The following is a 56,163-nucleotide window of genomic DNA, read 5'->3' on the forward strand; positions in this document are numbered from 1 at the left end:
ACGTGCTGATCCAGGCCCACCAGGCGACCACCCTGCGCGTGGTGTCGCCGCCACAGCAGCTTCGGCGGCTCTGCGAGATCACCGGGGTCGACGCCTTGGTCGAGACCCGGGCGACACTGGACGCCGCGGTTCACTCCTGAGGCGCCGGGCGCGCGCCGCTCCGTCAGCTGCCGGTCGAGACCCTGAGGTCGGCCGCCGGCAAAGGAGTCAACACCTTCGCGCAGGTCGACGCGAAGGGCGGCGTGACGTGGACGCGGCGTCGCCGTCCCGGACCAGGAAGGGGACCGGCCGACCAGCCGGCGGCGTCCAGGCGGGCCTGACCGCCTGGCAGGGACTGTTCGATCACGCGTGCGTCGACGCCGGCCAGAGCGTCCTCGTCCACGGCGCCGCTGGCGCCGTCGGGTCGATCGCCGTGCAGTTCGCGCGAGAGGCGGGGGCCCGCGTCATCGGCACCGGGCGAACGGCCGACCGGAGCGCCGTACTCGCTCTGGGCGCGGCTCGGTGCTGCCGCTCGCCGAGGCCGTGACCGCCTTCGGCCGACGGCCGAGGGGTGCGGGCCGGACCGTCGTCCGCGTCTGCGACGACTGAGGGCGGCGCGTTTGCGGAACCGATCCCGGGGGCTCCGAGCGGACGGTTCGCCACCGGCGGGGGCGGTGGCCGCCACCGCCCGGTGGACTGCCCCGGCGGCAGGTACGTCCGGCTCGGCGCATCACCGAGGAAGTCCCCGGGACGCTGCCCATGCCGCTCGGCGGCGGCGCCGTCACCCGGCGCCATGTCGCGTGGTGCTGTTCCGCGGCATGACGACGGCGCCGGACGCTGACGCCCCCACCTCGGGAACGACACCCGCCGCGAAGCGCCGGCGCCCGCCGGGACGGTCAGAACCCTCAAGCGCTCATGAGGACTCGTGCGCCCGTCATTCGCTCGATTCGAGCGCACTGACGCTTGAATCACGCGCGCCGATCGGGCATCGTGCTTGAAACAAGTGCGACACTCGCGATTTGTCCAGGCCGGAGAGGTGCTTCATGGACGACATCGACCGGGCCATCCTGCGGGAGCTACAGGTCGACGGCCGGATCCCGTACGCCGATCTGGGGCCCAGGGTCGGGTTGTCGCCGTCGGCCGCGAGGCTCCGACTGCAGCGGCTGATCGACACCAAGGCGGTCCAGGTCGTCGGAGTGACCGACCCGATGACCATGGGACAGCAGGCGATGGCCCTACTCGGCCTGCGCGTCGACGGCGATCCCCGGGCGGTCGCCGACGAGCTGTCCCGGCACGACGAAGTCGTGTACACGGTCCTGACGGCCGGCGGCTTCGACCTGTTCGTGGAAGTGGTGTGCGGTCAGCCCCGGGTCCTGCTGGACTTCATCAACGACGTCGTCCGGCCCGTCGAGGGGGTCACGTCGGTGGAGAGTTTCCCCTACTTCGGGATCCACACGCACCGCTTCCTGTGGCACGTCGACTGAGACGTCCGAGCGTTCCAGCCCTGTCTGCCCGCACCAGCCGAGGACCCCGCATGCCGCACGACGAGTACCGCACGATCGACTTCTTCACCGAGGACGCCCTTCCCGCCCCCCGCGTGGCACCGGCGGAGGCGGAGCGCATCGCTGCCGAACACCTCGGCATCACGGCTCGTGCACAAGCGCTGGGCAGCCAGCAGGACGCCAACTTCCTGCTCCACGGCGTCGACGGGACGCCCGAGGCGGTTCTGAAGATCGCCAACCCCGCCTTCGGCGTCATGGAGATCGACGCCCAGGACGAGGCGGCGGAGCTGATCGCCGCCGCCCGCCCGGAACTCCGTATCGCCACCGTCCTGCGCCACCCCGACGGCTCCCCGCGGCGCACGACGGTGGACACCGAGCACGGTCCGGCCGTCGCGCGCCTGCTGCGCTACCTGCCCGGAGGCACGCTCTCAGGACCTCGGCATCTGCCACCGACCACGGTGGCGGCCATGGGCACGATCGTCGCGGAGGTCAGCACCGCCCTGCGCGGCTTCCGGCACCCGGGCCTCGACCGCGTGCTCCAGTGGGACCCGCAGCACGCCGACCGCGTCGTCGCCAAGCTCGCCGGGCACATCGACGAGCCCGACCGGCGTGCCGCCCTTCGTGACGCGACCGCCGAGGCTTGGGCACACGTCCAGAAGGTCGCCGCCGCGCTGCCGTCGCAGGCGGTGCATCTGGACCTCACCGACGACAATCTGATCCGCCGTCCCGAGGCCCGTCCGCCCGTTCCGGACGGGGTCATCGACTTCGGTGACGTGGTGGTGAGTTGGGCGGTGGGCGAACTCGCCGTGGCACTGTCCTCACTGCTCCACCATGACGGGATCGAGCCGCACCACCTGCTGCCGGCCGTCCGCGCCTTCCACGCCGTACGGCCGCTCTCCCGGGAGGAGACGGACGCGTTGTGGCCGCTGGTGATCCTGCGCGCCGCCGTCCTGGTGGTCAGCGGGCGGCAGCAGACCGCCGTCGACGAGGACAACGCCTACGCCGAGGCCGCACTCGACCGGGAATGGCGCATGTTCGAACAGGCCACCCGGTTGCCCCTGCCGGTGATGACCGGTTTGGTCAGGGACGCGACCGGCATGGCCGACGTGCCTGCCACCGCGCAGGCCGACACCCCGGTGCGTCCTCTCCTGCGAGGTCTCGCAGCCGACGACATCACCGTCCTCGACCTGTCTGCCGACGCCGACGGCATGGACCACGGGTCCTGGGCGGACGCCGGTACCGAGGACCGGCTGGCGGCCTCCGCGCTCGCGGGCGGCGCGGCCGCCGTGGCCACCAGGTACGCCCGTGCGCGGCTCACTCGGACGCAGGTGCTGTCGATGGCGTCGACCGCCACGGTGCCCACCGGAATCGATCTCTGGCCCGGCCGGGACACCGTGGTCCAGGCGCCCGCCGCGGGCCAGGTCCTCACCGCGGCGCCGGACCGGATGGAACTCACGTACGGTGCGCAGGTGCTGTCCCTGTCCTTCGCCCGGGAGGGCCGGCCCGTGGTGGACGCCGGTGCGACGGTGCAGGCGGGTGAGGACATCGCCCACCTCGGTTCCGGCGCCATGGTCCACGTCGCTCTGCGCGAAGCCGACGGTCCTGCCGTCCCGTGCCTGGTCCGGCCCGAGTACGCCGCCGGCTGGCTCGCGCTCACCGCCGATCCCGCCCCCCTCATCGGTCTTCCGGCCGAGTCCGACCGTCCGCGCGACGGTGACCTGCTCGACCGGCGCGCCGCCGCGTTCGCCACCGTGCAAGGGCACTACTACGCCGACCCGCCCCGCATAGAACGAGGCTGGTACCACCATCTGCTGTCCACCGAGGGCCGCGCGTACCTGGACGTCGTCAACAACGTCACCGCGCTGGGGCACGCCCATCCCCGGGTCGAGCAGGCGGTCTCCCGGCAGCTGCGGCGGCTCAACACCAACTCGCGGTTCCATTACTCCTCCGTGGTGGAGTTCACCGAACGCCTCGCCCAACTGCTTCCCGAGCCCCTGGACACGGTGTTCCTCGTCAACTCCGGTTCCGAGGCGGTGGACCTGGGTCTCCGGCTGGCCATCGGCGCCTCCGGCCGGCACGACGTCGTCGCACTGCGCGAGGCGTACCACGGCTGGACATACGCCTCCGACGCCGTTTCCACCTCGCTCCAGGACAACCCGAACGCCCTGAAGACCCGCCCGGGTTGGGTCCACACCGTGGACTCGCCCAACTCCTACCGGGGCCGGCACAGGGGGGCCGACTCCGTGCGCTACGGGCCCGAGGCCGCCGCGGTGATCGACGAACTGGCCGCCTCCGGCCGCCCGGCAGGAGCGTTCATCGGCGAGACCTACTACGGCAACGCCGGGGGCGTCGCCCTCCCGGACGGCTACCTCACCGAGGTGTACGCGGCGGTGCGCCGCCACGGCGGCCTCGCTGTCGCCGACGAGGTGCAGGTCGGCTACGGTCGCCTGGGGCACTGGTTCTGGGGCTTCGAGCAGCAAGGGGTCGTGCCCGACATCGTCTGCGTGGCCAAGGCCATGGGCAACGGACACCCCCTCGGGGCCGTCATCACCTCCAAGGAGATCGCCGATCGCTATCGCGAGCAGGGCTACTTCTTCTCCTCGACCGGCGGCAGCCCGGTCTCCAGCGTCGTCGGCCTCACCGTCCTGGACATCCTGCGCGACGAGGACCTCCAGGGCAACGCGGTCCGCGTCGGCGGCCGTCTGAAACGCCGGCTCGAGGCGCTGGCCGACCGCCACGGCATCATCGGCGCCGTCCACGGCTCGGGCCTCTACCTCGGCCTGGAACTCGTCCGGGACCGCACCACCCTGGAGCCCGCCACCGAAGAGACCGCCGAACTGTGCGACCGCATGCTGGACCTGGGCGTCATCGTCCAGCCCACCGGCGACCATCTCAACGTCCTGAAGATCAAGCCGCCGCTGTGCATCGACTGCACCGCCGCGGATTTCTTCGCCGACGCGCTCGACACGGCCCTCACCCAGCTCGGCCACGGCCACATCGGGTGACACCCCGCGCGGGCGGAGGCTCGCCGCGGCCCTTGCCTCCGGCGCCGACATCGGCGCGCTGCCGCTCCTGCTCGCGCCGCTCCACCGCCGCGACGCGGGCATGACACATGCCGCCTCGATTGCCCAGCGGGTGATCGAGGAGCGGCTCGGGGCGTTGCCGCCACTTCCCGGGCGGCGGCCTGTGCGGCGTCACCGACCGCCTCGACTGCGTCAGGGGTCTGGACCTGCCCCGCACGGGGCGGCAGGTGACGCGCGTGTCCGGCGCTCCAGGGAGGGGGGCCGGACACGCGGCCGGGACTGTGCCGGTCAGCGGCGCAGGAACTCGATCAGGTCCTGGTTGAAGCGCTCCTTGTCGCCGGGAACCATGGCGATGCCGTGGGAGCCGCCCGCGTAGACCCTGAGTTCGGCGTCGGCGATGATCTCGGCGGACTTGCGGCCGGTGGCGTCGATGGGGACGACCTGGTCGTCGTCTCCGTGGACGACGAGAGTGGGGATGTCGAACTTCTTGAGGTCGTCGGTGAAGTCCGTGTAGGCGAAGGCGTCCACGCAGCGCACGCCGCCCTCGATGGTCTGGGCCATCGCCATGTACCAGAATGCGTCCTTGTTGCCCTGAGTGACCCTGTTGCCGGACCGGTTGGCGGAGAAGAAGCCCTCCGCGGTGTCCTTCCAGAACTGCGAGCGCTCGTTGAGGATGCCGTTCCTGATCTGCTCGAACACCTCGTCCGGTACGCCTTCGGGATTGTCGTCGGACTTGGCCATGATCGGCGGGACAGCGGAGAGCAGCACGGCCGACTGCAGCCGTCCGGTGCCGTGCCGGCCGATGTAGCGGGCGAGTTCGCCGCCGCCCATGGAATGCGCGACCAGCGTGACGTCGGTCAGGTCGAGGTGGTTGATCAGGTCGTTGAGGTCGTCGGCGAAGGTGTCGAAGTCGTAGCCGTCCCAGACGGGTGCGGAGCGTCCGTGGCCGCGGCGGTCGTGGGCGATGCCGCGGAAGCCGGCGTCGGCTACGGCCTTGAGCTGGTCCTGCCAGGCGTCACCGTTGAGCGGCCAGCCGTGGATGAACACGACCGGGCGGCCCTGGCCCCAGTCCTTGTAGAAGATGTCGATTCCGTCGCGGGTGGTACACACCGGCATGGTCGGGTCCTTTCGGCGATGGGTTCGGGGTGCCTTCGGCGGCGAGCGGGCCGGTAGGGGCGGTACGGGTTCAGGCGAAGGCGTCGGCGACGCGGCCGCCAGCGGTCGCCTCGATGTTCTTCCCGTACCGGACTGGGCGTCGTCCACCGACCGTGAACGAGTACCGGTCACTCGCCACTGGAACACCGGTGTTCGTAGTGGACACGGAGTCGGCCACGGGGCTCCTCCACGGTGGGGCAAGCGGACTGTCTGGCTGAGGGCGCGAGAGCCGTGGTGGCCGGGCCCGCTTCGGAAACGGATGAGCAGTGCTGTGATGGCCGGTCGACTGCCCGGCGACTGCCACGGCCGCACATCGACCTGGTGGCAGGCAGGTATGGAAGCGTGCCCGCGCACGAGTCGCGTCGCGGCCTCTTTCACTATCCGGGTGCGCCTCCCGTCCCGCAATGCGGGAGCGTCCGGCACGCCTCGCCTCCGCCTCGCCCGGCGGACTGCTCCAGGACGTGGGTTCCCTGCATCCGGTCGTCACGCACGACGTAGCGGGCCGTCGCGCGGACGCGCAGTGCGCGGGTGCGGCCGCGCCCCGGGCGATCCCGTCCCCGGTCACGGTCTGCGTCCCCGCGAAGACGTACCGCTCGGCGCCGTCCTGCGGCACCGAGACACGGGTGCGGACCTCCTCGTCGGAGAGATTGAAGAGACTCAGGTGCTCCTCCACGTACGCCGCCCGCACCCGGGCGTGCTCGGCCCACGGCGCCTTCCGCGCCGCCAGCGCCCGCAACCGGTCGGGAGAGGCAGCGGGATACCCCTCGATCACGACCGGGGCGGCGGGGCCGTCACTGAGGACGAGCGCGTCGTCGTAGACGGAGACGGGATGGTCCCGGTCCGCGCCGCGTACCACGAGACCGGCGCGTCCATCCACGTCGAGCCAGCCGCCGTGGCTGCGGGCCCGCGCCACGGGATAGACGGCGAGGTCCTCCTGGTGCGAGACGAGCCCGGGCCCGGTGCCGAAGTCCGTCACCCCGGCCGCCCGCGCGAAGAACTTCTCGCGCGAGAGGGGCTGCACGGGTGTGCGCCGTCCGCTCTCAAAGCCGCGGGTGAGGAGATACGGGCCGTCGCCCTCGGCGACCACAAGTCCGAGTCGGCACGTGACGCGGCGGTGCGTGAAGCCGTCCGCGGGACCGGCGTCCACACCGCGAGCGAACGCCTCTGGCTCGCGGGTGCCCCGCAGGTCGTGGTGGCGGGAAACGAGGCGTTCCACTGCCTGCGCGCGATCCGCGACGCCTATGCCCGTGGAGTGGCTGTCGGCTCCGCCGGCGACGCGCCCCTGATAGAGCGGCGGCGCGGGGCCATGGCGCAGATGCGCCGCCTCATGCGTGAGGACCTGGGGATCGCACCCCTGGGCATCGAGTGATGTGCACCGGCCGACAGATACGGTGCTCGCGCCGCAGCCCTACGACCTGCGTCTCGACGGCGGGCGGGGTGCGGCGGGGTTGGTGGTGCGGGCGGCTGGAGCGGTCGTGCATGCCCTCGGGCCCAAGCTGCCGGTAGCGGCCGGCCCAGCGTTCGGCGGTGGTGTGGCTGACCGGGAAGCGTTCCGCGGCCCGCCGCGGCGGCCAGCCGTCGTCCACGACACACCGGGCCGGACGCAGCCTGCCGGTCGGGGTCAGCAGGGTGTTGCGGTGGGACAGGAGGCCCTCCTGCGGTCGGCGTGCGGATGTCGCAATCCACACCGAACCCGGAAGGCCCTCACCTGTTCGAGCACCCAGCCGGCGTGTCACCAACATCCCGGGACAACACACCCATAGCCCTCGGCCGGTGACCACTCTCGCGCGGTCGGCGTCGTCCAGCGCGGCGCCACCCATGGACGCGGCCGGACGGGGCACTCGTGTGTTCTGTGACCGACCGCGAGAGCCGAACGGAATGCCATTTGATGAACGCGGACGACGCCGGGAAGCTGCTCGACGGCCTGACCGTGGACGCCAGTCGGCGAGAGCGGCCGATCGTGCTGGACGCGGAGGGACGCCCCATCCGGACGTGGCGGGAGAACCACCCCTACGACCGCAAGGTGGGACGCCGCGACTACGAGCGCGCCAAGCGCGTGCTGCAGATCGAGCTGCTCAAGCTCCAGCGCTGGGTCAAGGACACCGGCACGCGCGTCGTCGTCGTGTGCGAGGGCCGTGACGCGGCGGGCAAGGGCGGCACGATCCAACGGCTCACCGAGCGGCTCAACCCGCGCGGCGCACGCGTGGTCGCCCTGGACAAACCCACCGAACGCGAAGCGGGCCAGTGGTACTTCCAGCGGTACGTCGCGCAGCTGCCGACGGCCGGGGAGATCGTGTTCTTCGACCGCTCCTGGTACAACCGGGCCGGCGTGGAGCGCGTGATGGGCTTCTGCTCCCAGGAGGAGTACGAGCTGTTCCTCGACCAGTGCCCGACCTTCGAGCGGATGCTGGTCGACAGCGGCATCGTGCTGGTGAAGTTCTGGTTCTCGGTGTCCCGTTCCGAGCAGCGCACACGCTTCGCGATCCGGCAGGTCGACCCGGTGCGGCAGTGGAAGCTCTCGCCCACCGACCTCGCGTCCCTGGACCTGTGGGACGCCTACACCGAGGCGAAGGTCCGCATGTTCCGTGCCACGGACACCTCCCACGCCCCCTGGACCGTCGTCAAGAGCAACGACAAGCGGCGAGCCCGACTGGAGACCATGCGGAGCCTGCTGTCGCGCATCGACTACGCGAGCAAGGACCACGAGGTGGTGGGCACACCCGACCCGCTCATCGTCGGCGCCGCCGACACCCTGCTGGAACCCGGTGAGGAGGACACCACGCTCTCGCCCACGCCGCTCTCGCCCGGCCTCGGCGTCCCCGGCAAGCACCCCGGCAGCGACTGATCCCTCACCCGTCCAGAGCCCGTCCTCCGGCCCGTGCCGTCAGCCGCGCCGGCGGGCGATCACCGACCGGTACCAGTGGGAGCTGTCCTCCGGGTGCGCGCCTGGGGCTCCCAGCGCCCGCACGATCCGGAGTTGCTCGGTTCGAACGCTCGGCGCCGGACGGGGCTGGTGGTCCTCAGCCTCGGCGCCGGCAGTACCGGCGACATCGCCCCACGTCCCACCCCGCCGGGCACATGACGGGCGGCCGTCCCCGGTGCCGGAGCCGGCCGGGAGCAGCCCGCGCGTCAGTCGCCGACCCGGAGGCGCCCGGCGAGCGTGCCGTCCAGCAGGACGACCACGACGCTCACCATGGGCTTGGGCGCAGGCGGGAGGGCGGGTGCCCGGAGCCGGGCTGGGCCGGGTGTCGGGTCCGGCCCGCTGGGCATCAGCCGTGGCCCTTCGGCGTCGGGTGACGGAGGGACTTGCCGGTCTTCGTGGGCGGCTTCGGCTTCGGGCCACCGTGTCCGGCGTGGCGGGTGTGGCCGTCCGCGTCCCGGGGGCCGTGTTGCGCGGGTTTGCCTGATGCCGCGCCGTGGGATGAGCCCGCACCCTTGGAGGAGGACTTGGCGTGAGATCCGGTCGGCGTGGCCGCCGGGCCGGAGGCGGCGAATGTCCTGACGGCGGGCTCGGCGTGGAAACCGGTCGCCGCACCGGCCGGACCTGACGTGTCGATGGTCGGGGAGGTGGGCCGGGTGTGTCGCGATCCGGCCGGTGGGAGAGCACCGGACCCGCTTTCAGGACTCACCGTGCGGGAGGGCTGGTGCGCGGGGGGCACGGCGGGCGAAGCGGTCCCGGCGCGATCGCTTCCGCTGGTGGCCGTGGCGACGGTGAGGGTCGTGCCGAGGGCCACGGAAAGTGCGGCGATCGCGGTCCCCACGGCCCGGCGACGGCTGTGGCGGGGGCCGCCCGCAAGGTGTGGCCGGGTGACCGCCACCTCCTCCGTCCGTACGTGCTCGTCCGCGTCGCGACGAGCAGCCCGGGGTGCCGGAAGGAAGGACTCGGAGGAAGCCGGAAGCGGCGACGGACGCGCTGCGGCCCGCTCGTGACGGGAGGCGAGGATGTCGGCGCAGCTCTCGGCGTCCGGGCGGGCCTCGGGGTCCTGGGCGGTCATCGACCGCAGCAGGGTCGCGAGGTCCGAGGGGAGCCAGGCAGGGATCTCGGGCGGGCGGTGGAGGCGGGCGATCGCCGCCTCCAACGGACTGCCTTCGTACTCCAGTTGGCCCTTCAGGCCCTCCAGCAGGACCAGGCCGAGCGCGTAGACGTCCACAGCTGGTCCGACCCGCTTGCCCGCGACCTGCTCCGGCGCCAGGTACGCGGCGGTGCCTATCAGGACGTCGGGTGCCGTGTGGCGGGTCGCGTCGGCCAGGCGGGCGATGCCGAAATCGGCCAGGTGGGGATCACCGGCCGCATCGAGCAGGACGTTCGACGGTTTGACGTCGCGGTGCACGACGCCGGCCCGGTGGACGTAGGCCAGCGCCCGCGCGAGAGCGGCGCCCACGTGCACCACACGCCGCTCGGGCAGTGCACCACCCACCAGGAGGCCGCGCAGCGTCGGGCCCTTGATCAGCTGCATCACAAGGTAGGTGCGGTCGTCGTCGCGGCCGGCGTCGTAGACAGTGACCAGGCCGGGATGCTGCAGCCGGGCGAGGAGGACGGCTTCCGCGGTGAGACGGTCCTCGATCTGCGGGTCGGGGCCGGGCCGGAAGACCTTGACGGCCACGGGCCGTCGAAGGCGAGTGTCGACGCCCTCGTAGACATCGGCCATGCCTCCCGATCCGATCCTCGTACCCAGCCGGTAGCGGTCGGACAGGACTCGGGCGGACCGCTCATCCGCTGGAAGCGAGACGGGCGCGGACGGGACTGCTGATTGGCGGGCCTTCACGTGATTCTCCGTTGCTGTCACCGCGTACCGGACTCGACCATGGGCCGTGCTGCGAGGGCGGGTACCCCCGCCCGTGTCGGGTATCCGGACGAAGTCGGCGCTCGGGCTGGGGCCGGGCCTGTCGGTTGCTGCGCGCGGTCACGTCGAACCGGGTGCGCGGGAGTGGCAGTTCACCGGGCCGATCAAGGGGACGGCTGGCGGGCCCGGCTCCCCTCGCTCGGGTGAGACCGCCGGCATGAACCGGGGCCGTCCACGCAGAGCCCGACGGGCGGGAGTCCGGCAGCTTCGGGAAGCCGGCAGACGGGGGAATCCGGCAGCTTCGGCCGTCCCCTCGGCCGGCTTGGGCGCCCAGGGCGGGACCACGAGTGAGGGAGAGGATTCCGGTTCGGTGGTGATCTTGTGAAGGTGCGCCGCCATCCGTAACGCACAGGACCTGGAACGCGCTGGACAGAGTGACTCCTGGCGGATCACGCCGCTCGCATTCCAAGGAAGTTACGCGGGCGATGCCAAGACAGGTGCGGGCTCGTTCACGCCTCCGGTGGCGGACCCGCCCGTGTTGGCCTCGCAGCGCACCGTTATGCCGTGCTCATGGTTCTGGGAGACCGTGACGTTCTCCTCAGCGTGAGCAGCGGCCTACGCCCCAGCTGTCCGTCCACGCCCGCCAAGTGAAAGCCCCCCACGTCTTGACCGTCTCCTTGCAAGAGGCCCAGTCGGCCGGCCGGCACGCTGCCGTCCCCCCGGGCAGCCTGTTCCGGCAGATCTACGCACCACGCGCCTTCGACGGCCTCGCCTACTCCATGTCGACCTACGCCATGCCTCTCGTCGTGCTGGCCACCACCGGCTCCGCGTCCCTGACCGGCCTGGCCTTCGCACTGGAGTGGATACCTCGGGTGGCCGCGTTCGGCTTCGCGGGCGCCCTGGTGGACCGTAGTGGCGCGGCGATCGTGTCCTTCCTCGCCTCGCTCGCCCGCGCCTTGTTGGTGGCGGGCGCCGCTGCCGCGCTGATCGCACTGCCGCCGGGTACGGTCGAGACCGTCACCGTCATGGCACTGGCCGCTGTGACGGGGGCGCTGACGCAGTTCAGCTTCATCGCCAACGAGGCGGTCGGCGCCGTCGTCAGCCGCCGCACCGACGGGCAGGCCCACAAGGTGCAGTCGGTGCTGGTCGGCATAGATCAGACAGCTACCGTCATCGGCCCGGCTCTGGGCGGCGTTCTGCTGCTCACCGGCCCGACTCTCATGCTGGCGTGCCTGAGCGTGCTGTCCTTCCTGTCCGCCGCACTCGCGCTGCAGACCCCGCCCACCCCTCTGCGTGCCGTACGCCACGGTGGACCGGCACCGGGCGGCGGCCTGCGGGGAGGGTGGCAGACCCTGCGCCTGCTGCCGTCCCTGCGGCGGCTGGTGGCCGGACTGGCCTGCTCCAACCTCATGCTCGGACTGCTGCAATCGGCCAGCCCCGTCCTCGTGGAGGACCGCTTCGGCCACTCCCCGGCCGCCGCCGGCGCGCTCTGGTCCATCGCCGCTGCTCTCACCCTGGCCGCGGTCGCCTGCTGCCGGGCGGGCCTTGACCGGCTCGGCCTGTGGGGGATCGGCGTCATCAGCGCGTTCGTCGCGGCTGCCGCCTGTCTCGCCGTGCCGCAGGCCCACTCCTACCCCGGCTACGTGGCCCTCGTGGCCCTCTTCATGGCCGCCGACGGAGGACTTACCGTCGTCCTGCGCACCCTTCGTTCGCAGGTCATCCCACCTGCGGCTTTCGGCACGACCCTGTCCCTGACCGTCCTGTTCCTGCTGCTGCCCTTCCCCGTCGCGGGCGTGCTGCTCGCCCTCACCCCGCCGCCCTGCCTGAACGGGCTCATCGGGGCGTGCGCAGTGCTGCAGGCCCTCGCTCTGCTCGTCACCTTCCTACGCCTGCGCAACGACCCGATCCTTCGAGCCGGCACGTCGCCGGCCCGCCAAGAGGCCGCCTGACCGGGCCATCGCGAGGTCGTTCTCTCCCGTTGTCCCATGCCGTGACGCAGGCCTGGTCCGGCGGCGAGGCGCTGAAGGCGCTGCTGGAGAACCGCCCGCATCCCCGGCCCCTGCTCCCGCTGCCCGGAGTGCGCAGCACCTGCCACCACCTCCGGGATCCGCCGGCCGGTCCGGGCGGGCGGCGCCGGCACCGGCCGGGACCCCTTCGCGCGGGCCCCGGCCGGTGCGGGCGGACGGGCGTCAGCGGCGCAGTGCCGCCAGGTTGCGGTAGCCGATGGCCGCGTGTTCCAGGGACTGGGCCGGGTCGGCCGTGCTCGGGGCGTTGTCCTGCTCGACCATGGGATGGTGGTAGTTGCGATGGCCCACGCGGGAGAAGAACGCGCTGTAGTCGATGACCCCGGTGCCGAACGGGACCATGTCGTAGCCCATGCCGTTCGTCGTGTTCACGACGCCGTCCTTGGCGTGGAAGAGCGGGTACCGCTTGTCGTGGCGGGTGACCAGGCCCGCCGGATCGAAGATGTCCGTGCGGGTGGAGCCGTCGTGGGCGGTGTGGCTGCGGAACTTGTACTGGGCGACGTGCGCCCAGAAGACGTCCATCTCCAGCCAGACCAGCTTGGGCTCGGTGACCGCGAGGAAGTACTCCAGCTTCCGGATGCCGGAGCTGCGGGTCGGCCTTCCCTGGGCGTCCAGCGGGCCGCCGTCCAGCAGGAAGTCGTAGGCGGCGTCGTGGTTGTGGGTGTACAGCTTCAGGCCGGCGCGGCGCGCGATCTCGCCGAGGGCGTTCCACTTGTCGGCGGCCAGGTCCCAGTCCTCCTTGTACCGGCTGTTGGTGGGATCGGCGCCGGTGCCCATGTGCGCCATGCCGAGGATGTTCGCGATCTCCAGGTGTTTTTCGAAGGTGTCCAGGTCGCCGCTGGTCAGCGGCCAGGAGCCCGGAATGAACCCGTGGTTGCCCTGGGCGCGCAGGCCGTTGTCGTCGAGCCAGCGGCGCAGCAGCCGCGCGCCCTTCACGGACTCCAGGCTCGCCCCGCCGGGCGCGTTCGGGTGCTGGCCGTACCCGGCGAACTCGACCTGGCGGTAGCCGAAGCGGGCCAGCTGTTCGAACACGGCGCGGAAGCCGGACGGCAGCGAGGTGGACAGCGGGTCGCGTCCGACGGCGTCGCGGACGGTGTAGAGGATGATGCCGCGCTTGTCCTCGGGCACCAGGGACCGGCCCTTGCCGCCGGCCGCGGACCGGGGCGCGGCCTGGACCGGGGCGGCGCCCAGGACGGGGGCGGCGACGGCGCCGGCCGCGACCGCGGTGCAGGTGCTCAGGAAGCGTCGGCGGCCGATGCCGAGGGTGCGGCGCAGGTCTTCGTCGGTGTGCTGGCTGATGTTCACGGGTGCCTCTTTCCGGACGGGTCGTCGGTGGTGAGACCGGCGAGGTGCAGCAGGAGCGGTTTCACGTCGGTGGCCGCGATGCGGTCGCCGACGGCGCGGGGGGTGGAGCACAACAGGAGCGGCCCGTCGTCGTCGCTCGCGGGGAGGCGGCCGTGGCTGCCCCGGATCGGTGAGGGGTCGAGGGGGACGACCGCCATGCGGTAGCGCAGGCCCAGCTTCTTGCGGGCCAGGGCCGTCGCCGCCCTGACCTTCACATAGGGGTCCTCGGGGTCCATGAACAGCTCGACCGGGTCGTAGCCGGGCTTGCGGTGGATCTCCACGAGGCGTGCGAAGTCGGGCGCGCGGGCGTCGTCCAGCCAGTAGTAGTACGTGAACCAGGCGTCCGGTTCGGCCACGGCGACGAGTTCGCCCGAGCGCGGATGGTCCAGGTGGTGGGCTTTCTTGCCCTCGTCGTCCAGGATCTGCTCGATGCCGGGCAGACCGTCGAGGGCCGCGCGGGTGGCAGCCAGGTCCTCGGCGCGGCGGACGTACACGTGGGCGATCTGGTGGTCGGCCACCGCGAAGGCGCGGGACGCCATCGGGTCCAGGTACTCCATGCCGTCCTGTGTGTGGACCTCCAGCAGGCCGGCGCGGCGCAGAGCGCGGTTGACGTCGACGGGCCGGCTCACCGGGGTGATGCCGTACTCGGACAGCACCACGACGGTGCGGCCCTGCGCACGCGCCTCGTCCAGCAGCGGGGCGAGGGCCGCGTCGAGATCGGCGGCGGCCCTCAGGGAGCGCGGGTCGTCCGGGCCGTGGCGCTGGAGGTCGTAGTCGAGGTGCGGCAGGTAACACAGGGTCAGGTCGGGCTGGCGGGTGCGCAGGACGTGCCGGGTGGCGTCGACGATCCACTGGCTGGACACCAGGTCGGCGCCCGGGCCCCAGAAGCGGAACAGAGGGAACGTGCCGAACCGGCCGGTGAGTTCGTCGTGCAGGGACGGGGGCCGGGTGTAGCAGTCGGGTTCCTTGCGGCCGTCGGCGTAGTACACGGGGCGCGGGGTGACGGTGATGTCGGTGTCGGCCCCCATGGCGTACCACCAGCAGATGTTGGCGACCGTGTAGCCGGGGTGGGCCCGGCGGGCGGCGTCCCACAGCTTGTCCCCGGCGACCAGGCCGTTGTGCTGACGCCACAGCAGGACCTCGCCCAGCTCCCGGAAGTACCAGCCGTTTCCGACGATGCCGTGCTCGGCGGGGAGCGTGCCGGTGAGGAAGGTGGACTGCGCGGCACAGGTGACCGCCGGCAGCACGGTGCCGAGGTGCGCCTGGGAACCCGCGGCGGCCAGTGCCTTCAGACGGGGCATGTGGGCGAGGAGGCGGGGGGTGAGACCGACCACGTCGAGGACGAGGAGCGGGGTGGGGTGCCGCTCGGTCATGGCAGCTCCTTCAGGCCGAGGTCGGTCAACAGGTCCCGGGCGAGAGCGAGTTCTGCGGCGATGCCGTCGGCGAGCCGGTCCCGGCCGCGCGGGCGCAGGCCGGGCGGGAGCGCCTGCCAGGTGTACGTCTCGACCTCCAGGTGCCGGGTGAGCGGGCGCGGCCCGCCGACGAGCCGGGCGAGGGCCGTGCGGAGCACGGGGAGCGTGCTGGTCAGCGGCGCGGTGGGGGACGCGTGCAGTGGTACGTGGAAGTGGGCGCGCCAGGGCGTGTCCGTGGGCAGCGGGCCGTCGGCCAGGGCCTCGGTCAGGTCGTCGGTGCCGCGTACCCCGGCGCCGGTGAGCACGCGGGTCTGGTGCAGGAAGCGCGGCTCGGCGAACCCGGCGAGGGCGGTACGCACCTCCGGCCGGCCGGGGTCCTCGGCGTGCAGCGCGGCCGACAACTGCGCTTTGACCACCGGGACCGGGGACGCGGCCAGGGCGTCCAGCGCGGCCACCGGGTCCTCGAAGGAGGTCGCGAGGTGGCAGGTGTCGACGCAGACGCCGACGCGGGGGTGGCCGACCGAGCCGAGTGGTGCCAGGGCGTCCGCGGTGGTCTCCACGATGCAGCCCGGCTCCGGTTCCAGACCGACGCGGACCGAGCGGCCGGTCAGCTCCGCCAGCGAGTCCAGGCGCCGCCCGAGGGCGCGCAGCGCCGCCCGGCCCGCTTCGGCGCGGTCGGCGGTCCAGGTGGTGCGCCAGCCGAGCGGCAGGGTGGAGACGCTGCCCTCGGTGACGTCGTCCGGCAGCAGCCGGGCGAGGATCCGGGCGAGCGCGGTGGTGTACTCCAGACGCTCGCGGTCCGCCCAGTCGGGCAGGTACACCCGGTACTTGACCTCGTCGGCGCCGAAACCCTCGTACGGGAACCCGTTGAGGGTGACGACCTCCAGGCCGCGCCGGTCGAGTTCCCGGCGCAGGGCGTGCAGCGCGGCCGGGTCGGTGTCCACCGCGCGGGCCGCGTCATGGGCCAGCCACAGCCCGATGCCGAGCCGGCCGCGGCCGAGCCGGCGCCGGACGGGCTCGCAGTGGTCGCGCAGCTGGGCGAGGACGCCGTCGAGGGTCTCCGCGGGGTGGACGTTGGTGCAGTAGGCGAGGTGGACGGTCGTACCGTCCGGGTGGCGGAAGCGCATCGCTCACTCCCCGCCGCGCAGCAGGGAGTTGCCCTCGTGGGTGGCCTCGGGCGGTACGACGTCCAGCTCCAGCCGGCCGCTCGTGCCGTAGAACGCGACCGGGTTGCGCCACAGCACCCGGTCGACGTCGTCCTCGGTGAAACCCTCATCCAGCATCAGGTCGGCGACCCGGCGGGTCTTCAGCGGATCGCTGCGGCCCCAGTCGGCTGCCGAGTTCACCAGCACCTTCTCGGGGCCGTACGCGCGCAGGATCGCCACCATCCGCCGCTCGTCCATCTTGGTGTCGGGGTAGACGGAGAAACCGAGCCAGCAGCCGCTGTCCTTCGCCTCGCGCACGGTCGTCTCGTTGAGGTGGTCGACCAGGACCCGGTCGGCGGGCAGGGCGGACTCGCGGACCACGTCGAGCGTGCGGCGCAGCCCGGCGAGCTTGTCGCGGTGCGGGGTGTGCACGAGCGCGGGCAGGCCGTGGTCCGCGGCGAGCTGGAGCTGGGCGGCGAGGGCCTTGTCCTCGGCCGGGGTCATCGCGTCGTACCCGATCTCGCCCACCGCGACGACCTGGTCCTTGACGAGGTAGCGCGGCAGCTCGTCCAGGACGGGGGCGCAGCGCGGGTCGTTGGCCTCCTTGGGGTTGAGGGCGAGCGTGCAGTGGTGGGCGATGCCGTACTGGGCGGCGCGGAACGGCTCCCAGCCGAGCAGCGAGTCGAAGTAGTCCAGGAAGGAGGCGGGGGAGGTGCGCGGCTGGCCCAGCCAGAACGACGGCTCGACCACCGCGCGGACACCAGCGTCGCGCATGGCCTCGTAGTCGTCCGTCGTCCGGGACGTCATGTGGATGTGCGGGTCGAACAGTCGCATCAGGGGGCCTCCTTGCCGGACTCCGCGAGGGCGAGCACGCGGTACAGGCCGCTGGGGACGGGGCGGCCGGCGGCGGTGCGCTCGGCCGCGAAGTCGGTGAGCATCCGGGTGAGTTCGCCGTCGCCGCGGGCCCGCTCGGCGAGACCGGCCACCGCCTCCACGGGGACATTGGTGAACAGGCACTTCAGTACGGCCTGCCGCCAGCCGTGGGCGTCGAGGTGCCGGGCGCCGTAGGGGCCCACGGCGGCGGCGAGCAGCCGGGTGTCGTTCGTGCGCAGGGCGTCCTCGACGAGGGGGAGCGCGTCGGGGCCGGGGACGAGATGGGGCAGGGCGAGCAGCACGGCCCGGCGTTCGGCGGCGGTGCCCTGCCGGTAGACGCGGGTGACGGCGGTGAGGTCGGCGCGGGCCGTGTGCAGGATCAGGACGCGGGCGGCGTCGGCGTGCCGGCTCCCGCAGCGCCGGCCGGCCTCGGCCAGTCGCAGCTCCCACGTGGAGATCGGGCCGTGTCCGCCGGGATGGCCGGCGGCCTCGGCCAGTGCTCCTCGCAGCCAGGCGCGCGCGGGCGGGTCGAGGTGTGCGTCGAGATGGTCGCGCAGCGCGTCGGGCGAGGGCGCCGCGGCGGCGGTCGAACGGGTCACGAGGTACTCCCTTCGGGCACGGCGGCCGGGGTGTGGGTGGCCGCGTGGCGGAGGAACGGCAGGGAGGCGGCGGCGTGCTGGGGGCCTGCGTGGGAGTGGCGGGGCAGCTCCACGACCGTCAGGCCCCGGTAACCGGTGCCGGCCAGCGCCGCGAGTACGGGCGGGAAGTCGATCTCGCCCTTCCCGAACGGCAGATGGTCGTGCACGCCCCGCCGCATGTCCTCGATCTGGACGTGCCGCAACCAGGGCGCGGCGGCGCGTACGCAGTCGGCGGGCGGCAGCGGTTCCAGGCACTGGCAGTGACCGATGTCCAGGGTGAGGCCGAGCGCGGGCGGGTCGCCGAGGAGGCGGCGCAGGTGGTGGAAGTCGCCGAGCGTCGCGAGCAGGTGGCCGGGCTCGGGCTCGATGGCCAGGGGGAGGCCGACGGCCCCGGCGGCGTCGAGGACGGGAGCGAGCGAGGCGGCCAGCCGCTGCCACGCCGGGCCCGGGTCGGCCGGCGGAACGACTCCGCTGAAGCAGTGCACGGCCGTGGCACCGAGGTCGGCGGCCACCCGTACCGCCCGCAGCAGCAGGTCCACCCGCCGGGCGCGGGCTTCGGGGTCCGGGTCCAGCAGCGAGGGGCCGTGTTTGCGGCGCGGGTCGAGGACGTACCGGGCGCCGGTCTCCACGGCCACGTCGAGCCCCAGTCCGGCCAGGCGCCGGGCGACCCGGCGGGTACGGCCGGCGAGGCCGGGGGCGAGCGGGTCGAGGTGCATGTGGTCGAGCGTCAGCCCGACACCGTCGTACCCGAGGTCGGCCAGCAGGGCCAAGGCGTCGTCCAGCCGGAGATCGGCGAGGCCGTTGGTGCCGTAGCCGAAGCGCAGGGGGTTCACCGGACGCTCCCTTCACCGACCGGCGGCCACACGCGGTGCACCCGCACCTGGCCGGCCGGGGGGTTTCCGGCCGCGCGGGCGGTCTGCCGGCCGGGAGCCGTCGCTGCCGGGGCGGTGGTGTGCAGCCGGGCGCGGGTTGCGGCGGTCCCCCTGGGCGCGTGGGTGGCCCGCGAGGCGGCTGGTGCCGTGACCGGCGCGACCGTGCCGGCCGTGGGGGCGTTTTTGGCCGCGCCGGCGGCCGACGGGCCGGAAGGCGTTGTGACCGCCACGGTGGTGCCGGACCGGACGTGGAGCGTGGAGGCGCCGCCTTGGGCGCTGATGAGGTTCATGTGACGCTCACCCTTCTCGCCGCACGGGCGGCCAGTGGCCCGAGGGCGGCGGTGACCAGGGCCGTCGCACCGGCTCCGGCGCGGGCGGCGAGGGCCGCCTGGAGGGGGATCATGGCGCGGATGCCGGCGCCGACCGCGCGCTGGGTGAGCGGGGCTGACGGGTTGAGGGAGGCGTGGAGGCAGGGGCGTGCCGCGGTCCCGGCGTAGCCGAGGGCGAGGGCGGTGCTGAGCGGGCGGTCGGGCAGGAGCCAGGTGATGGCACCGGTGGCGGCCAGCGCGGTGAGCGGGGCGAGCGGGGACCCGCCGCGGGCCTCCTGGCGCGAGACGGCCGTGACCGCGAGGGTGTGCGTGCCGAGCAGGGCCGCCGACGACAGGGCGGGCCGGACGTGCCCGGCACCGGCGGCGGCGCCGAGCAGCAGGTCGAGGGAGCGGGCGGTGGCCATCGCGGCCGGGCCCGCCGGGGTCCGTTTGAGCAGGAGGTCGTACGACCACACGGTGGCCGCGAGCGGGGTGGCGACCGCCAGCGCCGGGCGTCCCGCGCGGGCGGCCAGGGCGAGCCCGGCGGCCGTGAGGACGCAGGCCGCGGTGAGGGCGGCGGCGGGCCGGATCCTGCCGGACGGCAGGGGCCGGTGCGGGCGTTCCGCGGCGTCCTCGGCACGGTCGGCCCAGTCGTTCAGCGCCATCCCGGCCTCGTACAGGCACAGCGACGAACCGATGGCGAGCAGGCAGGTGCGGCCCGGTCGCGCGGCCACGGCCGCCGCTCCGGCGAGCGCGTCCCCGGGAACGGTGAAAAGGGCGGGCAGCCGCAGCAGTTCGGCCCACGCCCGTAGCCGGACACCGGGCCGCGGCCGACCGGCGGAGGAGCGCGGGAGCCTGCCGTGCGTCCGGCCCGGCACCGGCCGGCCGGGCCGGTACGCGCCACGGCGGTCCGGCGCGCTCGGCGCCGCCGCGTCCGGTTCGTGGGGCGCGGGGCGCCGCGGTCCGCTCGGTTCGCGGGGCAGGGAACCGTGTGGCGCGCTCGGCGCGGGCCGGCCGGGCGCGTGGGGTGCGTGGTCGTGCGGTGCGCTCGGGGGCGGGGCGCCGTCGCGGGTGTCCGGGCCGGGGGTGGGCCGGCGGCTCATGCGGCGGCTCCCAGATCGCGGGCGAAGCGCAGGAGCGCGGCGTACTGGTCGGCCAGGGCCGCCGGGGCGGTGCCCACCGGGTCCTTGAAGTAGAAGGACAGGGCGGTGAGCGGGCCGGTGCGGCCGGTCTCCTGGGCGCGGGCCGTGAGGCGGGCCAGGTCCAGGACGAGGGGTGCCGCCAGCGCCGAGTCGCAGCCCTGCCAGATGGTCTGCAGGACCATGCGGGTGCCGAGGAAGCCGTCGAAGGCGATGTGGTCCCACGCGGTCTTCCAGTCGCCGAGCGCCGGTACCTCGTCGATGTGGACCTCGCCCTCGGGGACCGTGCCGAGCGTGTCGGCGAGGACGCGTTCCTTGCCGGCGTTCTTCGCCGCGGCGGCGGCCGGGTCGGCGAGGGCGGCGCCGTCCCCGCCGCCGAGGAGGTTGGTCCCGGACCAGGCCCGCACGGCGAGCGCCCGCTGGGCGAACATCGGGCCGAGGGCGGAACGCAGCAGCGTCTGCCCGGTCTTGCCGTCGCGTCCGGCGTACGGCAGCCCGCTGGAGGCCGCGAGCCCGGCGAGGGCGGGGTGGTGCAGCCCGGTCGAAGGGGTGAAGTTGACGTAGGGGCAGCCGGCGCGCAGGGCGGCCGCCGCGTAGAGGGAACTGGGCGGCAGGGCGGTTCTACTGGTCGCGGCCGGTTCCGTGGAGGCGACGTTCACGACCACCGCGCGGGCCAGGGAGTGCCGTCGTACGAAGTCGCGCAGGTCCCCGGCGAAGGCGGCGATCAGGTCGTCGGCGTCGCGGGTGTCGCCCGGAAGGGGGCCGCCCGTCCTGATCTCCCGGTCCGCGGCGACGAGTTCGGTGGCGACGGCTGTGGGGAGGCCGGGCGGGAGGACGCCGCCGGCGGCGAGTTGTTCGGCGCGCTTGGGCAGGGGGCAGTCCGTGGTGTCATGGCCGCCGAAGACGAGGGACGACAGCGCGGGCAGGCCGCTGCCGGCGAACGCCGGGCCCTCGGTGACCAGGCCCGTCGGCGGGTGCAGGCCCGCGGTCAGCGCGGCGCAGCCCGCGACGACGCTGGTGGCGACGGAGCCGCGGGCGCCGATCAGCCAGACGCCGACACGGGGGGAACGGGCGGGGGGCGCGGACATGGGCAGCCTCCTTGTCGAGCGCGGACACCGGGAGCGGTGGGGGGATGACGCCGTGTGCGGGAGGGGCGGGGTGGTGCGGAGGTGGTGACGGCGGGCGGGAGTCCGGCGTCTCCCGCCCGCCGCCGTTCAGTGGCCCCTGACGGGCAGTTCCCTGATCCGGACGTCGCGGAAGGACACCTCGTCACCGGTTCCGTGGTTCTGGATGCCGATGTGTCCGTCGGTGAGGCTCCGGGCCGGATCGGTGTTGGTGAAATCGTTGATCTTCACGCCGTTGAGCCAGATCCGCAGGCGTTCGCCCTCGACCCGGATCTCGTACGTGTTCCACTCGCCCGGCGGGTTCAGCGCACGGTCGCGCTTCTTCAGGTCGGCGGAGCGGAAGCCGTAGACGGACCCGGTGGTCTTCTCCGGGACGTCGGTGGCGTCGATCTGGATCTCGTAGCCGTGGTCCACTGCCGACCACGGGTCGTCCGAGGGCGGGAAGCCCACGAACACGCCCGAGTTGTCGTCGCCGGCCACCTTCCAGTCGAGCTTCAGGGAGTACGACCCGAAGCTCCGGCCGGAGTACCACAGCAGGCCCATCCCGCCGGACGAGGTGAGCGTGCCGTCGTCGGCCAGGGTGAAGGAGCCGGGGCCCGCCTGCCGCCAGCCGTCGAGGGAGTCACCGTCGAACAGGCTGGTGTACCCGCTCTCCGGCCGGCAGTCGGCCTGGACCGCGCCGATCGCGTACCGGATCCCGCCCAGCAGGTGTCGGCGGAACTCCGGGTCCGCGTACGACTCCTTGGTGTGGCCGCCGCCGGTGTAGAAGGCCCGGCCGCCCTGGTACTCCTGGCACCAGGCGATCGGATGGTCGCCGTTCATGGTGCCGCCGGCGTACGACGACTCGTCGAGCGAGGCCAGGACGTGGGCCCGGTCCCGGGGGTTGGAGCGGTAGTTGTACCACTCGTCGGTCCGGTTCCAGGCCCGCGCCAGAGCGGACGTCGCCGGGTGGGCGCGGTCCTCGACCCGCACGGTGGCCGGCTGGATCGCCGGGTGCGACTGGAAGTACGCGCCGGCGAGGCCGCCGTAGAACGCCCAGTCGTACTCGGTGTCGGCCGCCGCGTGGATGCCGACGTAGCCGCCGCCGTGGTGGACGTAGTCCTCGAACGCCGCCTGCTGGGCGCTGTCCAGGACGTCCCCGGTGGTCGACAGGAACACCACGGCGTCGTAGCGCCGCAGGGTGGACCGGGTGAACGAGCCCGCGTCCTCGGTGGCGTCGACCGTGAAGCCGCCGCTCTCACCCAGCTGCCGTACCGCGGCGACGCCTTCGGGGATGGAGTCGTGCCGGAAGCCGGCCGTCTTGGAGAAGACCAGCACCCGCTTGCCGTCGTCCGCGTCGTGCGAGGCGGCCGGTGCCGAGGCGCAGCCGAGGAGCAGCGCGGCCGTCGCGACGGCGGTCACTGTGCGCATGCGGTGCTCCTCTCAGCCCGTGGTGAAGGTGAAGTCGTCCATGTCGAACAGGGCTCCGCTGCCGCCCTTGAACACCAGGCAGAGCGTGGTGGTGCCACGCGGGGCGCGGGACAGGCCGGCCTGGACGTCCTGGTAGGTCTCCCAGCCGCCGGTCGCCGGCACGGTCGCCTTGCCGAGCAGGGTGCCGCTCGCCGAGCCGGCCCGGACCTCCAGGGTGCCGCCCGCGCCGCCGGAGGCGATGCGCGCGGTGATCTTCCGGGCGTCGTCCAGGACGTACGGGGTGAAGGAGATCCAGTCACCGTCGTGGATGTCGCCGACGACCTTGCCGCCGTGCGCCGCCTCCTTGGCGATCACCGAGACGCCGGCGCTGTCGCCGAAGTGCTCGGCCTGGCGGTGCCGGGGCTGCAAGACGTTCTGGTCGTGCGAGGTGAGCGCGGCCTGGCCGCCGCCCCCGTTGTCGGTGTACTCGGCGTTGAGCACGCCGAAGATGTTGGCGTTCTCGTCGTGGCCGCCGTCGGCGCTGGTCTGGATGGTGCCGGAGCAGCCGGTGGCGGAGGTGAGCGGGTGGCCGTGGGTGTCGTGGCCGAGGACGAAGGTCACCTTGACCTTGGCGCAGTCGATCCGGCGCCCGTCCTCGGGGTCGGTCACCTTGACGGTGAAGGGAACCGCGTCACCGAAGCTGAACAGCTGCCCGTCCTTCGGGGTCTGGAGCACCACGGTGGGAGCGGTGTTGCCGACGACGATCCGCACGCTGGCGCTGCCGGTGCGGCCCGAGGGGTCCTTCGCGGTCACGGTCGCCGTGTAGGTGCCGTTCTTGCGGTAGGTGTGCCGGGGACCGGCGTCGGCCGACCGGGTGCCGTCGCCGAAGTCCCAGCTGTAGGTCAGCGCGTCGCCGTCCTGGTCGCTGGTGCCCTCCGAGGAGAACTGGACCTTCAGCGGCGCCTGGCCGGAGGTGCGGCTCGCCGCGGCCCGGGCGACGGGCGAGTGACCGTCGGTGGCGTTCTCGATGCGGTACAGCGCCGAGTTCTCGTCGCCGCCGAACCAGGAGACTCCGTAGTCGAGGACGTACAGCGCGCCGTCCGGTCCGAACGCCATGTCCATCACCTGGGTGCCGGTCCAGGGCACGTCCTTGACGGAGCGTACGGTGCCGTCCGCGTCGCTGGTGATGCGCTTGATCCAGCGGCGGCCGAACTCACCGGCGAAGAAGTCGCCGTCGTAGGCCTCCGGGAACTTGACCGGCGAGTCGAGTGCCGGGTCGTAGTGGTAGACGGGACCGCCCATCGGGGACTCGGAGCCGTCGCCGAACTCGGGGACCGACGGACCGTCGTACGGGATCCAGGCGGGCTGGGCCGGGGGCAGGTCGGTCAGGCCGGTGTTGTGCGGGGAGGTGTTCCTCGGGGCGGAGCAGTCGAAGGAGGCGCCGGAGGCCTTGGTGGCGAAGTCGTAGTCGACGTAGGCGTCGTTGGCGCCCGTGCAGTACGGCCAGCCGAAGTTGCCCGGCTTGGTCACCCGGGCGAACTCGACCTGCCCGGCCGGCCCGCGCTTGGGGTCGGCGGCGCCGGCGTCGGGGCCGTAGTCGCCGACGTAGAGGATGCCGGTCTCCTTGTCGACGCTGAACCGGAAGGGGTTGCGGAAGCCCATCGCGTAGATCTCGGGCCGGGTCCTGTCCGTCCCGGGCGGGAAGAGGTTGCCGTCGGGGATGGAGTAGGAGCCGTCGGCGCTGACCTTGATGCGCAGGATCTTGCCGCGCAGGTCGTTGGTGTTGCCGGCGGTGCGCTGGGCGTCGAAGCCGGGGTTGCGGTCCGCGCGTTCGTCGATCGGGGTGTAGCCGTCCGACTGGAAGGGGTTGGTGTCGTCGCCCGTCGACAGGTACAGGTTGCCTGCCGCGTCGAAGTCGATGTCACCGCCGACGTGGCAGCACAGGCCGCGGGTGGTGGGGACGTCGAGGATCTTCTTCTCGCTGGCCGTGTCCAGGGTGCCGTCGGTGCTGAGCACGAAGCGGGAGAGGCGGTTGACGCCGTCGAAGAGGGCGAAGTCGGCGGCGGTGCCGGTCTCGGGCGCGTCGCCCGCCGGGGTGTTCAGCGGGGGCGCGTAGTAGAGGTAGACGAAGCGGTTCGTCGCGAAGTCCGGGTCGACGCCGACGCCTTGCAGGCCCTCCTCGTCGTGGGAGTACACCGCGAGCTTGCCGGCGATCTTGGTGTTGCCCGCCGCGTCCGTCAGACGCAGCTCGCCGTCGCGGGAGGTGTGCAGGACCGAGCGGTCCGGGAGGACGGCGAGCGACATGGGCTCCCCGACCTCCGCCTCGCCCTTGGCGAGGGTGACCTGCTGGAAGTCCTCGGCCGCGGCGGCCGGGTCCTGGTCGGCGACGGCTGCGCCGGCCTGGGGCGAGGTGAGGGTGAGGGTGGCGCCCGCGAGCAGGGCGCCGCCGAACAGGGCGAGTGCCTTGCGCAGGCGTGGTCTGCGGGTTCCCTTGCGGATGGTGCGGTCGTTCCCGTGCACGGTAGGCCTCCAGAGTGGGGCTGGTTGTACGGGGCGGGTGAGTACGCCGGGACGCGCCGTCGTCCCGGAGCCGCGAGTCAACGGACCTGGGCGGTCAGTTGGAGAACGCCGCGTCGAACGACGCCGACGGCGGCTCGAAGTCGTAGGTCTTCAGGCGGGCGAGGGCCTCGGGTGCGCCCTGGAGCCGGTCCATGCCGGCGTCCTCCCACTCCACGGAGACGGGCCCCCCGTAGTCGATGGAGCGCAGCATCCGGAAGACGTCCTCCCAGGGCACGTCACCGTGTCCGGCGGAGACGAAGTCCCAGCCGCGGCGCGGGTCCCCCCAGGGCAGGTGGGAGCCGAGGCGCCCGTTGCGGCCGTCGAGCCGCTTGCGGGCCTCCTTGCAGTCCACGTGGTAGATCCGGTCGCGGAAGTCCCACAGGAAGCCGACCGGGTCGAGGTCCTGCCACACGAAGTGGGAGGGGTCGAAGTTCAGGCCGAACGCGGGGCGGTGGCCGACCGCCTCCAGGGCGCGCCGGGTGGTCCAGTAGTCGTAGGCGATCTCGCCGGGGTGGACCTCGTGCGCGAACCGTACGCCCTCGGCGTCGAAGACGTCGAGGATCGGGTTCCAGCGTGCGGCGAAGTCCTCGTAGCCGCGCTCGATCATCGACTCGGGCACGGGCGGGAACATGGCCACCAGATGCCAGATCGCCGACCCGGTGAAGCCGATGACCGTGTCGACGCCGAAGGCCGCCGCGGCACGGGCCGTGTCCTTCATCCGCTCGGCCGCGCGCCGCCGTACGCCCTCCGGGACGCCGTCGGCCCACACGGCGCCCGGCAGGATGGCCTGGTGCCGCTCGTCGATGACGGCGTCGCAGACCGCCTGGCCTACGAGATGGTTGGAGATCGCCCAGCACCTCAGGCCGTAGGAGTCGAGGAGCTGGTGCCGGGACTTCACATAACCGGGGTCGGCGAGGGCCTTGTCGACCTCGAAGTGGTCGCCCCAGCAGGCGAGTTCGAGGCCGTCGTAGCCGAAGTCGCGGGCGAGCCGGCAGACCTCCTCCAGGGGCAGGTCGGCCCACTGGCCGGTGAACAGGGTGAACGGACGCGGCATGAGGGGCGGCCTCCTTCAGCCCGCGACGGGCGTGTAGACGGAGTTCTTCTCGGCGCTCGCCTCCACCGCCGCCAGGACGCGCTGCACCTGGAGCCCGTCGGCGAAGGAGGGGGTGGGGCGGGTGCCCGCGGCGATGGCGTGGACCAGGTCGCGGGCCTGGTGGACGAAGGTGTGCTCGTAACCGAGGCCGTGGCCCGGCGGCCACCAGGCGTCCAGGTACGGGTGCTCGGGCTCGGTGACGAGGACGCGGCGGAAGCCCGCCTCGGCGCCGGGCTCGGTGGCGTCGTGGAACCACAGCTCGTTCAGCCGCTCCAGGTCGAAGGCGAGCGAGCCGCGCTCCCCGTTGAGTTCGATGCTCAAGGCGTTCTTGCGTCCGGTGGCGTACCGGGTGGCCTCGAAGGAGGCGAGGGCGCCGGAGGCGAACCGGCCGGTGAACACGGCGGCGTCGTCCACGGTGACCGTGCCGGTACGGGCACCGGTGCCGGTCGCGGACCCCGCCGCCAGGCCGCGGCTCGGGCCGCCGGGCAGCGGGCGCTCCCGGACGAAGGTCTCCGTGAGCGCCGACACCCCGGCCAGCGGCTCGTCCGCCAGGTACTGGGCGAGGTCCACGATGTGCGCGCCCAGGTCCCCGAGCGCGCCGGAGCCGGCGTGCTCCCTGCGCAGCCGCCAGGTCAGCGGGAAGGCCGGGTCGCTCAGCCAGTCCTGGAGGTACGTCACCCGGACGTGCCGCAGAGTGCCGAGCCGGCCGTCGGCGATCATCCGCCGGGCGAACGCGGTCGCGGGGACCCGGCGGTAGTTGAAACCGACCATGGCCAACTGCCCCCGGCCGTACGCCTCCTCGGCCGCGCGCGCCATGGTCTCGGCCTCCGCGACGGTGTTCGCGAGGGGCTTCTCGCACAGGACGTGTTTGCCCGCGGCGAGCGCGGCCACGGCGATCTCGGCATGGCTGTCACCGGGGGTGCAGATGTCCACCAGGTCGATGTCGTCCCGGGCGATCAGCGCACGCCAGTCGGTCTCCACGGCCGCCCAGCCGTGCCGCTCGGCCGCCGCCCGTGCGGCGGCGCCGTCGCGTCCGCCCAGCACGGCCAGCACCGGCCGGAGGGGCAGGTCGAAGACGTGGCCCACGGTGCGCCAGCCCTGCGAGTGGGCGGCGCCCATGAAGGCGTAGCCGACCATGCCGACGCGCAGCGGTGGTCTGCCGGCTCCGGGTGCCGCGTCCGGTGCGGCCCTGGGCGCCGTCTCCGGTGCGGCCTCGGGGCCGGCTGGCTGCTGCGGCTGTTCCATGCGCTCGTCCTCCTCGTCGTCGGGGCGCGTTCGTCGTGGCGCGGTGGGGGGTGCGGGCGGGCCGGCTCAGCGGAAGCCGGTGGGCATGTACCGGTCGACGTTGGTCTTGTCGACCACGGCCGAGTAGAGGGTGATGGAGGCCGGGATCTCGAACTCGGCGAGACCGCCGACGCCCTTGCCCTGGCCGAGGGCACGGGCCAGGTCGATGGCGGAGGCCGCCATGGTCGGCGGGTACAGGACGGTCGCCTTGAGCACGCCGTCGTCCTTCTTGATGGCCTGGAAGGCGGCGAGGGCGCCCGCCCCGCCGACCATCAGGAAGTCGTCCCGCCCGGCCTGCTCGATGGCGCGCAGCGCCCCCACGCCCTGGTCGTCGTCGTGGTTCCACAGGGCGTCGAACTTCCGCTGCGCCTGGAGCAGCTGGGCCATTTTGGCCTGGCCGGACTCGACGGTGAACTCGGCCGCCTGCCGGGCCACCTTCTTGATGTTCGGGTAGTTCTTCAGGGCGTCGTCGAAGCCCTGGGTGCGCTGCTTGGTCAGCTCCAGGTTGTCCAGGCCGGCGAGTTCGACGACCCGGGCGTCCGGCTTGTCCTTCAGCTTCTCGCCGATGTAGTGCCCGGCGTTGAGGCCCATGCCGTAGTTGTCGCCGCCGATCCAGCAGCGGTAGGCCTGCGCCGAGTCGAAGATGCGGTCCAGGTTGACCACCGGGATACCGGCGCGCATCGCCTTGAGGCCGACCTGGGTGAGGGCCTTGCCGTCGGCGGGCAGCACGACCAGGACGTCGACCTTCTTGTTGATCAGGGTCTCGATCTGGCCGATCTGCTGCGCGGTGTCGTTGGAGCCCTCGGTGATCTCCAGGGTGACGTCGGCGTACTTCTTCGCCCGGTTCTCGGCGTTGTCGTTGATGGCGTTCAGCCAGCCGTGGTCGGCCTGGGGTCCGGCGAAGCCGATGGTGACGTGCTTGCCGGGCTTGTCGTCGGCGGCCGGCTGCTCGTCCGCGGCCGTCTTCTCGTCCTTCGTCTCATTGCTCGTGCAACCTGCGAGGAAGGCACCGGCGGAGACGGCGGCGGTCCCGAAGAGCAGTCCTCTGCGGCTCGTCAGCTGTGACATGGTGGTGAACCCTTTCCTCAGGTCGTGCTCGCGGTACGGCGCTGGACCAGGACGGCGGCGACGATGATCGCGCCCTTGGCGATCTGCTGGACGTCGCTCTGGAGGTTGTTCAGGGCGAAGATGTTCGTGATCGTCGTGAAGATCAGCACGCCGAGCACGGAGCCGGTGACGGTGCCGCGACCCCCGCTGAGCAGGGTGCCGCCGATGATGGCGGCCGCGATGGCGTCGAGTTCGTACAGGTTGCCGTTGGTGTTCTGGCCGGAACCGGAGAGCACGATCAGCAGGAAGGCGGCGATGCCGCAGCACAGCCCGGACAGCAGGTACAGGTAGAGCCGCTGGCGGCGGACGTCGATGCCGGCGAGGCGGGCGGCCTCGGCGTTGCCGCCGACGGCGACCGTGCGCCTGCCGAAGGTGGTGCGGTTCAGCAGCAGCCAGCCGAGGACCGTCACGCTCGCGAACACCAGTACCAGCGGCGGGACGCCGAGGACGTAGGAGTCGCGCTCACCGAGGCTCAGGACGCCGTCGACGGTCACGATCTGCGTCCTGCCGTCGGTGATCTGCAGGGCGAGCCCGCGCGCCGACGCCAGCATGGCCAGGGTGGCGATGAAGGGGACCATCCCGCCGTAGGCGATGAGCAGGCCGTTGACCAGCCCGCAGCCCAGGCCGACCAGCACCGCCGTGAAGAGGATCCCGGCGAAGCCGTACTCCTGGGTGGCGACCGTGGTCGCCCAGACCGAGGCGAGGGCGACGACGGCGCCGACGGACAGGTCGATGCCGCCGGAGGTGATGACGAAGGTCATGCCGACGGTGACCACGCCGATCACGGACGCCTGGATCAGCACCAGTTGGAGGTTGCGGGTGTCGAGGAACTCGTCCGGCTTGGTGACGCCGCCGATGACGACGAGCGCGGCGAGCACCCCGAGCAGGGAGAGGGTACGCAGGTCGGCGCGGGCCGGCAGGCCGCGCCAGGCGGGGAGCCGGGCCGGCGGTGTCGGGCCGGCCGTGTCCCGGGGCGGGGAGACGTGCTGCGTCATGACGCCGGGCTTCCTTCCATGACGAGGTCGAGGACTCGGTGTTCGTCCAGTTCCTGTGCGGGCGCCGCGTGCACGACGCGGCCCTCGCGGAGCACCAGCACGCGGTCGGCGAGGCCCAGCACCTCGGGCACCTCGCTGGAGACGAGCAGGACGGCGAGGCCCTCGTCCGCCAGCCGGCGCACCACCGCGTACAGTTCGGCGCGGGCGCCGACGTCGACGCCACGCGTGGGCTCGTCCAGCAGCAGCACCCGGCAGCCGCGCAGCAGCCAGCGGGCGAGCACGGCCTTCTGCTGGTTGCCGCCGGACAGGGTGCGCACGGGCACGTCCGGGTTGTCGGGGCGCAGCGACAGCTCCCGGGTCGCGGCCCGTGCGGCGCCGCGCTCGCCGCGCCGGTCGATCCAGCCGCCCCGGGAGAAGCGGGACAGGGAGGACACCGACACGTTCCGCGTGACGGACTCCAGCATCAGCAGGGCCTGCGCCTTGCGCTCCTCGGGCGCGAGTCCGATCCCGGCGCGTACGGCGGCACGGACGCTGCCGGTGCGCAGCCGGCGGCCGTCGACGACGACTTCCCCCGCGGTGGGCCGGCGCGCCCCGTAGACCGTCTCCAGGATCTCCGAACGCCCCGAGCCGACCAGCCCGGCGAGCCCGACGATCTCACCCGGGCGCAGATCGAGGTCGAGCGGCGCGAACTCACCGTCCCGCGTGAGGCCCCGCACCGCGAGGACCGGCTCGGCCTGTGGCGTCCGGGAGGGCCGCTCGGGGAAGACGTACTCCACGGAGCGGCCCGTCATCAGGGCCACGACGTCGCGGGTCGGGGTGGTCTTCGCGGGCAGTCCGCCGGCGACGGCCCGGCCGTCCTTGAGCACGGTCACCCGGTCGCCGATGCGCCGGATCTCCTCCAGCCGGTGCGAGATGTAGACGACGGCGACCCCGTCGGCGGTGAGATCGCCGACGATCCGGAAGAGGTTGTCCACCTCGTCGGGGTCGAGGGCGGCGGACGGCTCGTCCATCACGATGAGCCGCACGTCGTGGGAGAGTGCCCGCGCCATGGACACGATCTGCTGCTGCGCCGCCGACAACTCCCCGACCAGGCGGGCGGGGTCGATCTCGGGATGCCCGAGTCGCTTCAGCAGGGCCGTCGTCGCTGCGCGAGCGGCCTTCCCGCGGACGACGAACCCGGCGGCCGTCGGCTCGTGGCCGAGGTGGACGTTCTCCGCCACCGACAGGTGCCCCACCAGGTCGAGTTCCTGGTAGATGGTGGCGATCCCGAGGCGCATGGCGGTGATCGGGGAGCGCAGGGTGACCGGCTCGCCGCGCCAGTGGATGGCGCCGCCGTCCGGCTGGTGGGCGCCGGCCAGCACCTTGATGAGGGTGGACTTCCCCGCGCCGTTCTGACCGAGCAGGCAGTGCACCTCCCCGGCCTGGACCTCGAGGTCGACGCCGTCCAGAGCGCGCACTCCGGGGAACGACTTGGTGATGTCGGACATGCTGAGCAGCGGTGGTTCTGGTGCCATGTGAGTCCCCTCGGCGGGCGTGCGGACCGGTGTGAGGGCGCAGCGGGGCGAGCGCCCTGCGGCCAGAGAGCGGCGTTACACGAGTAAGTGAGGTGGTGCTGGCAAGGTCGCTGAACGCGGGCGGGGTGCGTGGGCGGAAGGCTGGTCGCCCACGCGGGCGGTGATCGCTGATGAGGCTGAACGTGTGGACGCTTGCGCGGCGGTGCGGTTACGCGGGTGAGAAGAGGTGGTCGCTGATCAGCCGGGCGGCACCGATGACTCCGGCGCTCGGTCCCAACTCCCCGAGGACGATGGGCAGGTTGCCGGTGGCCAGCGGCAGGGACTGGCGGTAGACCTGCGTGCGGATCGCGGCGAGCAGGGTGTGGCCGAGGCCGGTCACCCCGCCGCCGATCACCACCAGGCCCGGGTTGAAGAAGGAGACGAGCCCGGCGATGACCTGCCCCACCCGGGTGCCGCCCTCACGGATCAGTTCGAGCGCGGTGGCGTCACCGGCGGCGGCAGCGGCGGCGACGTCCACGGCGGTGAGGGTGCCGTTCGCCGCCAGCCGGGCCGCGAGTTCGGCGGACAGCCCCTGCCCGGCCGCCTGCGTCGCGTCCCGGGCCAGGGCCGCGCCGCTGAAGTGGGCCTCCAGGCAGCCCCGGTTGCCGCAGGCGCAGGGCCGGCCGTCGGGCACCGCCTGGATGTGACCGATGTCGCCGGCACTTCCGGTGGTGCCCCGGTGCACCCGGCCGCCCGCGACGATGCCGCAGCCGATCCCGGTGCCGATCTTGACGCACAGGAAGTCGGCCGTGGTACGGGCGACTCCCGCGTGCTGCTCTCCCATCGCCATGAGGTTCACGTCGTTGTCGACCATGACCGGGCAGCCGAGTTCCTGGCTGAGCGCCTCCCGCACGGGGAAGCCGTCCCAGCCGGGCATGATCGGCGGGGCGACCGGTACGCCCTCGGGGAAGCGGACCGGTCCGGGGACGCCGACGCCGGCGCCGTCGAAGCCCTCGGCGAGTCCTGCGGCCTTCAACTTGCCGACCAGGCCGAGGACTTGTTCGAAGACCGCGACCGGGCCCTCACGGACGTCCATCGGCTGGTTGAGATGGCCGAGGATCTCCAGTTCCGGGGTGGTGACGGCGACGTCGACCGAGGTCGCGCCGATGTCGACACCGAGGAACCTGAGGTCGGGACTGAGCCGGACGTTGTGGGAGCGCCGGCCGCCGCGCGAGGCGGCGAGTCCGTCGGCCACCACCAGGCCCGTCTCCAGCAGCCGGTCCACCTCCACCGCCAGCTTGGACCGGGACAGGTCGACCTGGTCGCCCAGCTGGGCACGGGAGTTGGGGCCACCGTCACGCAGCAGCTTCAGCAGGCGGGCCTGGTGCGCGTTAGCCGGTCGAGCCGTCATGCGTCTCACGTGCCCCTCCCCGCCCTTTTCGGCCACCGGTGTCGGGCTTTCGACAGGGAACGTAGCAGTGGCCGCCGGGTCTGGGAAGAAGTTGTGCACAGATTCCCGTGAACTTCTTCCACTGAGAGGACAAAGCATCCGGGCCTGTGGTGCCGTCAGTTCATGCCCGGAGGCGCGTCAGGCCTCGCGCCATCTCCCGGGCGGCGGGCACCGCCTGCCACCCAGGCCGCACAGCCGCAGGCACGACGCCGCGACGACCTCCGGGCCGGCCGCCTCCGGCTCCCGGGAGCGGCGTATCGCATGACGACCTCCGCCGACTGGACCAGCGGAGCTGCTCGGCGGTCATGCCGCGGGCGACGTCCTCGCTCGCGGCCGGCGTGCCGCGGGCGCCGTGCGGTGACCGTGCCTACGACACGTCGTACGAGCCCGCTGCGGCGGCGTGGCCGGCGATCAGCTGCGGAAGCCGCTCAAGCGCCGCCGTGTGACCGGCCTGCATCAGCCGCACCAGTGACACCGCGCTCTCCGTCACAGCTCTCCGTCCCCTCGCCGGGCGAACAGACCCGGAACAGCGCCGCAGCACAGCCAGACAGCCATTCCTGGCCTCGCCCCCCGTGAGTGCCCTCCCTGCGGGCCGGCCCGCGGCACTCCGCCTCGTCCGGGGCGGACGCGAACAACCACCGGACGGCACGTGTCGTGCGGGGTGTGATCGTGGAGGGGCAGTGTCCCCCGGGCCTCACCTGTTGCCTGCGGGGACGATCGTTCGGCTGAAGCCCTCCAGAGCCATCCGCCGCGTAGGCGACCGCTCTTCACGATCACGTCTCGTCCGCGGCCCCGGCCGGGCCTTCTGCCGGCCTGGGCCGCGCGTGCGCCTGGGCCGGCTGCCGCGTCGGATGCGTGGCGGAGCGGCGGGCCGGGCGAGCCGGCGGGGCGTGAGGGACGTGCGGCCCCCGGCGTGGGTGGCACGGAGCGCCGCCCACGCCGGGGGCCCGGCGCACGTCAGGTCACGCCGGGGGCGGGACCGACCGCAGGTCAGGCGTGCACGCCGACGCCGGTCTTGCAGTCGCTGAACGTGTCCTTGACGAGGCAGACCTTCAGGGTGCGCGTGGCGCCCTCGTCGAGGTTGCCCGTCGTCACGTCGGTGTACGGCGACGAGTGCCCGCGGGTCGTGGCCTTACGGCCGTCGCTCAGGGTCGCTTCGATGCCGTAGCCGTCCGCCAGCTTGTCGTAGGCGATCAAGGTGTCCCCGGTCGAGGAACCGAAGTCTCCCGGGTTGGCCGCCCAGGCGCCGTAGCCGGCGAAGTCGCCGTTGTTGTAGACCTCCACGCGGGCCGAACCGTCCGTGTACGTGTACGTGATGAAGTAGACGTCCGGAGCGGCGCTCGCGGAACCCACCGGCCCCGCGAGGACCAGCCCGGTGGCCAGCGCCGTCGCCGCAGCCGCCATGGACGCCGCCTTCTTGCCTCGCGTCTTCACCTGTGACCTCGCCTTTGTGGAAGTTGATGTTGAAGAACCCACATCATTCAGCGCCAGACGAGCCAGTCACAAGCGATTTCCAGCCAACCGACATTGCCTGTATGTGGCATACCGGTCATAGCGCCAGTTTCATTGATCACGAACGTTGAACGGCGGCTGCCGCGGTACCGGTCTGCGGGGCTGGTTCGTCTTTCGTGGGCGGGCAGTCAAGGCGGATTCGACCGGTTCAATTGCCCGACGTCGCCTTGCCGCCGGCCGGGACGGCCCGCCACCACCTGAACGCCGACCTGTTGCGCGCGCGAGATGGTGGGCCCGCGCGGCAAAGCGGTCAGGCGGTCTTGACGGTGGTGCCGGCGCCTTCGAGTGCGGTGACCTCTTCGGCGGGTGCGGTGGAGTCGGTGACGAGGGTGTGCAGGAGGGCGGCGGGGGCGACGTGGGCGTAGGCGGTGCGGCCGAGTTTGGCGCCGTCGGTGGCGACGATGGTGCGGCGGGCCGAGGCGATGCCGGCTTTCTTCACCGCGGCGTCGTCGAGGTCGTAGGCGGTCAGGCCGTCGGCCGCGCTCAGTCCGCAGCAGCCGATGACGGCGGTGTCGAACCGCAGGGCGGCAAGGGAGGCGAGGGTGAGGGGGCCGGTGAGGGCTCCCTCGGCGGCGCGGGGCTGTCCGCCGGGCACGACCAGCGTGGCCGGGCCGGGTGTCTCGCCGAGCAGGTGGATGGCCTGGAGGGACAGCGGCATCACGGTGACGGGCCGGTCGCGCAGGAGGCGGGCGACCTCAAGGCAGGTGGTGCCGCTGTCCAGCAGGACGCTCTCACCGTCGGCGATGAGCGCGGAGACCTCGGCCGCGATCCGGCGCTTGGCGTCGACGGCCTCGTGGGCGCGCAGTGCGAAGGGGGGCTCCTCGCCGCGGAGCAGCAGAGTGCGTGCCCCGCCGCGGACGCGTTCGAGAACGCCCTGGGCGGCGAGGGTGTCGAGGTCGCGGCGGATGGTCATCTCCGAGGCGCCGGTCAGCTGGGCGAGTTCCTGGACCGTGGCGCCGCCGGAGTCCCTGACGGCCTTGGCGATCAGTCCGTGCCGGTCTGCGTGGTTCATACCGCGATTGAACACCACCAGATAACAAACAACTGATCTGTTCGATACACCGTCTTACGAACATCATTAATGTTCGTTACGGTGGGTGGCATGGAACGTTCGCTTCGAGCCGCCCGTGTGGCGACCTACCTCTACTTCGTCCTGTGCGGCACCCTGATGGGCGCCTGGGTGGTGCACATCCCCGCGATCGAGGACCGTGTGGGCATCAGCCACGCCACCCTCGGCGGCCTGCTGGTGCTGCTCGGGCTCGGAGCCTTCAGCGGGATGCAGGTGGCCGGCCCCCTGACCGACCGCCTGGGCTCGCGCGTCGTCGTCCCCGCCAGCGGCATCCTGTGCGGCGCGGCCCTGGTCCTGCCCGGTGTCGCCCGGGATCCGTGGACGCTGGCCGGCGCACTGCTGGTCTTCGGGTTCTGCAACGGCTGCCTGGACGTGAGCATGAACGCCCACGCCGTGCACGTGGAGAAGGCCTACGGGCGGCCCGTCATGTCCGGCTTCCACGCCACGTTCTCCGTCGGCGGCGTCCTCGCCTCGCTCGTCGGCGCGGGGGCGGCGAGCGCGGGCCTGGGCCCTGCCGCCGGCATGGCGGCCGTGGGAGCCGTGGGCGTCGTGATCGCCCTGGCCTCGGCGCGCGCCCTGCTGCCCGCCGCCGAGAGCCCCGACTCCGGCTCCGCTACGGAGCCCGAGGCGGCACCGGCCGCCGGGCGCCGCAGCAGCTCGGGGCGTGTCTGGCTGCTGGCCGTCCTGGCACTGATGGTCATGCTGTGCGAGGGCGCCGCCAACGACTGGAGCGCCCTGCACCTCAAGGACGTCCTCGGTGCATCCGCGGGCACGGCCGCCTTCGCGTACGGCACCTTCGCCGCGGCCATGACCCTCGGCCGGCTGCTCGCGGACCGATGCGTCGCCCGGTTCGGCTCCATGGCGATCCTGCGCCACGGCGCGGCCACGGCCGCCGTCGGCATCACGCTCGTGGCCCTGGGGCCGTGGATGTGGACCGCGTTCACCGGCTGGGCACTGTTCGGGCTGGGCCTGTCGGGCTGTGTCCCGCAGCTGTTCAGCGCGGCCGGGCACGCCGACCCAGCCGCCGCCGGCGCCAACGTCTCCCGCGTCGCCGGACTCGGCTACGTCGGCATGCTCGCCGGCCCCGCCGTCATCGGCTGGCTGACCCACCTCGTCGCCCTCGGCCACGCCTTCGTCCTGCTGACCCTGCTGTGCGTGACCACCGCAGTGGGCGCGCGCGTCCTGCGCACCGAAGCCGACACCCGCCAGAGCGAGATGGCAGCCATCGGCCACTGACCGCTTGTGCGGCACGGCCCCTGACCCCCGTGCCGCACAAGCCCCCGCTCGCAGCGCCGCCAGGAACGTCCGGTCGGCCGGCCGCCGGGCGACGATCCCGGCCAGGTCGTCGCCGCCCACGCCGTGGAGGGCGAGTGATTCCCTTGGTCGGGCAGGACGCGAAGAGGGTGGCCCTGGACACCTCGGCGGCCTCGTTGACCGTCGCCGCGTCGAAACCGCGCTCGGTGGACATCCGCAACGCCAGCGCGGCGACCCCGCTGCCCGGTCTGTCTCTTCTTGCGCCCGCGAAGCCCTACTATGCGGCAAAAACAGCCATACTCGGTTCAAGAACGAACTCGGTCCGGCTGGTTGAGGGCGCCTCATGCGGAGAAGGTGCCGCCACTGCTGGTCTTCACTGACCAGCACCGTTACGCGCCGTACGGAGATCAGGTTCTGTTGCGGATGCTGTGCCCGGGATGTTCACCGTGATCGGAAGGCGCTTCGCGGCACGAGCGCGCGCGAAGCGGCTGGTATTACTGGGGCATGCAGGAAGAGATCGCACGCTCCGCCATCGACACGTTCATCTCCGCGTTCAACGCCTCGGACGACAGCTATGTGACTGCGCTGCTCTCCCAGGCCCTGACCTCAGACGTGGTGTTCTGGGGGCCGTTGGGTCGCAGCGAAGGAATCGCGGCGGTCGAGCGGTTCGTGCGGGACATCCGGCGCCACCCGGCGGGGACCGGCACGATGGTGCGTTGCTCGGCGGTGGACATGCCCGACGAGTGGGCGCGGTACCAGTGGGTCTTCACCATGCCGGACGGAGGTCCCCGCCTGGCCGGAACGGACGTCGTCCATCTGCGACGGAGCCTCATCGACCAGATCATCGTCTTCGCGGGGGAAATCGAACCGTCCGACGGCGTCCCTCCCCGCAGTGGCCCCGGGACGGAACGTCGTCCGGGCCGCTGAGGTCGCTCACTCCCGCTGGCTGCCGCGCAGCCACCCCTGGATCTCCGCGGCCTGCTCAGTGTCTCAACGACGACGGGGGCACCGAGAAGGCGTGGGAGAAGGCGTAGGAGAACGCGGCCGGGGAGGAGTAGCCGAGCAGCGCCGACACCTGCGTCACGGACGTGTGGCGCAGCAGCGGGACGGCGGCCAGCAACCTGGCCCTGGCCCGCCAGGCGGCGGGACTCACGCCTGTCAACCGCCGGAAGCGGCGTGTGAAGGCGCGTTCGCTCATCGAGGCGGCCCGCGCCCACACGGCGTTCGTCACCGCGATGTCCGGGCCGGCCAGATAGCGGCGGCACAGCTCGTCGAAGGGGGCCTCGTGCGGCAGGGCGATGTGCAGGGGCACCTCGGTGAGCGTCGCCAGTTCGCAGAGGATCAGCGCGACGAGCGCGCCGTCCCGGTCGCGGGCCGCGTAGTCGGCGTCGAGGTCCGCGACGGCGAGGAGCAGTTCCCGCAGCAGCGGCGCCACCTCGACCACCCGGCAGGACCGCGGCCACCACGGCACCGCGTCCGGCTCGATGTACAGGCTCGACGTCCGCACGTCCAGCATCCGCACCTGGTGGCGCGTCCCGGGCGGGATGAGCACGGCCCGCTCGCCCGGCACCGTCCAGGCCCCCTCGCCGGTCTCCACCAGCATCGTCCCGGTGGCGGCGTACAGGAACTGGGCACGCCGGTGCTCGTGCCAGGTCAGCAAGGTGCCGGGCGGGTAGTCGGTCGCGATGGGGAGCACCTTGGCGGGCAGGTGGTCCAGCGCGGCGAGCGAGGCATTGCGCATCCCACCAGCCTAGGGCCGAAACTCGAAAGCATCGGTTTCTCCTTCGATTGTCGGCACAGGGACCGCCCGCTGAACCTGACCGTGTGACTGTTGTACTTCTCCTCGCCATCGGCATGCTGACCGGGCTGACCACCGTGCTCTTCGGGTTCGGCGGCGGCTTCGTCACCGTCCCGGTCGTCGTCTGCGCCGACGCCGCCGCGGGCCCCGCCGCCTCGACGGTCGCCGTGGCGACCTCCTCCCTCGTCATGGTCGTCAACGCGGCCGTCGCCACCGCCGCCACGCCGAGATCGCTGCTGACCGGCTTGCGGCACCGCATCCCGTTGCTGGCGCTGCTCGGCGTCGGAGGGCTCGGCGGAGCCGTCGCGGCGACGTTCGCACCCCCGAGGCTGACCACCTGGGGCTTCGTCCTCTACCTGGCCGCCACTCTCGTCGACGTACTCGTACGGCCGGGCTTCCTGCGCCCCGCGCACGACGGCCCGGCCGGGGACGGGACCGTCGCCGTCCCCGCCACGCTCGGCGTGCCGATCGGCTCGGTGGCCTCGTTCCTCGGTGTCGGCGGCAGCGTGCTGACGGTGCCGCTGCTGCGCCGCTCAGGGCTGCCGATGGCTGCCGCCACCGCGCTCGCCAATCCCCTCACTCTCTGCATCAGCGCCCCCGCCTGCGCGCTCTTCCTGGCGACGGCCCCCGCGGCGGGCGACACCGTGGACGGCGGTGCGCTCCTGCTCGCCGCCGGTTCCGTCGACCTCGGGGCCGTCGCACTGCTCCTGCTGGGAGCCGTGCCCGTCGTCGTCCTGCTGCGCCGCAGGCCGCCCCGTGTCGCCGACCGGGTCCACGCCCGGGGCTACGTCGCCCTGCTGGCCCTCGTCCTCACCGCCATGCTGCTACGCCTCCCGTGAACCGTTTCTCAACGCCGGCGGCCGGCGGCAAGGTCGTCCGCCAGTTCCTCGTCGAGGATGCAGGCAGTTGGGAGAAGGAGCCGAGCTCTGCGTTTCCGGTGATCGCACGCCTGGCAGGTCGTTCGTCTTCACGGTCAAGGCACGCTCCGGTGAGGACGCCCGTCCGCTCCGGGGCCGGACGCGGTCCGCACCCCGGGAGGAGACAAGCGCGCTGATCATGAGGATCATGGGCCTACCCCTCCTCTCGCTGTCGTGGCCCCTCAACCCTCGCGGTGGAGGCCCGGCGTTAACGTCTGTCCGACCGCAGCCCCCGTCCGCAAACCCTTTTCGATCACGCGATCACGCTGCTTCCGGTCGCCGCGGCCGTGTGCCCGCAGGAGGCCGCGGTCGTGCCTGTGCTGGATGACCACGGGTCAGGTCCTCGATCGTTCAAGAGCGTTCCAGAACGCACAGTGATGGCGCGCCTCCACGGTCCACGTCGGGGCGATGTGGTCCGGCGCCAGTGAGAGCACGGTCTGCCGGGGCCAGCGCGGCGACGACGGTCCGTTCGGGTCGCCGGTGCGGACGAAGCCGGTCCAGTAGTCGATCAGCGTGTCGGCCAGCCGATGCTGTGACGCCGTCATCTCGCGGGGGCGGCCGCCGAGGTCGAAGAGGTACGGCAGTTCGCTCGCGTGCGGTGCGCCGAGCGGGAACGGTGGTGTGCCCGGGGTGAGCGGTGGGGCGTGCTCGTCGGCGAACTCGTAGCGCCAGACGGGCACATGTGCGGCGAGCAGGTCGCCGGTGCGTGCCGTCGGGCAGGCGAAGTCCGCGTCGCCGATCACCGCGCCGAACACCGGCCCGCCGTCGGTGCGGTGCACCGGGTACGCGCGCACGATCGCCCGCGCCTTCCCCGGCGCGGGGAAGAAGGCGACCGCGACGTCGGGCCAGCTCTGCGGAGTGACGGGATAACCGGCCTGGATGATCCCGGCGGCCCACCCGTTGCCCTCGTCGTGGTTGTGGCCGAGCAGCACGGGGACACGGTGGAAGCGGCCGGCGGCGACGGCCGCTGCGGGGTCGCTCGGCAGCAACGGCGTGGCATACGCGGGCTGTTGTTCGGCGCTCTGGGCCGTGAGGAGCCGGGAGACGTCCACGCGCCGCAGGCAGGCCATGACGTCACGGACGGCGCCGCAGCCGGCCTTCGCCGCGAAGTCCGTGCCCGCCGCGCGCGCCGAGGACAGGGGGACGGACGACGGGGCGAAAGGCAGGTCCGGGCGCCCCGTGCAAGGACCGCTCTGGATGATCGCCCGGTCGAACAGCCCCGCCGCGGCAGGTGAGGCGAGCTGGGCGCAGACGCTGTAGCCGCCCGCCGACTCCCCGGCCAGCGTCACGTCGCGCGCGTCGCCGCCGAAGGCGGAGATCTCGGTGCGCACCCAGCGCAGGGCCGCCTGCTGGTCGGCCAGGCCGAAGGTGCCGGAGCCGGGCAGGCCGTGGTGCGCGAGGAAACCAAGGGCTCCGAGGCGGTAGTCGACGGTGACGACCACGACGTCGCCGCGGGTCGCCATGCGATGGGCGTCGTACGAGCTGCCGGCCCCGGTGGTGAAGCCGCCGCCGTGCAGCCACACGACGACCGGCCGCGGGCGTCCCGGCGTGGCGCCGTGCGGTGTCGTGACGTTCAGGTGGAGACAGTCCTCGTCGGTGCTGCCACCGGGCACCTCGCCGGGCGGCTGCGGGCAGGCGCTCGCGGGCCGGGTCGTGTCCCGCACGCCGGACCAGTGAGCCGCCGGGTGCGGTGGTGCCCAGCGCAACCGGCCGATGGGCGGCGCCGCGTAGGGGATGCCGTCGAAGGTGCGGTAGCCGTCGCGGACGGCACCTCGCACCACTCCGTCGTGGGTGCGTACCGTCGCCGGTGGGTCGGGTCGGTCGGGTCGGTCGGGTGGCGCTGCGGACCAGGCCGTCGCGAGGACGGCCGTCAGGGCGCACCCCAGCATGGTCAGGACGCGGTGGATGGTCATCGGTGTCCCCTTCGGTCAGCCGCCGCCCATACCGCCCTGTGCGGCGATCATGGTCGTCGGCAGTGCGCGTACGGCCTGCTCCAAGCCGGGAGCGAGGGCGGCAAGGGCGCCCGTGCAGGCGTCGACCCGGCTCCGGAACGCTTTCCTGTCCCGGCGGGAGACGACCGCTCGGACCCCACCCGCAGCGGCCAGCGCCAGCAGCGCGGCGTCGGCGGCGGGGAGTTCCCGCACGGGGCCGTTCCCGTGCAGTGCCGCGGACACGCGTGCGCGGAGCGCGGCGGTCACGGCGGGATCCGTCACGGTCAGCCGGCGTGCGCCGAAGCGGGTGCGGGGCGCGGTCACGCCCAGGAGTCCGGTCGAGGCCAGCCGGTCCTCCACGTCCGTCAGGGTCCGCTTGCGGTGGCGGCGCAGGAGGTGCTTCCAGCTGTGTCCGGCGGCGGCGTCGCGCAGGACACGGTCGAGGACGGGACTGCCGGTCGGCGCCGTGCCGGACACGGTGACCGTGCCGCGGTCCTCCTCCAGCCGGCCGCGCACCGCGAGGTCGGTCACGGCGGCGGCACGGACCAGCAGGGCGGTCCGCGAGCGGTCGTAGGGGCCCTCGGCTGTCTCGTCGTGGGCGAGCAGGTACATCGCGCAGGCCAGGTCGTCGGTCACACCTCGACGCTAGGGCCGGGCGCCCCGCCCGGGCATCGGCCGCAGGAGGGGGCCGGCGCTGGGACCGTGGGAGGAGTGCGGCTCGGGCTCCTCCTCGAGGAGGAGGCGGTCAGGGTCGGCGTGGCCGGGCGAGGCCGTGGTCGTAGGCGGCGACGACGGCCTGCACCCGGTCGCGCAGGTTCAGCTTGCGCAGCACCGCTGTGACGTGGTTCTTCACGGTGGCCTCCGACAGGTGCAACCGCTCGGCGATCTCCGCGTTCGACAACGCCTGCCCGATCAGGGTGAGCACCTCCCGCTCGCGGACGGAGAGGCCCGCGAGGGGAGGCGGCGGGGCCGGATCGGACGTGGTGCGCAGGAACCGGTCGAGGACGCGGCTGAGGACGGCCGGTGCCAGCAGCGCGTCGCCGCGCGCGGTGAGACGGATCGCGTCCACGAGCTCTCCCGGGCGGATGTCCTTCAGCAGGAAGCCGCTCGCCCCGGCCCGCAGGGCGGCCACCACGTGCGCGTCGACGTCCCACGTGGTCAGGACCAGGACGCGGGTGCGGACGCCGCTCGCCGCGATCTGCCGGGTCGCCTCGATGCCGTCGACTACGGGCATGCGCACGTCCATGAGCACCACGTCGGGGACCAGTTCCCGCGTCAGCCGCACCGCCTCCCGTCCGTCGGACGCCTCACCGACCACCTCCAGGTCGTCACGGGCGTCGATGATCATGCGGAACCCGGTTCGGACCATGGCCTGGTCGTCGGCCACCACCACCCGCAGGGTCATGACGCGCCCTCCACCGGCAGCAGCGCCGTCACTTTGAACCCGCCTGCGTGCAGCGGACCGGCGTGCACGCTGCCGCCGACGAGCCGCGCGCGCTCCTTCATCCCCACCAGGCCGCGGCCCACTTTGGGCGCGGCCTCAGGACTCCTCGCCGTACGCCCGTTGTCGACCACGGTGATCCTCACGCACTCCCTGTCGCCCGTCACCCGTACGCTCACCTCGTCAGCGCCGACCGCGTGGCGCAGCGTGTTGGTGAGGGCCTCCTGGACGATCCGGTACGCCGCCAGGTCCACCGATGCCGGCAGTCCGTCCGTGGCGCCCTCCGTGTGCACGTGTACGGTCATCCCGGTCGCCCGCACGCTCTCCACCAGGTCGTCCAGACGCGCGAGCGTGGGCCCCGGCGTGCGCTCCTCCGGAAGGTCCTCGCCGGCCTCGGGCCGGAACGCCCGGAGCATCTGACGCAGCTCGCCCAGCGCGGACCGGGCACCCGCCTCGATGGCCCGCAGCGCCTGACGTGCCTGATCGGGCCGTTCGGCGAACACGTCGTCCGCGGCGCCCGCCTGCACCACCATCACCGACAGGGTGTGCGCCACCACGTCGTGCACCTCGCGCGCGATGCGCGCCCGCTCCTCCACCACGGCGCGGCGCATCTCCGCCCTCGTCCGTTCCTGCTGCGCCCCACGCCACTGCCCCGCGGTCCACGCCAGGACCACCGTCAGCAGGTAGACGGTCAGGCCCGCGGAGCCGCCCGCCGCCCACGCCGGCGCCGCCGGCAGGCACATCGCGGCTAGCGCGAGCGCCGACACCCGCCGCGGCCTGGTCGCCGACAGCACGCACAGGGTGATCTGCGCCGCGAGCAGCGCACCCGTCAGGGTCACCGCGGGCAGCAGCGCCCACACCGCGATGCCCGTCACCGTGTTCACGGCCAGTACGGCGAGCGGGACACGCGCCTGCCACCTCAGGGCGCCGGCCTGGGCGAGGACCAGCGCCACGGCCGCGGGCAGTCGACTGCCGTGCTCCGCACCGGCGACGAGCACCGACGTGCCGAGGACGCCGAGTACCAGGACGGCCGACCCCCACCACAGCGCCCGCGCCGTCCGGGGCGGCAGCTCACCCCCGGCTTGCGCGGTTGGCACGCGCTCCTGCGCTCTCCTGCTGCGATCCACGGCACGACCCTATCCAGCGGGGTGAGAGGGCGAAGCGCAGGCCGTGTTGCCGGAGTGCCAGGTCGCGCGCTGACTGCTCATGTGTGGTGGCCGCGGTGGACGTGGTGGTGATGGGTGTCGTCCGTGAAGCACTGACCCGGGGTTCCGCCGCTCGGCTGGACCGGGCAGCCCACGGTGTAGTCGGCGGACCCAGCACGGGGCAGGCGGTGTCCGACCCGTGTACTCGGCGGCGACCCCGGCCCCGCTGCGGACCCTCGGCGTCGGCACACGTGCCGTGGCCCCGCCGGCTGACGCCGGAGTCACTTGCCGGTGCCGGTGTGGTAACCGACGGGGTCGACGTAGACGTCGGGGGCGTTGCCGGCGGTGGCGGGGACGGTGATCTTCAGGCCGTCGAGGTTCATGACGTCGAAGACGGTTTCGTTGGGCGGGGTGACGGCGAGCCTGGTGTAGGTCTTGCCGGAGCCGCTGGTGTCGGGGATGTAGTGGAGGAGGAAGCGGGTCTCCTCGCCGGGGGCGATGGTGACGGCGGGTGCGGTGGTGTCGGTGCGGGCGGCGTCGGGGCCTTCGTCGCCCAGGCCGTCGGGGCCGAGGAGCTGGACGCCGGGGAAGCCGTGCATGCTGCAGGTGGTGGAGCCGGTGTTCTTCAGGTTGACGACGATCTCGTTCTTGACTCCGGCGGGGGCGGCGCTGAAGCCGAGGTGCTCGGTCTTGCACGGGGCGCCCGACGCGGTGGTCCCCGTCCGGGCGGCGGCCTTCTTCCCCGTGCCGCCGCTGGTGCCGGATCCGGTGCCGGTGTCCTTCCGGCCGCTGGTGGTGGTTCCCGTGCCGCCGTCGGTGTCGCTGGAGGTGCCGGAGGAGGCGCCGGTGGTGCCCTGGCCGCCTGCGGAACTGCTCGCGGAAGTCCCCGTGCTGCTCTGCGCGGCCGTGCTCGAACCGCCGCTGCCACCGCACGCGGTCAGCGAGAGGCCGGCCGCGGCGACGATCACGGCGAGGGCGGAGATCTTCTTGACACGCATGTGCGCTCCTGCGAAGTGGTCTTGTCCGGCCCGCTCGGACTGGCGAGCCGCTGTCGTTCGCTTTTGGGGATGCCTGCTTCCGGGCGGGCCGTTGCGACGCGGGTCGAATCAAGATGGCGCTGTGACAGGCGAGTTGATGATCCGTGACAACCCCTTGTACGAAACGGGGCGAACCCGGTGAACCGGCATGGCGCGGCTGCCGGAACTCGACTGAACCGGTCGTGTTCAGCACAGAGCGTCCGTCTTGGCGGGCTCGTCGCCCACAGCAGGTCGCCGAGGACCGAGAACACGCGGACGCCCTGGCCCGGCGTCGACCTGATGTTCCCGCCGCCGGTGGCGCACATCGCGTGGGCGCCTCACGCGTGCGGAGCACCGCGCGGTGCTGGAGCCGCACCAGAGGCCGGCGACGCTGGCAGGTTCGCGAGCCGTTGCGGGCGCGCAGGCGCTTCTGGCTGGGCGGACCGGGCTCCGCGGTGCAGATGAGCGGGGAGAGCCCGGGCTCGGCGGTCGGCTCCATCCCCTGGTAGGTCGACGTGAGGTCCCGACCTCGTGGTGTCGGCCATCACAGCTTCACCGCCGGCGTCCCGGCCGCCGTCCTTCCGCGTCCACTGTGCGCCCCGGACGCGCAGGAGCTGACGAGGACGACGCTGGGAAGGTGGCCGCGTCCCTTCGGACGGGACGGTCGTGGGCACGACCTGGCACGGGCCCGTCTGCTGGGTCCTGGATCGATCGGGGCCGTGCGGAGTTGCCGGCGTGAGCCGCTTACGTGGGGCGGTTCGCCGTCCGGGCGAGCTCCACGATCTCGTCGACGGGCCTTCCGGTGTGCAGGGCGAGGGTCTGCGCGATGAGGTCGGTCAGGTCGGGCCAGGGCATGTTCCCGTGCGCGTTGTACAGCGCGACCAGGCCGTGCAGGGCGGTCCAGAGCAGCAGGCCGGCCTGCCAGTCCTGCTCGGGGCCGCGACGGTCCCGGTGTTCGTGACGGTCCTGGTGTTCAGGCTGGTCCTGCCGGGCACCGGCCAGCGAAGCGACGACGGATCCGAGCAGTTCCTCTCCCGCGCCGTGGGCGTTCGTGGGCACCAGTTCGGCGGGCATCCCACCGCCGAAGAGCGTGCGGTACGGCCCGGGGTGATCGACTCCCCAGTGCACGTAGGCGGCGCACCGGGCGACCAGGTCGGCCAGGGGCCCCTCGGTGCCGTCCGCGGCCGTGCGCATCACCGCGGCGAGTTCGTCGTAGCGCAGCCGCAGCACGTGCTGGACGAGCGCGCCGAGGTCGGGGAAGTGCCCGTAGATGCTCGCGGGGGCGACACCGACCTCGCGGGCGACCTGTCGGAGGGTGAGCGTCTCGGGCCGTTCGAGCGTGGCCAGCAGCCGGGCGGCCGCCTCCACCAGTTCGGCCTTGAGGACCTGCCCCTGGCCCCGTGGGTTCCGTCGGCGGGGGGCGGCTTCCTTGCTGCTCACAGGCGTACTCCGGGCGTTCGGCAACAGTCGTTCACTGTACCGCCGGCCGCGTGCCCGTCTCCAGCTCCCTCGCCTTTGACCCCCTGCCTTGACATCGGTTACCAACACTTGTTCACTTACATAACCAACGGGTGTTCAGTTATGTGGGAGGAAGCATGCGCATCGCCGTACTCGGGGCGACCGGCAGGGTCGGCCGCCTCGTCGTCGAACAGGCCCTTCAGCGCGGGCACGAGGTCGTCGCGCTGGTCCGCCGACCGGGGGCCCGCCCGGCGCCCGGGCAGCCGACCGTGGAGATCCGCCAGGCCGACGTCACCGCCCCCGCCGCGTTCCCGGACCTGACGGACGTCGACGTGGTCGTCTCCGCCCTCGGCATCGGCAAGGGCGACGGCGGGGGAACGCTCGTCGCCGGCGCGAGCGTCCTCGCCGACGTCCCGGTGCGCACCCTGTGGCTCGGCGCGCTCGGCTCCGGCTCCTCCGTCGGCGCCGGCGGCGGGATCTACCAGTGGGTCATGAAGGCCTTCGTCGGCGAGGAACTGGCGGAGAAGGCCGCCGCGGACTCGATCGCCCTCGACAGCGGCGCGACCGTCTTCCACGCCCCCGACCTGTGGGCCGGCGGCGTCAGCACCAGGCGCCGCAACATCCCGCTGGAGGACTACGCGAAGCCCGTCCTGCCGCCGCACGCCTCCCGGGCCACCGTCGCGGCGCTGATGCTCGACGAGGCCGAGCGGCCGACCCGCGCAGCGGGGATCCTCGTCCCGGTGGGACGCGCCTGATGCGCGGGTACGTCGCCGTAGAGGAGGCCATCGCGATCCCGGGCCTGACAGACCGGCGGCCGCCGACGCCGGTGCCGGACAACATCGAACCGGCCTTCCTTGCGGACATGGCCGCCCGGCTGCCCGACGTCACGCGGTTGCGGCTGCCCGACATGGACGCCAACGGCATCGCCGTACAGGTGCTCTCCCTCACCGTCCCGGGCATCGAGGCGGAAACCGATCCGGCCCGTGCGGTGGACAACGCCCGGTACGTCAACGACCACCTCGCCGAGATCGTCGACGCCCACCCTGGCCGGTTCGCCGCCTTCGCGGCGCTCCCGCTCCAGGACCCGGCCGCCGCCGTCACGGAGCTGCGCCGAACCGTCGAACGCCTCGGGTTCAAGGGAGCACTCGTCAACGACCACATCCAGGGCCGGTACCTCGACGACCCCGCGTTCGACCGGGTCTGGGCGGTGCTGAGCGAACTCGGCGTACCGCTGTACCTGCACCCCGGCATGCCGCCCGCGGACCGCTGGCGCGTCCTCGACGCCCATCCCGAGCTGGACGGCGCGTTGTGGAGCTGGCAGGCCGCCACCGGCGGGCACGCCATGCGCGTGGTCATGTCCGGGGTGTTCGACCGGCATCCGGAGGCGACGATGATCCTCGGGCACGCCGGCGAGTTCCTCCCCTTCCAGCTCTCCCGCTTCGACTCGCGCTACGCGACCCTCACCGTGCCGCACCCGCTGCGGCGCAAGCCGTCCGAGTACTTCGGGACGAACGTGCTCGCCACGACCAGCGGTGTGCTGTCCCCGGCGGTGATCGAAGCACTCGTGCACGTGCTCGGCGCGGACAGCGTGCTGTTCGCCGTCGACTACCCCTACGAGAGGACACGTGCGGCCGTGACCGCCCTCGAACGGACCCGCCTCCCGGACGCCGACAAGCGGAAGATCGCCTCCGGCAACGCCCGCCGGCTCCTACGCCTTTGACCGTCTTCAGGGGCCAACCGCCGGGCGCGCTCAGCTGGTCTGTCCCGCGAGGCCCGGGGGACGCGGCCCGCGGGTGGCTCGCCTGCGGGTGCGGTGTTTCCGCAGTGGTGACGGCAGGTGTCGAGCCGCGCGGGGTGGGCGTCAGCGGCGTTCCCGTCGACAGCGAAGAAGCCGGCCGAGAAGACGACGACCCGCAGATCGAGGCCGGCCTCACTGCATTGACCACCAGCGTCGTCGACAGTCGAACCGGCCACCTGGGAACAGCCGTTGTCCTGACTGATCGTTTCAGCATGGGATCGGCGTGCCGGCGGTTGACGGTGATCTGGCCAGGGTCTGCGGGGTGTCCGTTGATCCTGTTCCCGACGATCTCCGGGAACGCAAAGCGCCTGTGCTGCCGGTCCGACCCGCGGCAGTGGGTCGGCGGAGCTGGGGAGTGGAGCAGATCGGGCGAACGCCGTGTCGACGTGCCCGGCACAGCGGGCCGACCGGATAGCCCGACGCCGGGCACGACTCCCGCGGGGCACTCGGTCGGCAGTCAGCGGCCGATCCGTACAGGGCGACGACGGCGTCCGGCCCCAGCCTCGGGAGGGGCCCGCTGATCCGCCGAGGGCACCGAGGCAGGAAAGCAGCGAGGAGGTCCGTGATCGTGGTCGCGTTGCCGGCTCATAGGATGACCGCAGTGTGCCCAGGTGATCCATAGTGTCTCCAAGCGACCGGACTGCGGCGGTCTTCCGGGTGCGCCGGAGGAAACGACAGACACACGACTGCCATGGCGGTGATTCCTTGCCCTCGCGCATAGCCCTCGTCGGCGCCGGCCGAATGGGGACACCTCTGTGTGGACGCTTCGTTTCGGCGGGCCACACGGTGACCGTCTCCGATCTGCGTCCCGAACGCGAAGAAGCGGTCCGCTCGTTGGGCGCGCACTGGGCGCCCTCCGTCACGACCGCCGCAGCCGGGGCGGATGTACTGGTCACCGTGGTTCCCGGGCCCGATGAGGCTGCGGCAGCTCTTCCGGATGCCGTGTTCGCCGCCCTGGCCCCTGGGGCGGTGTGGATCGACATGACGAGCAACGCCCCCGCAGCCGCGCGTGAGCTGCGGGAACGAGCCGGGGCCCACGGCGTCGATGTCCTCGAAGCGCCCATGGGCGGCAGCCCGGACGACGCCGAACACGGGCGCCTGCGGCTGTTCGTGGGCAGTTCCCCTGAAGTCCTCGACCGGTGCAGGCCACTGTTGGAGGCGGTGGCGACATCGGACCGGATCCGCCACATGGGCGGCCCGGGAACCGGCTACACGACGAAACTCCTCGTCAACCTCCTCTGGTTCGGGCAGGCCACGGCGACCGCCGAGGCCCTGTTGCTCGGACGCCGAGCGGGCATCGACCTCGCTGCCCTGCGCGACACGCTGGCCGGCAGCGCGGCGGCGAGCGACTTCATCCGCCGGGACCTGCCGGCTCTGTTCGCCGGTGACTACCTTCGCTCCTACGGGCTCGACCGCATCCACGACCAGCTCAAGGTCATCACCGACGAGGCCCGGGACCTCGGCACCCCGCACGAGATGGCCGACACAGTGTTGCGCATCCACCGGCTGGCCCTGGAGCGCTTCGGGCCTGTGGAGGGCGAACTCCTTGCCGTAGCCCTGTTGGAGGAGGCCGCCGGTACCCAGCTGCGCCCCTGACCGGTCCGGTACCGGTCTGGGCCCTGGTCACCGTTCGGGCCGGGGCGGCGGCAGCCATTCGATCCGGACGGGTTGTCCGGTCTCGCTCAAGGTGAGGCAGCGTGAGTGCCTGGCCTGGGCTGCCTCACGCGAGGCGGGCACGCCGTCTCGCTCAACCCGAGGCGTCGCGCTGAACGCCCGAGGTCATGCGCACGGGGGCAGCGGCGATGAGCAGTGCGGCGAACAGGATCGGGGCGGCCGTCTGATACCCCATCCAGACCTCACCCCCGGCGGTGCTGCCCTGCCGCGCCATCAGGAGGCCGGCCAGGGCCGTCAGCACCCAACCGCTGTCGTAGGCGATCATGAGCTGCGTGTAGGTGCGCGTCGACCGGCTGCGCGTGTATCCGATCTCGATGCCGCCGCCGATCAGCAAGGCCACGCCTGAGACGACCATCAGCCAGGTCGGCGTGCCGAGTAACCGGCCGAGTGGGGCGGCGCCGGCGATGCAGACAGCGGCGAGCACCACCTTGAAGGCTCCATCGGCGATGGCCCCCGCCGTCTGGCGGGTCACCCGCGACGCCACGACCTGGGTCATGAGTGTCCTCCTCAAAGATCGCCTCGCCGGTTCCGTAACAAGATTACGGTAATAATCAAATTATGAGGATGACGAGAGCGGAAGCCAGGGAACGCAACCGCAGCGCCTTGCTGGACGCCGCGTTCCAGGTCGTTTCCCGGGACGGGTACCGGGCCAAGCTTGAGGAGATCGCCGAACGCGCCGACCTGACCACCGGCGCCATCTACTCACTGTTCGGGAGCAAGAACGGCCTGGTGGTCGCCCTGGTCGCCGACTACCTGCGGCCGTACTACGAGGAGATCGAGCAGGCGGTTCCCGCTGGACTTGACCTGCTGGAAGCGGTCGACGCCTTCGCCCGCTACTACTGGCGCAGTTGCGCCGCCCCGGATGCGCTGTCCGGCCTGTCACTCCAGATCACCTTGCTGGACATGGCCCTGCATGACCCCGACCTCGGGTCCCGGCTCGCCACGTCCGTCCGGGCGCAGGAGAACCATCTGATCGCGCTGTTCACCGGAAGGTCGCACAACGGAAGCGTCGTGACGTCACAACAGGCCCGACGCCTGATCACCGCGCTCAGGGCACTGTTCGTCGGTCTCAGCCAGGGCGTCCCGCTCGGTCTTGCCCCTCATGCCGACGAGCAGTACTTCGCCGATGTCGCCCACGCTCTGGCATCCGGGATGTCCCTCATCGATCACGATGAGGCCACTCGGCGGGCTGACCAGCCCTGACGACCGTGGAGACAAACAGAGGGAGCCGCTCCCCCAGGCTGATCGGGACCGCATCGAATGCCCGGGATCGAGCGAGACGTGCGACGAGATGCCTCGCAAGGTCGGGACTGCCTTCGGCTCGACCATGGGATGGGCCAACCACTGGACGTCACACCACCTCGGGGCGAGATGCACTCGTCACGTCGGCCCTGCCCCCTCCGAGATGGTGACCTGGCGCTCGTTGGCGCCGGCCGGCGCGCGGTACCCGGCCGAGCGCGCGTGGACGACCGCTCCGAGAACGACTTCCGCACCGGTCGGCTCATCGGTTGCGGCGCGGCCGTGGTCTCGGCCGCCGTCGCCCTGCTCATCCCCGCGGTACCCACCGCAGGCGGCGACCGGGAGAATGCCGGGCCCCGGCGGACCAGGCACCGGCCAGGGCACGCCCGAGCTGCACTGGATCGGGGGTGCCAGCCCTCGTTCTCGGGAAGACGCGGGGCGGGCTGCGGGACTCACTGCGCGGCTGAGCCGGACGGGGCTCGCTTCTCGCTGGCGTGCAGGGCGCCGAGGAGGGTCAGGGCGTGGGCGGAGGGGCTGGCCGGTTCGGCGTGGTAGATGACCAGTTGCTGGCCCGGCGCATCGCGGACGTCGAAGGACTGGTAGGTGAGGGACAGAGGTCCGACGGCCGGGTGGAGGAATTGCTTGGCGTCCTGGGTTTTGCCGCGCACGGTGTGCTGCGCCCACAACCGCCGGAATTCCGCGCTGTGCTCGGCCAGGGTGTCCACGAGGTGGCGCAGACGCGGGTGCTCGGGATCGAAGCCGCTCGCCTGGCGCAGGTTGGCGACAGTCGCCTCGGCGGCCCGGTCCCAGTCTCGGTGGAACTGCCGTCCGGCCGGATCGAGGAAGGTCATGCGGGCCAGGTTGTCCGCGGGGGTGAAGGGGGCGTAGAGCGCGTCGGCCAGGGCGTTGGCGGCCAGGAGGTCGAGGGCGCGGCTCATGACGAACGCCGGAGTGTGCGGGTAGCCGTCCATCAGCTGGCGCAGCGCGGGACTGACCTGCCCACTGGTGTGCAGGGAACCCCGGCCGTCCGGCGACACCCCGGCAAGACGGTGTAGGTGGTCGTGGGCGTCCGTGTCGAGCAGCAGGGCACGGCTGAGCGCGTCCAGCACCTGTGACGAGGGGTGACGTTCTCTGCCCTGCTCGAGCCGGGTGTAGTAGTCGGCGTTGACTCCGGCCAGGACGGCGACCTCCTCCCGGCGCAGTCCGGTGACCCTGCGCACCCCGTGACCGGCCATGTTGACGTCCTGTGGCCGCAGGCCGGCGCGGCGCGCGCGGAGGAACTCCCCGAGGTGGTTGTCGTCCATGGCCTCCAGGCTAGGGCCTCTCGTTCGGAGTGCCGGGCTCGCGGGGTCTGGCACCGTTCCTCCAAGCTCTTCGAGCAGGGGGGACCCCCACGCCGCGTTGTCGTCGGTCGCCATGGCTCCGCCATGACGCCCTCCTCCGCCTCACGAGGTTCCCCCACTGCCTGAACGGCGTGGGAGGGCGCCCCCTCACCGGACCCCGCTCCCTGGTCCGGCCTGATCCAGACGAAAGACCCTGGCCGGTGGCTGCTCTCTGCCTGGGTGTGCCGCACCCAGGCAGAGAGCACCCTGGTACCACCGCGCTGACCTGCGCAGAATCGGTCGGGCACGGCACCGGTGCCCCACTGAGAAGGGAGTCTTGATGACAGGCGATGCACGGAGCGAGCGCGGTCCCGGGAACGCCGACGTGGTCGGCATGTGGGTGACCGCGGACGGTCACATCCGGCAAGAGCTGCTGCCGGACGGGCGCTACGACGAGGCCCGGGGAGACCGGCGCAGCGCGTACACCGGCCGGTACACGGTGACCGGTAGCCACCTCGACTACGTCGACGACACCGGCTTCACCGCCACGGGCGACATCCGGGACGGCGTGCTCTACCACGAGCACCTCGTGCTCTACCGCGAGGACCGGGCGCAGAAGCCCTCATGAGCAGGCTCGGCGACGTCGTTTCCAACGCCCACGGAGTCGGGCGCGGCGCGGGCCCTGTTCCACTCGACCGCCACCGGAGGAACGCAGACCAATGAGACAGACCGACGGAATCGCCACCGCCGCCGGCGAAACCGGGGCCGTCGCGAAGATCCAGCCGATACCTGGCACGCCAGCCCTGCTGGTGCTGTGCGCGGCTCATTTCATGGACGCGATCGACCTGTCCGACGTGGGTGTGGCACTGCCCGCGATCCAGCGTGACCTCCACATGGCGTCGGGCTCCCTGCAGTGGGTCGTGTCCGCCTACGCCCTTGGCTACGGCGGGTTTCTTCTCCTGGGCGGCCGGGTCGCTGATCTGTTCGGCCGACGCCGCGCCTTTTTGACCGCGGTCGCCGTCTTCGGCGTGGTGAGTGTGCTGGGCGCGCTCGCTCCGACCGGTGGCCTGCTGGTCGTGGCGCGGCTGGTGAAGGGGATCGCCGCGGGCTTCCTGGCCCCGGCGGCCCTTTCCCTGATCACCACCAACTGGCCGGAGGGCCCCCGTCGAGGCCGTGCTCTGGGGTGGTACGCCACCGCCGGTGCCTGCGGCTTCACCGGAGGGCTCGTTCTCGGCGGGGCACTGACCGAAGTGTCGTGGCGGCTCGTCTTCGCGCTTCCGGTGCCCATCGCCGTGGCGGCACTGCTCGCGGGGCTGCGCCTGCTCCCGGCGGACCGCCGGGACAGCGCCCGCGGGAAGCTCGACGTTCCCGGTGCACTGACGGCCACCGGAGCTCTGATCCTCCTGGTCTACGCCCTCACGCAGGCTCCGGCGCACGGCTGGCTGTCCGCCCGCACTCTGGTCCTCTTCGCTGCCACGGCCTGCCTGCTCGCCCTGTTCCTCCGCGTCGAGTCCCGCTCACGCAAGCCGTTGGTCCCGTTGTCCTTCCTCACTCGGCGTGCGACCGCGCGCACCAACCTGACGATCTTCGCGATGTGGGGCGCCTACACGTCGTTCGCGTTCCTCGCGACGCTCTATCTGCAGAACGTGCTGGGCTGGACGCCGTTGCAGACGGCCGGCGCCTTCGTCCCGCTGGGCCTCGCCAACGGTGCGCTGGCGCCGTTCGCGGGGCGGCTCGCCGCCCGGTTCGGCGTGCACAGGACGATCGCCGCCGGGATGCTGCTCCTCGCGCTGTCCTACGCGCTGTTCTTCCGGATCGGCCCCGGCAGCCCATTTCTCACGGTGATCCTGCCTGTCATGGTCGTCAACGGGGTCGGCACCGCCGCGACGTTCCCCGCGCTGAACATGAGTGCGGTGGCCGGGGTGCCCGACCGGGACCAAGGGTTGGCGGGAGCCTTGCTCAACACCTTCATGCAGATCGGCGGTGCCGTCGTCCTCGCCCTCGTCACCGCGGTCGTCGAAGCCGAACAGCAGGTGGACCGCTCCGACCCTCTGGCGGGCTACACCCGTGGCACTGCCGTCATCGTCGCCGCCGTACTCGCCGGTCTGGGCGCCGCCCTGCTCGTCCGGCACCGGGCCGACAGCCGGAACCACTGACGCAGTGGCCCTCCGCCCCACCACGAAGCCATCCGCCGCCGGGCACCGACACCCGACCACGACCCCCTCAAGGAGTACCCGCATGACCTCCACGACCCTGTCCGTCGAAGCTGCCGAGTTCGCTGGAAGGACCGCCCTCGTCACCGGTGCCGCACGCGGCATCGGCAAGGAGACCGTGGCTCTCCTCCATGCCCGGGGCGCCCACGTCGTCGCCCTCGACATGCGCCCCGAACTGACCTCGCTGGCAGGGGAGTTTCCGGGGATCGTGACCGTGACCGGCGATGTCACCGCGGAAGAGACCGCCGCCCGCGCGGTCGGGTCCGCCGTCGACGCCTTCGGCGGACTGGACATCCTGGTCAACAACGCCGGACGCACCCTGAACAAGCCCGTCACACGCACCACGGCCGAGGACTGGGACAGCGTGATGGACGTCAACGCCCGTGGCGCTTTCTTCTTCGCCCGCGAAGCCTTCCGGGCCATGGAGGAGCGCGGGGGCGGCGCCATCGTCAGTACCGGCTCCTACGCGTCCGCCGTGGGCCTGCCCGAGGGGGTCGCCTACAGCGCGTCGAAGGGTGCGCTCGCCCAGCTGACCAAGGTGCTCGCACTGGAGGGCGGCCCCCTGGGCATCCGCGCGAACCTCGTCGCCGCGGGCGTCGTCGAGACCGACTTCCTCGACACCTTCCGCCCCGACAGCCGCTCCTATCTCGCGTCCTTCGGGAACGCCCACCCCCTGGGCAGGGTGGCGCAGCCCCGCGAGATCGCGGAAGTCCTGTGCTTTCTGGTGTCCCCGCGATCCGCGTTCGTCACCGGCGCCGTACTCGCTGCGGACGGCGGCTTCACCGCGGCCTGATCCACCGCCCGGCCACCCGTCGACCGGAATAAGAACATCTGTTCCTTACATCGTGTACGTTTGTTCTTGTGCAGGCGAAGGAGACACCCGGAGAACAAGGCGCGGCGTGCGGTGACGGGCGACGCACACGCCGGCACGATCCGCGCCGTCGGGAGCGTGTGCTCGACGCCGCGCTGGAAGTGCTCGTCGAAGACGGGGTCGCCGGGATCACGCACCGCAAGGTGGCCGCCCGTGCCGACGTGCCGCTGGGCTCCGTCACCTATCACTTCTCCAGCCTGAGCGAACTGTGTACGCAGGCGTTCGCCCGGTACGTCGAACAGCGCACCGTCGAGTACGAGGCCCTGTTCACCGAGGTGACCTCGCGCGAAGACCTGATCGACGCCCTGGTGACGGTGGTCCGAGGAGGCCCGTCCCGGCACCACAGCGCGGTCCTCGGCTTCGAACTGCACCTGGCGGCGCTGCGCGATCCCGCGCTGCGCGCACTGACCCAGCGGTGGACCAGCTCCAGCCGGGCGGTGCTGGCCCGCTTCACCGGGCCCGAGGCCGCCGCCCGCCTCGACGCCCTCCTGGAAGGAATGATCATGCACACACTGCTCTCCACCGACCAGGAACCGCCCGAGGTGACCCGGGCGGCCCTCGTGCAGACGCTCGGCCCGGCCGCCGGACCGAGTAAGTGACCCCCCGCGCCGCGGCAGGCTCGTACGCACGCGAGACCGCGAGCGCCGTACGGTCGACCTGCCTCGTCTTCGTCGGCGTCATCACTTCGATCGGGTACTGCGGCTTCGTCTGCGGCCCGCCCCTGCTCGGCGCCCTCGCCGACCGGACCGGCCTCGCACCGGCGTTGCTGGTGGTAGCCGCCGTCATGGCCGCGTCCCTCACTCTCGCGGGCCC

The 56,163-nt window shown here is 72.5% G+C and carries 49 protein-coding genes and 2 pseudogenes (1 of these 51 only partly in view); 19 read left to right on the top strand and 32 right to left on the bottom strand.

Annotated elements, in window-relative coordinates:
- Nucleotides 1–313: 313 nt before the first annotated feature.
- From AB0N63_RS24640 to AB0N63_RS24650, 3 genes and pseudogenes are all read left to right on the top strand, one after another.
- Nucleotides 314–496: pseudogene (locus AB0N63_RS24640) on the top strand (NADP-dependent oxidoreductase); the annotation flags it as partial.
- Between the two features lie 526 nt (nt 497–1,022).
- Nucleotides 1,023–1,463 carry an Lrp/AsnC family transcriptional regulator gene (locus AB0N63_RS24645; RefSeq protein WP_365531514.1) on the top strand — a complete coding sequence of 147 codons (441 nt, stop codon included), beginning with the start codon at nt 1,023–1,025 and terminating at the stop codon, nt 1,461–1,463.
- A gap of 50 nt (nt 1,464–1,513) precedes the next feature.
- Nucleotides 1,514–4,486, top strand: coding sequence for an aminotransferase (locus tag AB0N63_RS24650; RefSeq protein WP_365531516.1), 2,973 nt, complete (start codon nt 1,514–1,516; stop codon nt 4,484–4,486).
- A 306-nt stretch (nt 4,487–4,792) separates the two neighbouring features.
- Here the strand turns inward: AB0N63_RS24650 and AB0N63_RS24655 are convergent, their stop codons facing one another.
- Complete coding sequence (locus tag AB0N63_RS24655; RefSeq protein ID WP_365531518.1) at nt 4,793–5,620, bottom strand: alpha/beta hydrolase; 828 nt, start codon at nt 5,618–5,620, stop codon at nt 4,793–4,795.
- 868 nt (nt 5,621–6,488) lie between these two features.
- Here AB0N63_RS24655 and AB0N63_RS24660 point away from each other — a divergent pair.
- Complete coding sequence (locus AB0N63_RS24660; protein ID WP_365531520.1) at nt 6,489–7,028, top strand: hypothetical protein; 540 nt, start codon at nt 6,489–6,491, stop codon at nt 7,026–7,028.
- Between the two features lie 31 nt (nt 7,029–7,059).
- On the opposite strand, the pseudogene AB0N63_RS24665 reads toward AB0N63_RS24660, so the two are convergent.
- A pseudogene (locus AB0N63_RS24665) lies at nt 7,060–7,305 on the bottom strand (leucine zipper domain-containing protein); the annotation flags it as partial.
- A 242-nt stretch (nt 7,306–7,547) separates the two neighbouring features.
- On the opposite strand from AB0N63_RS24665, the gene ppk2 reads away from it, so the two are divergent.
- Entirely contained in the window at nt 7,548–8,504 is a 957-nt protein-coding gene (gene ppk2 / locus AB0N63_RS24670; protein ID WP_365531522.1) for a polyphosphate kinase 2, read from the top strand.
- Nucleotides 8,505–8,788: 284 nt separating this feature from the next.
- On the opposite strand, the gene AB0N63_RS24675 is transcribed toward ppk2, so the two are convergent.
- Complete coding sequence (locus AB0N63_RS24675) at nt 8,789–8,929, bottom strand: hypothetical protein (protein ID WP_365531524.1); 141 nt, start codon at nt 8,927–8,929, stop codon at nt 8,789–8,791.
- Entirely contained in the window at nt 8,929–10,425 is a 1,497-nt protein-coding gene (locus AB0N63_RS24680; RefSeq protein WP_365531526.1) for a protein kinase, read from the bottom strand. The genes AB0N63_RS24675 and AB0N63_RS24680 overlap by 1 nt, the downstream gene beginning before the upstream one ends.
- Nucleotides 10,426–11,108: 683 nt before the next feature.
- Here AB0N63_RS24680 and AB0N63_RS24685 point away from each other — a divergent pair.
- On the top strand, nt 11,109–12,392 hold the full coding sequence (locus tag AB0N63_RS24685; RefSeq protein WP_365531528.1) for an MFS transporter: 1,284 nt from the start codon (nt 11,109–11,111) through the stop codon (nt 12,390–12,392).
- 240 nt (nt 12,393–12,632) lie between these two features.
- Here the strand turns inward: AB0N63_RS24685 and AB0N63_RS24690 are convergent, their stop codons facing one another.
- Genes AB0N63_RS24690 through AB0N63_RS24715 form a run of 6 tightly spaced genes read right to left on the bottom strand, consistent with a single transcriptional unit; the run spans nt 12,633 to nt 18,712 of the window.
- The gene (locus tag AB0N63_RS24690) at nt 12,633–13,772 is read right to left on the bottom strand and encodes a sugar phosphate isomerase/epimerase family protein (RefSeq protein ID WP_365531530.1); all 1,140 of its coding nucleotides are present in this window, start codon (nt 13,770–13,772) and stop codon (nt 12,633–12,635) included.
- Nucleotides 13,769–15,184 (bottom strand): nucleotide pyrophosphatase/phosphodiesterase family protein, encoded by a 1,416-nt coding sequence (locus AB0N63_RS24695; protein ID WP_365531532.1) that lies wholly within the window; start codon nt 15,182–15,184, stop codon nt 13,769–13,771. Before AB0N63_RS24695 ends, AB0N63_RS24690 begins: the two co-directional genes overlap by 4 nt.
- Nucleotides 15,181–16,350: a metabolite traffic protein EboE gene (gene eboE / locus AB0N63_RS24700; RefSeq protein ID WP_365531534.1), complete on the bottom strand. Its 1,170-nt coding sequence runs from the start codon at nt 16,348–16,350 to the stop codon at nt 15,181–15,183. Before eboE ends, AB0N63_RS24695 begins: the two co-directional genes overlap by 4 nt.
- A 3-nt stretch (nt 16,351–16,353) precedes the next feature.
- Nucleotides 16,354–17,202 (bottom strand): TatD family hydrolase, encoded by an 849-nt coding sequence (locus AB0N63_RS24705; protein WP_365531536.1) that lies wholly within the window; start codon nt 17,200–17,202, stop codon nt 16,354–16,356.
- Nucleotides 17,202–17,840 (bottom strand): EboA domain-containing protein, encoded by a 639-nt coding sequence (locus tag AB0N63_RS24710; protein ID WP_365531538.1) that lies wholly within the window; start codon nt 17,838–17,840, stop codon nt 17,202–17,204. Before AB0N63_RS24710 ends, AB0N63_RS24705 begins: the two co-directional genes overlap by 1 nt.
- Nucleotides 17,837–18,712 carry a sugar phosphate isomerase/epimerase family protein gene (locus AB0N63_RS24715; RefSeq protein ID WP_365531540.1) on the bottom strand — a complete coding sequence of 292 codons (876 nt, stop codon included), beginning with the start codon at nt 18,710–18,712 and terminating at the stop codon, nt 17,837–17,839. The genes AB0N63_RS24710 and AB0N63_RS24715 overlap by 4 nt, the downstream gene beginning before the upstream one ends.
- Nucleotides 18,713–18,898: 186 nt before the next feature.
- Between AB0N63_RS24715 and AB0N63_RS24720 the strand changes: the two genes are divergently transcribed.
- Nucleotides 18,899–19,045: a hypothetical protein gene (locus AB0N63_RS24720; protein ID WP_365531542.1), complete on the top strand. Its 147-nt coding sequence runs from the start codon at nt 18,899–18,901 to the stop codon at nt 19,043–19,045.
- On the opposite strand, the gene AB0N63_RS24725 is transcribed toward AB0N63_RS24720, so the two are convergent.
- The 13 genes from AB0N63_RS24725 to AB0N63_RS24785 form a co-directional block, all read right to left on the bottom strand.
- Nucleotides 19,038–19,853 (bottom strand): SCO3242 family prenyltransferase, encoded by an 816-nt coding sequence (locus AB0N63_RS24725; RefSeq protein ID WP_365531752.1) that lies wholly within the window; start codon nt 19,851–19,853, stop codon nt 19,038–19,040. The genes AB0N63_RS24720 and AB0N63_RS24725 overlap by 8 nt on opposite strands.
- Nucleotides 19,854–20,158: 305 nt before the next feature.
- Nucleotides 20,159–21,286 (bottom strand): inositol-3-phosphate synthase, encoded by a 1,128-nt coding sequence (locus tag AB0N63_RS24730; RefSeq protein ID WP_365531544.1) that lies wholly within the window; start codon nt 21,284–21,286, stop codon nt 20,159–20,161.
- A 126-nt stretch (nt 21,287–21,412) separates the two neighbouring features.
- Nucleotides 21,413–22,732: a ThuA domain-containing protein gene (locus AB0N63_RS24735; RefSeq protein WP_365531546.1), complete on the bottom strand. Its 1,320-nt coding sequence runs from the start codon at nt 22,730–22,732 to the stop codon at nt 21,413–21,415.
- A 12-nt stretch (nt 22,733–22,744) separates the two neighbouring features.
- Nucleotides 22,745–25,231, bottom strand: coding sequence for a PQQ-dependent sugar dehydrogenase (locus AB0N63_RS24740; RefSeq protein ID WP_365531548.1), 2,487 nt, complete (start codon nt 25,229–25,231; stop codon nt 22,745–22,747).
- Nucleotides 25,232–25,325: 94 nt separating this feature from the next.
- Nucleotides 25,326–26,324 (bottom strand): sugar phosphate isomerase/epimerase family protein, encoded by a 999-nt coding sequence (locus tag AB0N63_RS24745; protein WP_365531550.1) that lies wholly within the window; start codon nt 26,322–26,324, stop codon nt 25,326–25,328.
- 15 nt (nt 26,325–26,339) lie between these two features.
- A complete protein-coding gene (locus AB0N63_RS24750; RefSeq protein ID WP_365531552.1) occupies nt 26,340–27,608 on the bottom strand; it encodes a Gfo/Idh/MocA family oxidoreductase in 1,269 nt (422 codons plus the stop codon).
- Between the two features lie 66 nt (nt 27,609–27,674).
- Nucleotides 27,675–28,715 carry a substrate-binding domain-containing protein gene (locus tag AB0N63_RS24755; RefSeq protein WP_365531554.1) on the bottom strand — a complete coding sequence of 347 codons (1,041 nt, stop codon included), beginning with the start codon at nt 28,713–28,715 and terminating at the stop codon, nt 27,675–27,677.
- A 17-nt stretch (nt 28,716–28,732) separates the two neighbouring features.
- On the bottom strand, nt 28,733–29,749 hold the full coding sequence (locus tag AB0N63_RS24760; protein ID WP_365531556.1) for an ABC transporter permease: 1,017 nt from the start codon (nt 29,747–29,749) through the stop codon (nt 28,733–28,735).
- Entirely contained in the window at nt 29,746–31,263 is a 1,518-nt protein-coding gene (locus tag AB0N63_RS24765; protein ID WP_365531558.1) for a sugar ABC transporter ATP-binding protein, read from the bottom strand. The genes AB0N63_RS24760 and AB0N63_RS24765 overlap by 4 nt, the downstream gene beginning before the upstream one ends.
- Before the next feature lie 208 nt (nt 31,264–31,471).
- Nucleotides 31,472–32,653, bottom strand: a complete 1,182-nt coding sequence (locus AB0N63_RS24770; RefSeq protein WP_365531560.1) for an ROK family transcriptional regulator — start codon at nt 32,651–32,653, stop codon at nt 31,472–31,474.
- A gap of 406 nt (nt 32,654–33,059) precedes the next feature.
- Nucleotides 33,060–33,182 (bottom strand): hypothetical protein, encoded by a 123-nt coding sequence (locus AB0N63_RS24775; RefSeq protein ID WP_365531562.1) that lies wholly within the window; start codon nt 33,180–33,182, stop codon nt 33,060–33,062.
- Nucleotides 33,183–33,682: 500 nt separating this feature from the next.
- Nucleotides 33,683–34,126 (bottom strand): hypothetical protein, encoded by a 444-nt coding sequence (locus AB0N63_RS24780; RefSeq protein ID WP_365531564.1) that lies wholly within the window; start codon nt 34,124–34,126, stop codon nt 33,683–33,685.
- A gap of 328 nt (nt 34,127–34,454) precedes the next feature.
- Complete coding sequence (locus AB0N63_RS24785) at nt 34,455–35,216, bottom strand: DeoR/GlpR family DNA-binding transcription regulator (RefSeq protein ID WP_365531566.1); 762 nt, start codon at nt 35,214–35,216, stop codon at nt 34,455–34,457.
- 90 nt (nt 35,217–35,306) lie between these two features.
- Between AB0N63_RS24785 and AB0N63_RS24790 the strand changes: the two genes are divergently transcribed.
- Nucleotides 35,307–36,509 (top strand): MFS transporter, encoded by a 1,203-nt coding sequence (locus AB0N63_RS24790; RefSeq protein ID WP_365531568.1) that lies wholly within the window; start codon nt 35,307–35,309, stop codon nt 36,507–36,509.
- A gap of 522 nt (nt 36,510–37,031) precedes the next feature.
- Nucleotides 37,032–37,454, top strand: coding sequence for a nuclear transport factor 2 family protein (locus tag AB0N63_RS24795; RefSeq protein WP_365531570.1), 423 nt, complete (start codon nt 37,032–37,034; stop codon nt 37,452–37,454).
- A 55-nt stretch (nt 37,455–37,509) separates the two neighbouring features.
- On the opposite strand, the gene AB0N63_RS24800 is transcribed toward AB0N63_RS24795, so the two are convergent.
- Entirely contained in the window at nt 37,510–38,268 is a 759-nt protein-coding gene (locus AB0N63_RS24800; RefSeq protein WP_365531572.1) for a helix-turn-helix transcriptional regulator, read from the bottom strand.
- 83 nt (nt 38,269–38,351) lie between these two features.
- Here AB0N63_RS24800 and AB0N63_RS24805 point away from each other — a divergent pair, with 83 nt between their 5' ends.
- The gene (locus tag AB0N63_RS24805) at nt 38,352–39,164 is read left to right on the top strand and encodes a sulfite exporter TauE/SafE family protein (protein ID WP_365531574.1); all 813 of its coding nucleotides are present in this window, start codon (nt 38,352–38,354) and stop codon (nt 39,162–39,164) included.
- A 413-nt stretch (nt 39,165–39,577) separates the two neighbouring features.
- On the opposite strand, the gene AB0N63_RS24810 is transcribed toward AB0N63_RS24805, so the two are convergent.
- The 6 genes from AB0N63_RS24810 to AB0N63_RS24835 form a co-directional block, all read right to left on the bottom strand.
- On the bottom strand, nt 39,578–41,155 hold the full coding sequence (locus AB0N63_RS24810; protein WP_365531576.1) for a carboxylesterase family protein: 1,578 nt from the start codon (nt 41,153–41,155) through the stop codon (nt 39,578–39,580).
- Nucleotides 41,156–41,170: 15 nt separating this feature from the next.
- On the bottom strand, nt 41,171–41,809 hold the full coding sequence (locus AB0N63_RS24815) for a GPP34 family phosphoprotein (RefSeq protein WP_365531578.1): 639 nt from the start codon (nt 41,807–41,809) through the stop codon (nt 41,171–41,173).
- 109 nt (nt 41,810–41,918) lie between these two features.
- Complete coding sequence (locus AB0N63_RS24820) at nt 41,919–42,578, bottom strand: response regulator transcription factor (RefSeq protein ID WP_365531580.1); 660 nt, start codon at nt 42,576–42,578, stop codon at nt 41,919–41,921.
- Nucleotides 42,575–43,711 carry a sensor histidine kinase gene (locus AB0N63_RS24825; protein ID WP_365531582.1) on the bottom strand — a complete coding sequence of 379 codons (1,137 nt, stop codon included), beginning with the start codon at nt 43,709–43,711 and terminating at the stop codon, nt 42,575–42,577. The genes AB0N63_RS24820 and AB0N63_RS24825 overlap by 4 nt, the downstream gene beginning before the upstream one ends.
- 329 nt (nt 43,712–44,040) lie before the next feature.
- On the bottom strand, nt 44,041–44,757 hold the full coding sequence (locus AB0N63_RS24830) for a DUF4232 domain-containing protein (protein WP_365531584.1): 717 nt from the start codon (nt 44,755–44,757) through the stop codon (nt 44,041–44,043).
- Nucleotides 44,758–45,519: 762 nt separating this feature from the next.
- The gene (locus tag AB0N63_RS24835; RefSeq protein WP_365531586.1) at nt 45,520–46,215 is read right to left on the bottom strand and encodes a TetR/AcrR family transcriptional regulator; all 696 of its coding nucleotides are present in this window, start codon (nt 46,213–46,215) and stop codon (nt 45,520–45,522) included.
- A 155-nt stretch (nt 46,216–46,370) separates the two neighbouring features.
- Here AB0N63_RS24835 and AB0N63_RS24840 point away from each other — a divergent pair, with 155 nt between their 5' ends.
- The 3 genes from AB0N63_RS24840 (at nt 46,371) to AB0N63_RS24850 (ending at nt 49,627) form a co-directional block, all read left to right on the top strand.
- Nucleotides 46,371–46,988 (top strand): NAD(P)H-binding protein, encoded by a 618-nt coding sequence (locus AB0N63_RS24840; protein WP_365531588.1) that lies wholly within the window; start codon nt 46,371–46,373, stop codon nt 46,986–46,988.
- Nucleotides 46,988–47,953: an amidohydrolase family protein gene (locus tag AB0N63_RS24845; protein WP_365531590.1), complete on the top strand. Its 966-nt coding sequence runs from the start codon at nt 46,988–46,990 to the stop codon at nt 47,951–47,953. Before AB0N63_RS24840 ends, AB0N63_RS24845 begins: the two co-directional genes overlap by 1 nt.
- 735 nt (nt 47,954–48,688) lie before the next feature.
- Nucleotides 48,689–49,627, top strand: coding sequence for an NAD(P)-dependent oxidoreductase (locus tag AB0N63_RS24850; protein WP_365531755.1), 939 nt, complete (start codon nt 48,689–48,691; stop codon nt 49,625–49,627).
- Nucleotides 49,628–49,778: 151 nt separating this feature from the next.
- Here AB0N63_RS24850 and AB0N63_RS24855 read toward each other — a convergent pair whose 3' ends face one another.
- Nucleotides 49,779–50,201, bottom strand: a complete 423-nt coding sequence (locus AB0N63_RS24855; RefSeq protein ID WP_365531592.1) for a hypothetical protein — start codon at nt 50,199–50,201, stop codon at nt 49,779–49,781.
- 68 nt (nt 50,202–50,269) lie between these two features.
- Between AB0N63_RS24855 and AB0N63_RS24860 the strand changes: the two genes are divergently transcribed.
- Entirely contained in the window at nt 50,270–50,908 is a 639-nt protein-coding gene (locus tag AB0N63_RS24860; protein ID WP_365531758.1) for a TetR/AcrR family transcriptional regulator, read from the top strand.
- 488 nt (nt 50,909–51,396) lie between these two features.
- Here the strand turns inward: AB0N63_RS24860 and AB0N63_RS24865 are convergent, their stop codons facing one another.
- Complete coding sequence (locus tag AB0N63_RS24865; RefSeq protein ID WP_365531594.1) at nt 51,397–52,248, bottom strand: helix-turn-helix transcriptional regulator; 852 nt, start codon at nt 52,246–52,248, stop codon at nt 51,397–51,399.
- Nucleotides 52,249–52,606: 358 nt separating this feature from the next.
- On the opposite strand from AB0N63_RS24865, the gene AB0N63_RS24870 reads away from it, so the two are divergent.
- The 5 genes from AB0N63_RS24870 to AB0N63_RS24890 form a co-directional block, all read left to right on the top strand.
- Nucleotides 52,607–52,894: an Atu4866 domain-containing protein gene (locus tag AB0N63_RS24870; RefSeq protein ID WP_365531596.1), complete on the top strand. Its 288-nt coding sequence runs from the start codon at nt 52,607–52,609 to the stop codon at nt 52,892–52,894.
- Between the two features lie 91 nt (nt 52,895–52,985).
- A complete protein-coding gene (locus tag AB0N63_RS24875) occupies nt 52,986–54,422 on the top strand; it encodes an MFS transporter (protein WP_365531598.1) in 1,437 nt (478 codons plus the stop codon).
- Nucleotides 54,423–54,504: 82 nt separating this feature from the next.
- Nucleotides 54,505–55,272, top strand: a complete 768-nt coding sequence (locus AB0N63_RS24880) for an SDR family oxidoreductase (RefSeq protein ID WP_365531601.1) — start codon at nt 54,505–54,507, stop codon at nt 55,270–55,272.
- Between the two features lie 158 nt (nt 55,273–55,430).
- Nucleotides 55,431–55,949 (top strand): TetR family transcriptional regulator, encoded by a 519-nt coding sequence (locus AB0N63_RS24885; protein ID WP_365531603.1) that lies wholly within the window; start codon nt 55,431–55,433, stop codon nt 55,947–55,949.
- Nucleotides 55,946–56,163: the 5' portion of a hypothetical protein gene (locus AB0N63_RS24890; protein ID WP_365531606.1), read on the top strand. It continues 28 nt past the right edge of the window; only the first 218 of its 246 coding nucleotides appear in the window; the start codon lies at nt 55,946–55,948; the stop codon falls past the right edge of the window. The genes AB0N63_RS24885 and AB0N63_RS24890 overlap by 4 nt, the downstream gene beginning before the upstream one ends.

It is taken from the genome of Streptomyces sp. NPDC093260 (assembly GCF_040683715.1).
Taxonomy (GTDB): domain Bacteria; phylum Actinomycetota; class Actinomycetes; order Streptomycetales; family Streptomycetaceae; genus Streptomyces; species Streptomyces sennicomposti.

Excerpts from the sequence above, each read along its gene's own strand:
- ppk2 (WP_365531522.1), top strand. The coding sequence starts at position 7,548 with ATGAACGCGGACGACGCCGGGAAGCTGCTCGACGGCCTGACCGTGGAC.
- AB0N63_RS24840 (WP_365531588.1), top strand. The coding sequence starts at position 46,371 with ATGCGCATCGCCGTACTCGGGGCGACCGGCAGGGTCGGCCGCCTCGTC.
- AB0N63_RS24695 (WP_365531532.1), bottom strand. The coding sequence starts at position 15,184 with ATGACCGAGCGGCACCCCACCCCGCTCCTCGTCCTCGACGTGGTCGGT.
- AB0N63_RS24795 (WP_365531570.1), top strand. The coding sequence starts at position 37,032 with ATGCAGGAAGAGATCGCACGCTCCGCCATCGACACGTTCATCTCCGCG.
- AB0N63_RS24855 (WP_365531592.1), bottom strand. The coding sequence starts at position 50,201 with ATGACCCAGGTCGTGGCGTCGCGGGTGACCCGCCAGACGGCGGGGGCC.
- eboE (WP_365531534.1), bottom strand. The coding sequence starts at position 16,350 with ATGCGCTTCCGCCACCCGGACGGTACGACCGTCCACCTCGCCTACTGC.
- AB0N63_RS24875 (WP_365531598.1), top strand. The coding sequence starts at position 52,986 with ATGAGACAGACCGACGGAATCGCCACCGCCGCCGGCGAAACCGGGGCC.
- AB0N63_RS24650 (WP_365531516.1), top strand. The coding sequence starts at position 1,514 with ATGCCGCACGACGAGTACCGCACGATCGACTTCTTCACCGAGGACGCC.
- AB0N63_RS24865 (WP_365531594.1), bottom strand. The coding sequence starts at position 52,248 with ATGGACGACAACCACCTCGGGGAGTTCCTCCGCGCGCGCCGCGCCGGC.
- AB0N63_RS24860 (WP_365531758.1), top strand. The coding sequence starts at position 50,270 with ATGACGAGAGCGGAAGCCAGGGAACGCAACCGCAGCGCCTTGCTGGAC.
- AB0N63_RS24660 (WP_365531520.1), top strand. The coding sequence starts at position 6,489 with ATGGTCCCGGTCCGCGCCGCGTACCACGAGACCGGCGCGTCCATCCAC.
- AB0N63_RS24820 (WP_365531580.1), bottom strand. The coding sequence starts at position 42,578 with ATGACCCTGCGGGTGGTGGTGGCCGACGACCAGGCCATGGTCCGAACC.
- AB0N63_RS24880 (WP_365531601.1), top strand. The coding sequence starts at position 54,505 with ATGACCTCCACGACCCTGTCCGTCGAAGCTGCCGAGTTCGCTGGAAGG.
- AB0N63_RS24770 (WP_365531560.1), bottom strand. The coding sequence starts at position 32,653 with ATGACGGCTCGACCGGCTAACGCGCACCAGGCCCGCCTGCTGAAGCTG.
- AB0N63_RS24755 (WP_365531554.1), bottom strand. The coding sequence starts at position 28,715 with ATGTCACAGCTGACGAGCCGCAGAGGACTGCTCTTCGGGACCGCCGCC.
- AB0N63_RS24705 (WP_365531536.1), bottom strand. The coding sequence starts at position 17,202 with ATGCGACTGTTCGACCCGCACATCCACATGACGTCCCGGACGACGGAC.
- AB0N63_RS24765 (WP_365531558.1), bottom strand. The coding sequence starts at position 31,263 with ATGGCACCAGAACCACCGCTGCTCAGCATGTCCGACATCACCAAGTCG.
- AB0N63_RS24785 (WP_365531566.1), bottom strand. The coding sequence starts at position 35,216 with ATGAACCACGCAGACCGGCACGGACTGATCGCCAAGGCCGTCAGGGAC.
- AB0N63_RS24675 (WP_365531524.1), bottom strand. The coding sequence starts at position 8,929 with ATGCCCAGCGGGCCGGACCCGACACCCGGCCCAGCCCGGCTCCGGGCA.
- AB0N63_RS24810 (WP_365531576.1), bottom strand. The coding sequence starts at position 41,155 with ATGACCATCCACCGCGTCCTGACCATGCTGGGGTGCGCCCTGACGGCC.
- AB0N63_RS24760 (WP_365531556.1), bottom strand. The coding sequence starts at position 29,749 with ATGACGCAGCACGTCTCCCCGCCCCGGGACACGGCCGGCCCGACACCG.
- AB0N63_RS24730 (WP_365531544.1), bottom strand. The coding sequence starts at position 21,286 with ATGTCCGCGCCCCCCGCCCGTTCCCCCCGTGTCGGCGTCTGGCTGATC.
- AB0N63_RS24870 (WP_365531596.1), top strand. The coding sequence starts at position 52,607 with ATGACAGGCGATGCACGGAGCGAGCGCGGTCCCGGGAACGCCGACGTG.
- AB0N63_RS24750 (WP_365531552.1), bottom strand. The coding sequence starts at position 27,608 with ATGGAACAGCCGCAGCAGCCAGCCGGCCCCGAGGCCGCACCGGAGACG.
- AB0N63_RS24790 (WP_365531568.1), top strand. The coding sequence starts at position 35,307 with ATGGAACGTTCGCTTCGAGCCGCCCGTGTGGCGACCTACCTCTACTTC.
- AB0N63_RS24735 (WP_365531546.1), bottom strand. The coding sequence starts at position 22,732 with ATGCGCACAGTGACCGCCGTCGCGACGGCCGCGCTGCTCCTCGGCTGC.
- AB0N63_RS24800 (WP_365531572.1), bottom strand. The coding sequence starts at position 38,268 with ATGCGCAATGCCTCGCTCGCCGCGCTGGACCACCTGCCCGCCAAGGTG.
- AB0N63_RS24645 (WP_365531514.1), top strand. The coding sequence starts at position 1,023 with ATGGACGACATCGACCGGGCCATCCTGCGGGAGCTACAGGTCGACGGC.
- AB0N63_RS24745 (WP_365531550.1), bottom strand. The coding sequence starts at position 26,324 with ATGCCGCGTCCGTTCACCCTGTTCACCGGCCAGTGGGCCGACCTGCCC.
- AB0N63_RS24830 (WP_365531584.1), bottom strand. The coding sequence starts at position 44,757 with ATGCGTGTCAAGAAGATCTCCGCCCTCGCCGTGATCGTCGCCGCGGCC.
- AB0N63_RS24655 (WP_365531518.1), bottom strand. The coding sequence starts at position 5,620 with ATGCCGGTGTGTACCACCCGCGACGGAATCGACATCTTCTACAAGGAC.
- AB0N63_RS24845 (WP_365531590.1), top strand. The coding sequence starts at position 46,988 with ATGCGCGGGTACGTCGCCGTAGAGGAGGCCATCGCGATCCCGGGCCTG.